Genomic DNA, 57,671 nt, shown 5'->3' with positions numbered 1-57,671 from the left:
GCGGCTGGCGCGGATGGTGCTCGAGGGCGAGAGCAACGGGTGCCTGCACGAGGTCCTCGTCATCACCACCGCTCTGTCCATTCAGGATCCGCGGGAGCGCCCGGCGGAACAGCAGGAGGCCGCCGACTCCCAGCACGGGCGGTTCAACGACGCGGAGTCCGACTTCCTGTCCTACGTGCACCTGTGGCGGTACCTGCGCCAGCGGCAGCGGGAGCTGTCCGGCAACCAGTTCCGCAAGCGGTGCCAGGCGGAGTTCCTCAACCACCTGCGCGTGCGCGAGTGGCAGGACCTGTACGGGCAGCTGCGCCAGCTGGTCAAGGGCATGGACATGTCGCTGAACGACCAGGCCGCCGATGCCGACCGGGTGCACCAGTCGCTGCTGGCCGGTCTGCTCTCGCACGTCGGCGTGCAGGACGTGGAGAAGAAGGGCGCGCAGCGCAAGCGCGGTCCCCGCGAGTTCCAGGGTGCGCGCAACACGCGGTTCGCGATCTTCCCCGGATCGGTGCTGGCGAAGAAACCGCCGCAGTGGGTGATGGCGGCGGAACTGGTCGAGACCACGCGGCTGTGGGCGCGCACGTGCGCGCGCATCGAACCGGAGTGGGTCGAGCGGATCGCCGGGCACCTGGTCAAGCGCAACTACAGCGAGCCGCACTGGGAGAAGAGCCAGGCCGCGGTCCTCGCCTACGAGAAGGTCACGCTGTTCGGGCTGCCGCTCGTCGTCGACCGCAAGGTGAACTACGGCAGGATCGACCCGCCCGTGGCGCGGGAGCTGTTCATCCGGCACGCCCTGGTGGAGGGCGACTGGGACACCCGGCACGAGTTCTTCCACCGCAACCGGGAGACCCTGCGGTCCGTGGCGGAGCTGGAGGATCGCGCGCGGCGCCGCGACATCGTCGTCGACGACGAGACGCTGTTCGAGTTCTACGACCGCCGCGTCGGTGCGGAGGTCGTCTCGGGGCGGCACTTCGACACCTGGTGGAAGAAGACCCGGCGCAGCCAGCCGGACCTGCTCACCTTCGACAGGTCGATGCTCATCAACGCCGGCTCGCCGGAGATCACCGAGTACGAGTACCCCAGCGCGTGGCGGCGGGACGGGCACGAGTTCCGGCTGACCTACCAGTTCGAACCGGGCGCCGACGCCGACGGCGTCACCGCGCACATCCCGCTGGCCGCGTTGAACCAGGTCGACGGCAGCGGGTTCGACTGGCAGATCCCGGGTCTGCGCGAGGATCTCGTGGTCGCGCTGCTCAAGGCGCTGCCGAAGGAGCTGCGCCGCAACTTCGTCCCGGCGTCGGACTACGCGCGGGCGCTGCTGGACCGGATGCGCCCGTTCGACGGTGCGCTGGTGGATGCGCTGAGCTCGTGGCTGCGGCAGATGACCGGGGTGCTCGTGCCGCGCGAGGCGTGGGACTTCGACCGCGTGCCGGACCACCTGAAGATGACCTTCCGCATCGTCGACGAGAACGGCGCGGCCGTCGCCGAGGGCGGGGACCTCGGCGCACTGCGGCGGGAACTGGCCCCCGCGGTCTCCGCCGAGTTGTCCGCGGCCGCCGACGAGGTCCAGCGCAGCGGACTGTCCAGTTGGGACTTCGGAGAACTTCCGGGAACTTTCGAGCAGCAGCGGGACGGGCACCGGGTGCGGGCCTATCCGGCACTGGTCGACGAGGGCGAGACCGTCGGGGTGCGCACGTTCGGCACGGAGGCCGAGCAGCGGCGGGCGCACGCCCTGGGGCTGCGCAGGCTCGTGCTGCTGAACGTGCCCTCACCGGTGAAGTCCCTGCAGAAGGGGATGTCGCCCGCGCAGCGGTTGGCGCTCTCCGGCGGTCCGCACGACGGCCTCGGCGAACTGCTCGCCGACTGCGTGCGCTGCGCGGCCGACCGGATCATCGCCGAGCACCGCGAGCCCGTTGCCGACGAGGAGTCGTTCAACCGCCTCGTCGGCGTGGCGCGCTCCCAGCTCGGCCCCGTCACCGCGGGCATCATGTCCACAGTGGAGAAGGTGCTGACCGTTTTCGGCCGGGTTTCCTCGCAGTTGGACAGCGCTCCGGCGGGGGCGCGGCGGGAATCGCTGGACGACGTCCGGGAGCAGCTGGGCTCGTTGGTCCACCCGGGATTCATCGCCGAAACCGGTGCGGCGCGGTTGAACGACCTGGTGCGGTACCTGCTCGCGGTGGAGCAGCGGTTGGAGAAGCTGCGCCACCACCCGCTGCGCGATCTGGAGCGGATGGACGAGATCGATCCGGTCCGCGAGCGGTACGAGGACCTGCTGGACGCGGCGCAGCGCGGGGAGCAGGTGTGGGAGTCCGTGGTGCCGATCGGCTGGATGCTGCAGGAACTGCGGGTGGGCGTGTTCGCGCAGAACCTCGGCACGGCGCACTCGGTGTCGGTCAAGCGGTTGCACCGGGCCATGGACGGGCTCGCAGGATGAGCTGAGCGGTGGGGTGGTGCGCTGCGCCGGTCGCGCAGGGCTTCCGGAGCGGGACCTCCCGCCAGCTGCTGCGCGGCGGAGATGGTGGCTGGACGTCGACCGGTCAGCGTTCGGCGGGGGAGACGGTCACGCCGATGGCACCCGGCCCGGTGTGGGCTCCGAGCACAGCGCTGGTCTCGGCGATGCTGACGCGGCGCGCGAGCGGGGTCTCCCGCTGGATCCGGTGCAGCAGCTCCTGGGCGTCCTCCGGGCTGGTGAAGTGCTCGACGCCGATGTCGACCGGGCGCCCGCCCGCGTGCTCCACGGCCGTGCGCACCATCTTGCGCAGCGCGCGGTCGCGGCCCATGGCCTGGAGGTGCTTGTCGATCATGCCCTCGTTGACGGCGAGCACCGGTTTCACCGACAGGGCCCCGCCCAGCCAGGCCTGGGCGCGCCCGATGCGGCCGCCGCGCCGGAGGTGCTCGAGCGTGTCGACGTACAGCAGTTGCATCGAGTTGCGCATCCGGTGGTCGAGCACGTCCATGACCTGCGCTGCGCCGCAACCGCTGTGGGCGGCCTCGGCGGCGGCGATGACGCTGCAGCCGAGGCTCATGCCGACCAGCTGCGAGTCGACCACGTACACCGGCACGCCCACCTCCTCGGCCGCGACGCGGGCGGACGCGCAGGTGCGTGAGAGCTGTTCGGAGATGTGCACCGACAGCACCGCTTCGGCGCCGGCGGCCTGGGCGTCCGAGTAGTTCCAGAAGAACGCGGGCGGCGGGGGTTCCGACGTGTCCACGGGAACGCCGTCGGTCATGGCGCGCGCGAGGTCGGCGTGCGGCACGCGGCGCTCGTCGTTGGTTTCCCCGCCCACCGTGAGTTCCAGCTGCACCGGGAAGATGCCGAGCTGCTCGGACACTTTCGGCGGGATGGAGGCGGTCGAGTCGGTGACGACGGCGACGCGGTGGTTCATACCAACAGGTTAGACGTGCGCGGGCGCTCCCGTGCTGGGCCGGGTGGAGGCACTTCCGCGAGCGCGGCGCGGTGAGGTAGGAAACGGGGTGAACGATCGTTAGCCGGGGTGCGGTGCCGGCCTTTTCCCTGGGAGGGTGAGTACCGTCACTCCCGCCACCTGCTGGCGGATGTGCTACTGATAAGTAACATCCGGGGTGGTTGACAGCACCGGCGCTTCGCCCCGGCGGAGCGGCGGTTCATCGTCCCGGCCGCGCCGCCGGGACCACGCAGAGCAGCGTCGGTAGTCCGCGGGAGGTCGAAGAGGGCCCATGAACATTGTTGTCCTGGTCAAGCAGGTGCCCGACACGTATTCCGAGCGGAGGCTGTCCGCGGATCACACGTTGGATCGGGAGTCCGCGGACGCCGTTCTGGACGAGATCAACGAGCGCGCCGTCGAGGAGGCCCTGCAGGTGAAGGAGGCGCACGGCGGGGAGGTCACCGCGGTGTGCATGGGGCCGGATCGGGCCACCGACGCGATCCGCAAGGCGTTGTCGATGGGTGCGGACAAGGCGGTGCACGTCTCGGACGAGGCGCTGCACGGCAGCGACGCGCCGGCCACGGCGCGGGTGCTGGCCGCGGCGGTCGGCACGGTCGAGGGCGTGGACATGGTCATCGCGGGCAACGAGGCCACCGACGGTCGCGTGGGCGCGGTGCCGGCGATGCTGGCCGAGCTGCTGGGCTGGCCGCAGCTGACGTTCGCGCGGTCGGTGGCCATCGACGGTGCGCAGGCCACCATCGAGCGCGAGACCGACGCCGGGGTGAGCACGGTGCGGGCGAACCTGCCGGCCGTGGTGTCGGTGACGGAGAAGATCAACGAGCCGCGGTACCCGTCGTTCAAGGGGATCATGGCGGCGAAGAAGAAGCCGGTGCAGACCCTGTCACTGGCCGAGGTGGGCATCGACGCCGGTGCGGTCGGACTGGCCGGGGCGGCCTCGACGGTGGTCTCCTCCGCGCCGAAGCCGCCGAAGCAGGCGGGGGAGAAGGTCACCGACGAGGGCGACGGCGGTGTGCGGCTGGTCGAGTTCCTGGCCGGTCAGAAGCTGGTGTGAGTCGTCCGCGGGTTGTGTGAGGAGGCAGTGATTCATGGCTGAGGTGTTGGTCCTCGTCGACCACGTGGACGGTGAGGTCAAGAAGTCCACGGCGGAGTTGCTGAGCGCTGCGCGGCGCATCGGCACGCCGGCGGCGGTGGTCGTCGGCGAGTCGGGCGCGGCCGGCAAGGTGCAGGGCGCGCTGGCGGAGTTCGGTGCGGAGAAGGTTTACGTCGGCGAGTCCGCGGAGGCGAACCAGTACCTGGTCACCCCGCAGGTGGACGTGCTGGCCGCGCTGGTCGAGCGCACCAGCCCGGCGGCGGTGCTGCTGCCGGCGTCGATCGACGGCAAGGAGATCGCCGGCCGGCTGGCGATCCGCACCGGCTCGGGGCTGGTCTCCGAGGCGGTCGATCTGGACGGCCAGGGCGTGGCCGCGCACTCGCTCTTCGGCGGCACCTACGACGCGACCTCGCAGGTCGCGGTGGGCACGCCGATCGTGACGCTGCAGCCGGGCGCCGTCGACCCCGACGGTGTGGCCGGTGCGGCGACCGAGGAGCCGGTGGAGGTGCCGACGCAGGAGGCGGGCGCCGCCGCGGAGATCACCGGGCGGCAGCCGGTCGAGGCCGGTGACCGGCCGGAGCTGACCGAGGCGAACGTCGTCGTCTCCGGCGGGCGCGGTGTCGGCTCGTCCGAGAGCTTCGCCGTGGTGGAGCAGCTGGCCGACGCGCTCGGTGCCGCGGTGGGCGCCTCGCGCGCGGCGGTGGACTCGGGCTACTACCCGCACCAGTTCCAGGTGGGCCAGACCGGCAAGACGGTATCGCCGCAGCTGTACGTCGCGCTGGGCATCTCGGGTGCGATCCAGCACCGCGCGGGCATGCAGACGTCGAAGACGATCGTGGCGGTCAACAAGGACGCGGAGGCGCCGATCTTCGAGGTCGCCGATTACGGCGTCGTCGGCGACCTGTTCAAGGTCGCACCGCAGCTGACCGAGGAGGTCACCAAGCGCAAGGGCTGACGCTCCCCGCGCGGGGCCGGCGGTCGTACCGCCGTGACCCCCGCGCGAACGGGCGGGTGCCGCGCGCACCCGCCCGTTTTCGCGTGTCGTGCCGGGGCGCGGCTCGGGCGTCCGCGGCCGGTGCTCGTTGCGCCTCCGCGGTTCCGTCGGTGACTGCTGGCAGACTCCGCCTCGTGGAAGGTGCGGATCAGCACGCGGTTCCCCGCGACGACGACAGCGACGAAGTCTTGGTCGACTGCGACTTCTCCGGACGCGACCTGCGGGAGATGTTCGACCGCGGGGCGGAAGTGCCGCGGCGTGCGGAGGCCGCGTCCCGCCCTGCTCGGGTGTTCCGCCGGTGCGATCTCTCGGTGGCGGACCTGCGCGGCGCGGAACTCGCGGACGTGGTGTTCGAGCAGTGCACCCTCGCGGAAGCACGCCTGCGCGGAGCGAGGCTCGACGGTGCGCGCCTCGCAGGCGCCCGGTGCGCCGGCGTCGATCTCACCGATGCGGACCTGACCGATGCCGTCTTCGACAGCACCGACCTCGCCCACGCCCGGCTGCGCGGAACCCTGCTGGCGGACGTGCGTTTCCGTGGTTGCCGCATGATCGGGGTCGACCTGACGGCGGCGCGGGGGATCGCGGTCTCGTTCGACATCGCCGACTGCAATCTGCAGTTGGCGAACCTGTCCGAACTCCCGCTGCGGGGGGTCCACGTGACCGGCAGCGACCTCAGCGAGGCCGACCTGCGGGGGACCGATCTGCGCGACGCCGTGTTCGCCGGTTGCCGTCTCCGCGACCTCGACCTGTCCACGACCCGGTTGGACGGTGCCGACCTGCGCGGCAGCGACCTCGGCGAACTCACCGCCGACGCGCCGCGGCAGTTGCGCGGCGCGGTCGTCTCGTCGGCGCAGGCAGCGGAGATCTGCGCCGCCCTGGGCATCACCGTGCTCGAATGAGCGGTTTCCGCGGCGCGACGCCGCGCGCCCGTCCGCAGGCGGGGCGGTACGCCGGGAGCGGGGCGGTCCGGAGGCTGGACTTCCACCTGGGGTGAAGTTGCAGTGTGGAGCGCGTGAGTTCTTCGGAGCCCGAGCCGCACCCCGCGCAGGAGAGCCCCGACGCAGGCTTCCCGAGCGGGCCGGAACCCCCGCGCCGCCCGGCCGGCGCCGAGGACGCTGCCGCCGAAGCGGTTCCCGCCGATCCGCGGCGCGACAGCGCCCTGTTCAGCCCCGAGCGGCGCACCTTCACCTTCGGCCTGGTGCTGGTGATCACCCTCATCGCCTTCGAAGCGATGGGGCTGGCCACGGCGCTGCCCACGATCGTGGCCGACCTGGACGCGCAGCGCTGGTACTCCTGGCCCTACACCGTGTTCATGGCCACCAGCGCGCTCGGCACCGTCCTCGGCGGGCGCCAGGCCGACCGCACCGGCCCGGGCGCGCCGCTGCTGGCGGCGCTGCCCCTGTTCGCCGCGGGTCTGCTGCTCGCGGGCGCCGCCCCGAACATGGGGGTGCTGCTCGTGGCGCGGGCGCTGCAGGGCATCGGCGGCGGGGCGGTCATCGTCGCGTTGTACGTGCTGATCGCCCGCGTCTACCCCGAGCGGCACCGGCCGGCCGCGTTCGGCGCGCTGTCCTCGGCGTGGATCGTGCCGTCGCTGCTCGGCCCGGTCATCGCCGGCTTCCTCACCGAGCACGTCAGCTGGCGCTGGGTGTTCCTCGGGCTCGCCCCGTTCGTGGTGCTGGGCGCGCTGCTGCTGGTGCCCTCGCTGCGGCGGTTCGGGTCCGGCGCGGGAACGGGTGCGACACCCCCGCGGCGCGGCATGCCGTGGGCCGCGGCCGGTGCCGCGGGCGGGGTGATCGCGGTGAACTGGGCCGCGCAGAACCCCTCGCCGGCGGCGCTCGTGCTCGGCGCGGCCGGGCTCGCCGCGCTCGTGCCCTCGCTGCTGGTGCTGCTGCCGCGCGGCACCTTCCGCGTGGGCGCGGGCATCCCGGCCATGGTGGCCTCCCGCGGCATGCTCGCCGGGGTGTTCTTCACCGCCCAGGCGTTCGTGCCGCTGGTGCTGTCGGTGGCGCACGGCTACTCGCCGACCGCGGCCGGGATTCCGCTGACCGTCGGTTCGCTGGGGTGGGCCGCCGGGGCGCTGCTGCAGGGGCGCGCTCGGTCGGTGCGGCGCGAGCCCGTGGTCGCCGCCGGGTTCGGCATGGTCGCCCTGGGGGTCGCGGGGCTCGCGCTGGCCGCGCCGTCCTGGGGGCCGGCCTGGCTGGTGTTCGCCGCCTGGGCCGTGGCGGGCGCCGGCATGGGCGTCGGGATCGCGAGCACCTCGGTGCGGGTGCTGGCCCTGTCGCCGGAGTCCGAGCGGGGGTTCCACTCCTCGGCGCTGCAGCTGTCGGACATGCTGGGGCAGGCCGTGCTGGTGGGCCTCGGCGGTGTCGTCGTCAGCGCGCTCGCGACGCCGGGCGGTCCGGCGCGCGGGGTGGTTCCGGTGGACCTGGTCCTGGTGGGCACGGCCGCGCTGCTGGCCGTGCTCGTGCTGCGCTCCGCCCGCTCCTCCCCCGATGCCCCCACACGCGAGTGAGCTTCGGTACGCGTGCAGTACCCTGGGAAAACGATGACCTACCTGGACCACGCCGCCACGACCCCGATGCGGCCGAACGCGATCGCGGTGACCAGCGAGGCGCTGAGCCGGCTGGGCAACGCGTCCTCGCTGCACAGCTCGGGGCGGCGGGCCCGGCGTGCGGTGGAGGAATCCCGGGAGGACATCGCCGCCGCGCTCGGTGCGCGCCCCTCGGAGGTCCTGTTCACGGGCGGCGGCACGGAGAGCGACAACCTGGCGATCAAGGGCATCTACTGGTCGCGGCGCGCCGCGGACCCGCGGCGCTGCCGGATCGTCGCCTCCGGCGTGGAGCACCACGCCGTGCTCGACGCGGTCGAGTGGCTGGTCAAGCACGAGCAGGCCGAGGTGAGCTGGCTGGAGGTGGACGCCGCCGGCCGGGTGCTCCCGGACGAGCTGGAGCGGGTGCTGTCCGAGCACGCCGACGAGGTGGCGCTGGCCACGGTCATGTGGGCGAACAACGAGGTCGGCACGGTCAACCCGGTACGCGAGCTGGCCGCCGTCGCCGAGCGCCACGGGGTGCCGCTGCACACCGACGCGGTGCAGGCGGTCGAAACGGTGCCGGTGGACTTCGCCGCGTCCGGCGCGGCGGCGATGACGCTCACCGGGCACAAGATCGGCGGCCCCTACGGCGTGGGGGTGCTGCTGCTGTCGCGGGACGTGGACTGCACTCCGGTGCTGCACGGCGGCGGGCAGGAGCGCGAGGTGCGTTCCGGCACGCTGGACACCCCCGGGATCATGGGGCTGGCCAGCGCGCTGCGCGAGGCGGTGGACGAACGGGGCCGGCGCGCCCCGGAGCTGGCCGCGCTGCGGGACGAGCTGATCGCCGGGGTGCGCGCGGTGGTGCCGGACGTGGTGCTCAACGGCGACCCCGGCGGCGAGTTGGACGGCGGCCCCGCCCGGCTGGCGGGGAACGCGCACTTCACGTTCCCCGACTGCGAGGGGGACAGTTTGTTGATGTTGTTGGATGCCCAGGGCATCGAGTGCTCCACCGGGTCGGCCTGCACCGCGGGGGTGGCCGAGCCGAGCCACGTGCTGCTGGCGATGGGGGCACCGGCGCGGACCGCGCGGGGATCGCTGCGGTTCTCCCTGGGGCACACCTCGACCGCGGACGACGTGCGGGCGCTGACCGGGGCCATCGGCCCGGTCGTGGAACGCGCCCGCAACGCCGGGCTTCCCGGCCTGCGTCGGGCCGCGGAGGGGACGACCGCCGCTACGGAGGTGTGAGGCGTGCGAGTTCTGGCCGCGATGAGCGGCGGTGTTGATTCGGCTGTCGCTGCCGCGCGGGCCGTGGAGGCCGGACACGAGGTGGTCGGGGTGCACCTGGCGCTGTCGGCCGAACCCGGCACGCTGCGCAGCGGGGCGCGCGGGTGCTGCACGGTGGAGGACTCCCGCGACGCGCGGCGGGCCGCGGACCTGCTCGGCATCCCGTTCTACGTGTGGGACTTCGCCGAGCGGTTCACCGAGGACGTCATCGAGAACTTCGTCGGCGAGTACGCCGCGGGGCGCACTCCGAACCCGTGCCTGACCTGCAACGAGAAGATCAAGTTCCAGGCCGTGCTGGAGAAGGGCATGGCGCTGGGCTTCGACGCGGTGTGCACCGGGCACTACGCGCAGCTGTCCGTTGTGGACGGTCAGCCGGTGCTGCGGCGCAGCCGGGACGGGGGCAAGGACCAGTCGTACGTGCTCGCCTCGCTGACGGCCGAGCAGCTGCGCCACTCGATGTTCCCGCTCGGCCACTCGCTCAAGTCCGAGGTGCGCGACGAGGCCGCCCGCCGCGACCTGGCCGTGGCGTCCAAACCGGACAGCCACGACATCTGCTTCATCCCGGACGGCGACACCAAGAAGTTCCTCGACGAGCAGATCGGCCACAACCCCGGCGAGCTCGTCGACTCCGAGAGCGGTGCCGTGCTCGGGCACCACACCGGTGTGCACGGGTTCACCGTGGGGCAGCGCAAGGGCCTGGGCATCGACGCGCCCGCGCCGGACGGGCGCCCGCGGTACGTGCTCTCGCTGGAGCCGGTCTCCGGCACGGTCGAGGTCGGTTCGGCGGAGCAGCTCGACGTCACCGAGATCGACGCCGACCGGCCGATCTGGCCGTCGGAGCAGCCGCTGGAGGGGCCCACCGAGTGCGCCGTGCAGGTGCGCGCGCACGGGGAGGCCGTCGACGCCGTGGCCGAGGCGGACGAGGACGGCATCCGGGTCCAGCTGCGCCGGCCGATGCGCGGCGTCGCACCGGGCCAGGCGATGGTGCTGTACCGGCCGGACTCCGAGGCGGACGATCTCGTCCTCGGCAGCGGGATCATCGCCGGGACGCGCTGACGTCCCGCGTCCGGGGCGACCGCCGGGCCGGGCGCCGGCCTCCCCGCGCGGTTCCGCCGCGAGCTGGAATCCTCCGCTCACCGCCGGTAGTGTTCCGGGTCACAACCGGCGAACGGAGGCGGTCATGGAGGCTCTTCGGTCCAGCGCGGTGGCGGACGTGCTGCGGCGCAGCGCCGCGCGCCACCCCGAGCGGACCGCGCTGCGGTTCACCGACGACACCGGGGCGACGCGCAGCTGGACCTACGCGGCCCTCGACGACGCGGTCAGCCGGGTGGCCGCGTGGCTGACCGGGACCGGTGCGCGCGCCGGGGAACGGGTGGCGGCCTACGGCAAGAACTCGGACGCCTACCTGATCGGCTACCTGGCGTGCGCCCGGGCGGGGCTGATCCACGTGCCGGTGAACAACAGCCTCGCCGGGGCAGAGCTGTCCTACCTGCTGAGCCACTCCGGCAGCACGCTGGCACTGGTCGACCCCGACCTGACCGAGGCGGTCGCCGAGGTGCGCGCGGACACCGCGCTGCAGCGCACCCTGCCGCTGCGGGACCGCGAGGGGTCCCTGCTGGAGCAGGCCTGCTCCGGACCGGTTCCCGAACCGGGCGAGCCGCCGGACGAGAACGACGTCGTGCAACTGCTGTACACCTCGGGCACCACGTCGCGGCCGAAGGGCGCGATGATGACCCACCGCGCGCTGCTGCACGAGTACGTCTCGTGCATCCAGGCGCTGGACCTCGATCCCGACGACCGCCCGCTGCACGTGATGCCGCTGTACCACTCGGCGCAGATGCACGTGTTCCTGCTGCCGTACCTGATGATCGGGGCGACCAACCACCTGCGCGAGTCCCCGGAGCCGGCGGACCTGCTGCGGCGCATCGAGGAGGAGCGCATCGGGGCGTTCTTCGCCGTGCCCACGCTGTGGGTGGCGCTGGCCAACCACGCCGAGTTCGGCACGCGCGACCTGCGCTCCCTGCGCAAGGCCTTCTACGGTGCTTCGGTCATGCCGGTGCCCGTGCTGCGGCGCCTGCAGGGGGCGCTGCCGCAGCTGGCGTTCTACAACTGCTTCGGCCAGTCCGAGATCGGTCCACTCGCGACGGTGCTGCGGCCCGAGGAGCACGAGGAGCGGCCGGATTCCGCGGGGAGGCCGGTGATGTTCGTGGAAACGCGCATCGTCGACGAGGCCGGCGAGGAGGTCGCGCCCGGCGACCCGGGGGAGATCGTGTACCGCTCGCCGCAGCTGTGCACCGGCTACTGGGACGACCCGGAGGAGACCCGGAAGGCCTTCCGGGACGGGTGGTTCCACTCCGGCGACCTGGTGCGCGCCGACGCGGAGGGCTACGTCCACGTCGTCGACCGGATCAAGGACGTGATCAACACCGGCGGGGTGCTGGTGGCCTCGCGGGAGGTCGAGGACGTGCTCTACACCCACCCCGCGGTGCGCGAGGTGGCGGTCGTGGCCGTGCCCGACGAGCAGTGGGGCGAGGCGATCAACGCCGTCGTCGTGCTGAACTCCGCAGTGGACGGACGGGAAGTGGACGAGCAGGAGATCCTCGCGCACGTCCGCGGGAACCTCGCCGCCTTCAAAGTGCCCAAGCGGGTGCACGTGGTGGACGACCTGCCGCGCAACGGTGCCGGCAAGCTGCTCAAGCGCACCCTGCGGGAGGCCATCCGGGAGCACGGAACCCCCGCCCTCGACGGCTAGGGCGCCTGCGGATCGGCTGGTGAGGGGGCAGCTGGGGAAGCCGGGGCCGTCCCGCGGCAGCGGTCCTCACTCCTGCGACTCCGCGTCGGTGCCGCCCTTCCGCGCGGCCGCGTGCAGGCGCGCCTTGGCCGGGTCGCGGGGCCGCACGCCCGCGCGCGGCTGCCTCCCGGGCGGCACGTCCGGCGCGTGCCGGATGAACATGGTGACGGTGACGCTGTCGGTGAACCCGTTGCGGTGCATCACCTTGGCCGAGGCCGTGTTGCTGCGCTCCACGTCCGTGACGATGCGGGTGGCGCCCGCGGCGAACAGGGCGGCGCACGAGCGCTCCAGCAGCGCGTCGGCCAGTCCCCGCCCGCGGTTCGCGGGATCGACCGCGATCCACTCCACGTAGCCCCAGTCCGCCCGCTCGTCGTAGGACATCGAGGCGAGCACGAACCCGACGACCGCCCCCTCCTCCTCGACGACCCAGCAGGCCTCCGGCTGGGTGTCGAGGTGCGTGGCCGCGCTCGACAACGACCAGGAGGTGTACGGCATCGTGTGCACGTCGAACAACCGGAACCCCAGGTCCAGCACGCCGGAGAGGTGGTCCAACCGCATCGGGACGGGTACGGGGGTCTCGGCGTCGGTCATGCCTGTCAGCGTGCCGGACGAGCGGCGGCCGCGCACACCCCCCGGGGCCACCGGCATGTCGATCGTCCGGGGGGACAATGGGGTCGTGAGTGAAGCACCTTGGGGGGCAGGTACGGCCACCGCGCTCGGCTCGATGCCGGGAACCGACGCGGTGGAGAGCGCGCGCACCGTCATCGCGCAGCTGCCCGATCTGACGCCGTTCCCGGAGTTGCCCGAACGCGGCGTGGGCGCCGATGCCGTGGGGCGCACCGCGGGCATGCTCGTCGACCTCGCGGTGGAGGTGGTGCCCTCCGGCTACCGCGTGGCGCAGCGCCCGGGCCGCGACCACCGGCGCGCGGTGGACCTGCTGCGCTGGGACCTGGACGCGATGGAGCAGGCCGCCACCGAGCTCGGCGCGCCGCGCGCGGTGAAGGTGCAGGCCGTCGGACCGTGGACCCTCGGCGCGGGGGTGGAACTGGCCAGCGGCCACCGCGTGCTCACCGACCACGGTGCGCTGCGGGACTTCACGAGCTCCGCGCTGGAGGGGCTGGCCCGCCACATCGACGAGGTCGTCGCCCGCACCGGCGCGCCCGCGCTCGTCCAGCTGGACGAGCCGGTGCTGCCGCAGGTGCTGGCCGGTGACCTGCCCACCCCCTCGGGCTACGGCACGGTTCCGGCCGTGCCGGAGCCGGAAGCGCGGGCGCTGCTGTCCGATGTGCTCGACCGCGTGCGCGGGATGACGCAGCGGCCGGTGATCGTGCACTGCTCCGCTCCGCGCCCGCCGGTGACGATGCTGCGGCGGGCCGGAGCGGACGCCCTCGCGCTGGACCTCCTGCGGCTCGGGGAGGTCAGCGGGGAACTCGCCGACGCGTTCGGCGAGGCGTGGCAGGAGGGCACCACGTTCCTGCTCGGGCTGGTCCCCAGCGGGGGCGACCCGGCCTCGGACCAGGTGCGCGAACTCGCCATGCCCGCGTTCGACCTGATCGCGCGGCTCGGCTTCCCGAACGCGGTGCTGCGCGACCACGCCGTGCCGACCCCGTGCGGCGGGCTGGTGCGGGCGACCCCGTCGCGGGCGCAGCGCGCGTTGAAGCTCTCCGCCGCGCTGGCGCGCATGTTCGCCGAGGAAGCCGCCGCCTGACGGGCTCCCCGCTGCGCTGACCGGACCCCTCCGCTGCGCCGCAGCAGGGCGCGCTGCGCCACCGGGCGCGCGCCGCTCCTCGGAGCACTTGTCGCGGGACGCCAGCACTGCCAGAGTCGGAACCGAGGCACGACAAGCCTTGGGAGGTGGCTCCGATGCGCGTGGTGCGAACCCACGTGGTGAGCCAGCGTTCCTGCCCGTGCGGCGGTGAGCGCCCCGGGCCCCGGAACGCCCGGCAGGCGGCCGAGACCGGATCGGCCGCAGCGGGACTCGTTCCGACACCGCACCTGCCGCCCGCGGAACGCGGGGGCGCGGCGGTGCACGACGCCGCCGGCGGTTGACTCACCCTCCTGCTCGCTCCGACACCCGCACGCGTCCGGCGTCGCGGGCCTCCCGGTGCGCGCCCGGAGCCGCGCGCACCCGCATCCGCTCGAGCAACGACGAAGCACGGTGTCCGTCATGCGTTCTTCCCTGTGGCGACGACGTAGCTCCCGCCCGCACCGGCACGCGGCCGCGCTGGCCGACGCGCACCCCGGATCCCTGTGGCTGGACGCTTCGGAGCGTCCCGCACCCGCCTCGGCCCTGACCCGACCGACCTCGACCGACCTGCTCGTCATCGGCGGCGGCTACACCGGGCTGTGGGCCGCGTTGCGCGCGAAGGAACGCGACCCCGCCCGGGACGTGGTGCTCGTCGACGCCCGCGAGTGCGGCTGGGCCGCGTCCGGGCGCAACGGCGGGTTCTGCGCAGCCAGCCTCACCCACGGGCTGCACAACGGGCTGCGCCGGTTCCCGCGGGAGCTGGCGCGGCTGGAACGGCTGGGCCTGCGCAACCTCGACGAGATCGAGAAGGCCGTGCACGCCCACGGCATCGACTGCGACTTCGAACGCACCGGGGAGCTCGAGGTCGCCGTGGCCGACTGGCAGCTGCCCCAGCTGCGCTCGGCGGCGCGGCTGGCCGCCGAGCACGGCCACGACGCCCGGCTGCTCGACGCCGAGCAGGCGCGCGGCGAGGTGGACTCGCCGACCTACCGCGGGGCGCTGTGGATGCGGGATTCGGTCGCCCTGGTGGACCCGGCGCGGCTGGCCCGGGGGCTGCGCGCGGCCTGCCTGCGGGCGGGGGTGCGGCTGCACGAGCGCACCCCGGTGCGCGCGCTCGAGGACGAGCGCACCGGGGTGACCGCACGGACCCCGTACGCCGCGGTGCGCGCGCGGAGAGCGCTGCTGGCCACGAACGCGTTCCGCCCGCTGCTGTCCGGGCTGCGCCGGTACGTGCTGCCGATGTACGACCACGTGCTGGCCACCGAACCGCTCACCGACCGGCAGCTGGCCGAGGTCGGCTGGAACCGCCGGCAGGGCGTCAGCGACTCGGGCAACCAGTTCCACTACTACCGGCTCACCGCTGACAACCGGGTCCTGTGGGGCGGGTACGACGCCGTGTACCACTTCGGCGGGGCGGTGCGCGACGAGCTGGACCAGCGGCCGGAGACCTTCGCCGCGCTCGCCGACCACTTCTTCGCCACGTTCCCGCAGCTGGAAGGGGTGCGGTTCACGCACGCCTGGGGCGGTGCGATCGACATGTGCCCCCGGCTGTGCCCGTTCGTCGGCACGGCGCGCCGCGGGCGCGTCGGCTACGCCCTCGGCTACAGCGGCCTGGGGGTGGGGGCCAGCCGGTTCACCGCCGGCGCGGTGCTCGACCTGCTGGACGGGCGGCGCGGCGAGAACGCCGATCTGGAGCTGGTGCGCACGCACCCGCGCCCGCTGCCGCCGGAACCGCTGCGTTGGGCGGGCACGCAGCTGACGCGGTGGTCGCTGGCCGCGGCCGACCGGGACCGGGGGCGGCCGAACTGGTGGCTGCGCGCGTTGCGCAGCGCCGGCATCGGGTGAGCGGACCGCAACGGGTGAGCCGCCGTCGTCACCCGAACCGGCCCCGCCGCGGCGGCCGGAGCGGCACAATGGGGTCCATGCTGAACTTCTTCCGCCGCCGCGGTGCCGCGGCCGAGGCCGAGCGAGCGGACCCGGACGCGCGTGCGGCGGCGTTCTGGCAGCGCTGGGACGAGCTGCTGCCCGAGATCACCTCGGCGCTGGCCGACGGCCACCCGCAGCACGTCGAGCCGCTGGTGTCCGACCTGGTGCAGCGGGTGCACCCGGAGCTGGGCTTCTCGCTCGAGCACGGCTCCCGCGCCACCTACGCGCTGGTCGTCAGCGGCGAGGCCGATCCGGAGCTGCGCCCCTACACCGACGCGTGGATGCGGGCCGCTCCCGAACCGGACCAGGCGTGGGAGTACCACGACGCGATCCCACCGGTGCCCGATCCGATGCAGGTGACGGTGCACGTGCGCGAGACCCCGTACGCGCTGGCGGACGTGCGGGTCGTCACCCAGGTCGACAGCGCTGCCGGCGTGATCGACGTCGCCGTGCACCACCCGGGGTTCGCCGAGGCCGAGGAGCGCTCGCGCACGGCGCTGGCGCTGATGGCGCTCGACGCCGCGCTCGGGGAGCGCCTCGCCGCCGACCGGCTCGGACGCATCGAGACGGCCGAGTTCCCACCGGAGTCCACGGTCGACCTCGCACGATTGCGTGAACTCGCCGAGGGGATGGAGCGCACCGGTGCCGATCCCGACCACGGCGGGGCGGCCACCTCCTGACGGTGTCGGACGCGCTCGCTACTCTCGGGGTGACCAGGGCGGAACCGTGCGATCCGGGGAGTGCGCGTGAGCGAGCAGACGGCCAACGGCGCGGAGCGGGGCGAGGGGGAGGACGTCCCGCGCGACGCGGCGGCGGGCCAGAGCGCCGAAGGCGTGGAGGACGTTCCCGCCGCCGTGCGCGAGCAGCACGCCGAGCTGGCCGACGAGGTCCGCGCGCACCAGTTCCGGTACTACGTGCTGGACTCGCCGGTCATCACCGACGGCGAGTTCGACGAGCTGTTCACCCGGCTGCAGCGCGTGGAGCGGGAACACCCGGGGCTGGCGGTGGCGGACTCGCCGACGCGCGTGGTCGGCGGCACCTTCTCCACCGAGTTCACCGCGGTGGAGCACCTCGAGCGGATGCTCAGCCTGGACAACGCGTTCAACGTGGACGAACTGCGCGCCTGGGTGGACCGCGTGCAGCGCGAGATCGGCGGGGGTGCGCACTACCTGTGCGAGCTCAAGATCGACGGCCTCGCGGTCAACCTGCTCTACCGCGGCGGCAAGCTGGAGCGCGCGCTCACCCGCGGCGACGGCCGCACCGGCGAGGACGTGACGCTGAACGTCCGCACCATGGGCGATGTCCCGGAGCAGCTCACCGGCAGCGAGGACTACCCGGTCCCGAACCTGGTCGAGGTGCGGGGGGAGGTGTTCTTCCGCACCGACGAGTTCGACGTGCTGAACGACTCCCTGGTGCAGGCGGGCAAGGCGCCGTTCGCGAACCCGCGCAACGCCGCCGCGGGCTCGCTGCGGCAGAAGGACCCGCGGGTGACGCGCAACCGCCCGCTGCACCTGATCTGCCACGGCCTCGGCCGCCGGGAGGGGTTCGAACCGCAGCGGCAGTCCCACTCCTACGAGGCGCTGCGCGCCTGGGGGCTGCCGGTCTCCGAGCACACCGTCGTTCTGTCCAGTGTGGATGACGTCGTCGAGCACGTGCGGTACTGGGGCGAGCACCGGCACGACGCGGAGCACGAGATCGACGGCGTCGTGGTCAAGGTGGACGAGGTGCCGCTGCAGCGGCGGTTGGGCACCACCTCGCGGACCCCGCGCTGGTCGGTCGCGTACAAGTACCCGCCGGAGCAGGCGACGACGACGCTGCGCGACATCCAGGTGAACGTGGGGCGCACCGGGCGGGTCACGCCGTTCGCCGTGATGGAGCCGGTCAAGGTCGCCGGTTCCACGGTCGCGATGGCGACGCTGCACAACGCCGACGAGGTGCGGCGCAAGTCCGTGCTCATCGGGGACCGCGTGGTGATCCGCAAGGCCGGCGACGTCATCCCGGAAGTGCTCGGGCCCGTGGTGGACGTGCGCTCGGGCGGCGAACGCGAGTTCACCATGCCCGCGCACTGCCCGGAGTGCGGCGCGGAGCTGCACCGCGAGAAGGAGAGCGACGTGGACATCCGGTGTCCCAACGCGCGCTCCTGCCCCGCGCAGCTGCGCGAACGGCTGTTCCACCTCGCCGGGCGCGGTGCCTTCGACATCGAGGTGATGGGCTACGAGGCCGCCGGGGCGCTGCTGGAAGCGGGAGTGCTCACCGACGAGGGCGACGTGTTCGACCTCGACGAGGACGAGCTGCTGGGGGTGCCGCTGTTCCGCACCAAGGACGGCGGGTTGTCGGCCAACGGCACCAAACTGCTGCAGAACCTCCAGGTGGCGAAGGAGAAGCCGCTGTGGCGGGTGCTCGTGGCCCTGTCCATCCGGCACGTGGGTCCCACGGCCGCGCAGGCGCTGGCGCGGGAGTTCGGTTCGCTGGACGCGATCGAGGAGGCCTCCGAGGAGCAGCTGGCCGCGACCGACGGCGTCGGGCCGGCGATCGCCGAATCGGTGCGCGAGTGGTTCACCGAGCCGTGGCACCGCGAAGTGGTGCAGAAGTGGCGCGACGCGGGCGTGCGGATGGCCGACGAGCGGGACGAGTCGGTTCCCCGCAACCTCGAAGGCCTGTCCATCGTGGTGACCGGAACGCTGCCGACGTACTCGCGCGACGAGGCGAAGGAGGCCGTCATGGCGCGCGGCGGCCGCGCCGCCGGCTCGGTGTCGAAGAAGACCGCGTTCGTCGTCGTGGGGGACTCCCCCGGCTCGAAGCACGACAAGGCGGTGCAGCTGGGGGTGCCGGTGCTCGACGAGGACGGTTTCCGCGTGCTGCTCTCCGAGGGGCCCGACGCGGCGCGCGAGCGCGGCCTGTAGCCCCCTCCTGGTGCCCGGGCCTCTCCTGATTCCCGGCCGTCCGGGGATCGCCAGGAGGGCTCCGCGCTTTCTGGAACCATTCCAGGGAGCGCAATTTTCATGAAAATTGGAAGCCATCCCCACACGTCCGGGCGATCAATTGTCCCCACCCGATCGGTGGTGCATCAGGCCGCGGGCCTGCGGGCGACCCGCAGGCGTCGGGCGCAGCAGGCGTTGGTCGTGCTCGCGGGCTCAGCTGTCGAGGACGACGGCGACGATCCCGGCCAAGTGGGCCAGCCGGGCGACCTCGGAGGCGCGGAACATCGGCCCGCCCGGGCGTCCCGCCAGCAGCACCCGGTCGGGCTTGCCGATCGGCGTGGCGGCGAGTTCCGTGCCGAGCTCCTGCCACGTCTCCGGCACCCAGTCCTCGTCGCCGTCGAGCACCGTGGCGCGCGGCAGCGGCAACCACGGCAGCTCGAGATACCCCTCCTGGGGGGCGGAGGTGCTCGCGGACAGCTGTTCGGCCCCTCCGGAGTGGTGCCCGAACACGAGAGCCCACCCCGATCGGATGATCTTCGGCACGCCCTCGGCGAAGATCTCCAGACCCCGCGCCGGTTCGGCCGCGATCTCCTCGACGAGCTCGAGCTCGCGGTGCGTGTCCAGCACCCCCGCGTAGGGGCGGACCGCGTCGACCTCGACGCCCTCGACGGACTCCGCCGCGGTGATGAGCACGTCGGGCAGGCGTCCCGCCTCCATCTCCACGACCATGTCGTCGATCGCGACACCGCTGCCGCGCTCCACGACGTTGACGCCGAGGATGTCGGCGCCGATCTCGCCGAGCGCCGTCGCCACCGATCCGAGCGTGCCCGGTCGGTCCGGTATCTGAACCCGGATCAGGAAGGACACCGGACTCAACGCCTCCAGTTTCGTGCGCGGAACCTCGCCGTCCGCGCGTCTTCGCAGGCACGGGGCGGGCCCCGTGCGAACAACCGGCGCCGGAATTGTGGCAGATCCCGGCGTGTCGTGGTCAGCCCGCCGTCCGCGCAGTGGAACGATCGTTGCCTCCGGCGCCGCGGCGCCCGCCGGGGCGAACCCGGCGAACCGCTCGCGCTCCCGCCGGCGGACCGTACCCGCTCGACCCCGCCGCGGCCGGGTCCGCGGCGGCGCCCCCCACGGGTCGCAGGCCGGTAGCGCCATAGACTGGGAACGTCGAACGGTTTCGCCGCGTGCCGTCGGCCTGCGCCGGGAGTGGAGCGGCGTCGACGACCGGGACGACCGGATCGGGTGGCGCTCGGCAGCGCGAGCGGCCGCGGAGCGTTCCGGAAGGATCGGTTTCGCGCCCTCCTCGAGGTGCCGGGGCCGCCCGGGCGTGTACAACCGGACTGCGATCGGAGCGAGGAGCCCGCACAGTGTCCAAGATCTCCCGCGACGAGGTCGAGCACCTCGCCGGCCTGGCCAGGCTGGCCGTGAGTGCCGAAGAGCTCGACACGTTCGCCGGTCAGCTCGACGTGATCCTGGAGTCGGTGGCCAGGATCGGCGAGGTGGCCGCGGACGACATCCCGCCCACGTCGCACGCGGTGCCCACGACCAACGTGTTCCGCCCGGACGAGGTGCGGCCCGGCCTGACCCAGCAGCAAGCGCTGTCCGGTGCGCCGGCCGCAGAGCAAGACCGGTTCCGCGTTCCGCGGATTCTCAGCGAGGAGGCTTGATGACGTCGACCGCATCCGGTGGCGGTGAGCTGACCGGGCTCACCGCATCCGAACTCGCGGGCAAGCTCGGCAGCGGCGAGGTCTCGGCGGTCGAGGTCACCCGGGCGCACCTGGACCGCGTCGCCGCCGTCGACACCGGCGTGCACGCGTTCCTGCACGTCGACGCCGAGGGCGCGCTGGACGCGGCGCGGCGGGTGGACGAGCGCCGCGCCGCCGGTGAGCAGCTGCCGCCGCTGGCCGGGGTGCCGCTGGCGCTGAAGGACGTGCTCACCACCAGCGACATGCCCACCACCTGCGGCTCGAAGATGCTCGAGGGGTGGACCCCGCCGTACGACGCGACGGTGACCGGCAAGCTGCGCGAGGCGGGCGTGGTCGTGCTGGGCAAGACGAACATGGACGAGTTCGCGATGGGCTCGTCCACGGAGAACTCGGCCTTCGGCCCGACCCGCAACCCGTGGGACCTGCACCGCATCCCCGGCGGATCCGGGGGCGGCTCCGCGGCGGCGCTGGCCGCGTTCGAGGCGCCGCTGGCGATCGGCACCGACACGGGCGGCTCGATCCGCCAGCCCGGCGCGGTGACCGGCACGGTCGGCGTCAAGCCCACCTACGGCGGCGTGTCCCGCCACGGCCTCGTCGCCTTCTCCTCGTCGCTGGACCAGGTGGGCCCGTGCGCGCGCACGGTGACCGACGCGGCGCTGCTGCACGAGACCATCGCCGGGCACGACCCGGCCGACGCCACCTCGATCGACCAGCCGGTGCCGCCGGTGGTGCGGGCCGCGCGCGAGGGCTCCGCGGCCGACCTCAGCGGCGTGCGGGTCGGCGTGGTGCGCGAGCTCTCCGGCGAGGGCTACCAGGGCGGCGTGCTGCGCTCGTTCCAGGCGGCGGTGGACCAGCTGACCGCGCTGGGCGCCGAGGTCGTCGAGGTCTCCTGCCCGCACTTCGACTACGCCCTCGCGGCCTACTACCTCATCGCGCCGAGCGAGTGCTCGTCCAACCTCGCCCGGTTCGACGCGATGCGCTACGGGCTGCGCGTCGGCGACGACGGCCAGCGCAGCGCCGAGCAGGTCATGTCCGCCACCCGCGAGGCCGGCTTCGGCGACGAGGTCAAGCGCCGCGTCATGCTCGGCACCTACGCGCTGTCGGCCGGCTACTACGAGGCCTACTACGGCCAGGCCCAGAAGGTGCGCACGCTGATCAGCCGCGACTTCGAGGCGGCCTTCGGCTCGGTGGACGTGCTGGTCTCGCCGACCGCGCCGACCACCGCCTTCCCGCTCGGCGAGCGCGTGGACGACCCGATGGCGATGTACCTCGGCGACGTGTGCACGCTGCCCGTCAACCTGGCCGGCAACCCCGCGATGAGCGTTCCCTCCGGCGTCTCCGACGAGGACGGCCTCCCGGTGGGGCTGCAGATCATGGCGCCGGCGATGGCCGACGACCGGCTCTACCGCGTCGGCGCGGCGTACGAGGCCGCCCGGGACGCCGCGCTGGGCGGCGCCTTCACCGATCGAATCCCCCGCCTGGAGGTCGCCTGATGAACCCCAAACTCAAAGCCGTGTTCCAGCTCGCTTCGACCGTCGGCGGCGTGGTGACCCTGCAGCGGCGGCTGCGGGAGGCCAAGGCCGACAGGGACAAGCTCGTGTTCGTCGACGTGGTCGTCACCGGACTCAGCTTGATCACGGGCACCGCGCTGGCCCTGCGGGAACTGCGCAAGGGGGAGGACAAGTGACCACGGCTACCGAGATCATGGACTTCGACGAGGTCCTCGCCCGGTTCGACCCGGTGCTGGGCCTCGAGGTGCACGTGGAGCTGTCCACGGCCACGAAGATGTTCTGCTCCTGCGCCAACGCGTTCGGCGCCGAGCCGAACACGCAGGTCTGCCCGGTGTGCCTCGGCCTGCCGGGGGCGCTGCCGGTGGTGAACGGCAAGGCGGTGGAATCCGCCGTCCGCATCGGCCTGGCCCTGAACTGCGAGGTCGCCGACTGGTGCCGGTTCGCCCGGAAGAACTACTTCTACCCGGACATGCCGAAGAACTTCCAGACCTCGCAGTACGACGAGCCGATCGTGCACGACGGCCACCTGGACGTGGTGCTCGACGACGGCGAGACGTTCCGCGTGGGCATCGAACGCGCCCACATGGAGGAGGACACCGGCAAGTCGGTGCACATGGGCGGGGCCGACGGCCGCATCCACGGGGCGGACTACTCGCTGCTGGACTACAACCGCGCCGGCGTGCCGCTCATCGAGATCGTCACCAAGCCGATCACCGGTGCGGGCGAGCGGGCCCCGGAGGTCGCCCGCCAGTACGTGACCGCGCTGCGCGACCTGCTGCGCTCGCTCGACGTGTCCGACGTGCGCATGGACCAGGGGTCGCTGCGCTGCGACGCCAACGTGTCGCTGGGCCCGCGGGGCACCGGCGAGTTCGGCACGCGCACCGAGACGAAGAACGTCAACTCGCTGCGCAGCATCGAACGCGCCGTCCGCTACGAGATGCAGCGCCAGGCCGCCGCGATCACCGAAGGCGTGGAGATCGTGCAGGAGACGCGGCACTTCGACGAGTCCACCGGCAGCACGGCCGCGGGGCGGCGCAAGGAGACCTCCGAGGACTACCGGTACTTCCCGGAGCCCGACCTGGTGCCGATCGCCCCGTCGCGCGAGTGGGTCGAACAGCTGCAGCAGACCCTGCCCGAGCTGCCGTGGGAGCGGCGCAAGCGCGTGCAGGAGGAGTGGCAGCTCTCCGACGAGCAGCTGCGCGACCTGGTCAACGCCGGGGCGCTCGACGTCATCGCCGAAACGGTCGACGCGGGCGCCTCCTCCGACCAGGCCCGCTCCTGGTGGGTCGCCTATCTGACCCAGCAGGCCAACGAGCGCGGTGTGGAGCTGCGGGACCTGCCGATCACCCCGGCGCAGGTGGCGCGGGTGATCGCGATGGAGAACGAGGGCACGCTGACGAACAAGCTCGCCCGGCAGGTCGTCGACGGCGTGATCGCCGGGGAGGGCGAACCGGACGAGGTGGTCAAGGCGCGCGGCCTCGAGGTCGTCTCCGACGAGTCGGAGCTGAAGCAGGCCGTGGACGAGGCCCTGGCCGCCCAGCCGGACGTGGCCGAGAAGATCCGCGGCGGCAAGGTCCAGGCCGCCGGTGCGGTCGTCGGCGCGGTCATGAAGGCCACCGGCGGGAAGGCCGACGCCAAGCGGGTCCGCGAGCTGATCCTGGAGGCCTGCCAGTAACGAGCGACCGTGCAGGTTTGCCGGCAGCGAACGCCCTGCGGCAAACGCGCTGCGGCAAACGCGCTGCGCTTATCGACAAGAAGGCCGGAGGCCCGCGCGGTCTCCGGCCTTCTTCGTGCGTTTCGGGACACGGCGCGGGATTCGCGTCATAGCATGCCGGTGATCAACAGATTGGGGGAGACACCATGGCGAACACGGGCAAGGAGTTCGGTGTTGCCGAGGTGACTTCGTTGTTGGTCGAGCATTGTCGCGCGCATGTCGCCGAGCTGAAGGTGCGGTATTACGGATGAGTGGTCGTGGGGTGTGGTTGGTCGCCGCGGTGTTGGTGCTGGCGGGGTTGGCGACGGCGTGTGGTTCCTCGGATCGCCCGCGGGAATTGTCCTTGGATGACGTGGGTGCATGCGATCTCGTTTCTCGGTCCGACTTCGCGGAACTGGGCGTGAACGCGGAACCGCTATCGATCGATGTCGTGGAAGGTGCGAATCAGGAAGGGGCGACCTGTGAGTACTCACCGCAATCTGCAACCGTTTCGGTTGCGGCCGTGACGAACCAGGGAATCGAGCGACGGACGAATGGTTCCATGGAGTCGTTCACGGCAACCGATGTTCCTCGGATTCAAGGATACCGAACGGTTCAGGTTCAAGTTGCCGATGTCCCAAGCGGGCCGCACGACATGTGCACGCTCTACGTGGACGCCGCGGAGAATCAGTCAGTGAAGGTGGTGGCTGGGTCCAATTCGGAAGGTGAGCCGCCGACTTGTGAGACCGCGCGTCAGTTCGCGGGGGCGGCGATTCGCACGCTGTCCGCGAGTCAAGCGTGATTCGTCGCGCGGGTCGCCGAGGTGGCCCCGTTGTTGATCGAGCGCTATCAAGCGCACGTCGCCGAGCTGAAGGTGCGGTACTACGGATGAGTGGTCGTGGGGCGCGGTTAGTGTCCACAGTGTTGGTGCTGGCGGGGTTGGCGACGGCATGTGGTTCCTCGGACCGGCCGCGGGAATTGTCCTTGGACGAGGTAAAGCCGTGCGACCTGATTTCGCAGTCGAAGCTGACTGAGTTGCAGGTGAAGGTCGCGCCGATTCCGGTTTCTATCGTGGAAGGTGCGGACGAAGAAGGCACCAGTTGTGACTACAAGCCCACCTACGGGGGTACGGTCTCACTGGGAGTGGTGACAAACCATGGAATCGATCGGTGGACGGGCGGGTCCATGGAGTCCTCGCGTCCGGTTGATTTGCCTCGGGTTGAGGGGCACCGCACGATCAGGCTTGAGTACGGTGATTCCCCGAGTGGGCCGTACGAACGCTGTACAGCATATGTGGATGTGGCGAGTGGGCAGTCGCTGAAGGTAGAGGTGGGTGAGCACGCGGAGGATGAGCCGCCCACTTGTGAGACCGCGCGTCAGTTCGCGGGGGCGGCGATCCGCACGCTGTCCGCGAACCAAGCGTGATGCGCACCCCGGTGCTCCCGGTCCGGGCGATGGCCGCACCGCGGTGCGGTCGTAGCGCGTGACGCGCCGCGCGGTGCCGTCGCCACGCACGACGACGGCACCGCGCGGGCGGGAACGTTGGTTCGGTTCCGATCCCGCGACCCGCTGCGCCCGGTCAGTCCTTGCCGGCGGCGCCGCCCTTCGGCGGTTGGATGCGCAGCACCCGGTCGTCGCTGGAGACCGGATCGCCCGCGTGGCGGTTGGCCGTGCCCGCCCACACGAGGCCGTCGCTGCCCAGCGTGGCCGCGGAGAACCGGCCGTAGGTGTCGTGCATGACCTGCGTGGGTTCGCCGGTGAACGTGCCGTCGCCCGCCGGGGTGAGCGTGTACAGCGCGCGGGCGTCCTGCAGCGCCACGACGACCGTGGAGGCGTCGGCGGCGCAGCCGCTCACCCCCGGGGCGTTGCGCCAGGTCCACTCGGGCGCGTCCAGGGGGCGGCCGAAGCGCACCTGCTGCAGCGCGTCCTGCGGGCCCCCGCGGTCGGTGACCCACAGGCCGCCCGAGTTGGCCGACCCGCACATCCCGCCGGGCTCCGCCAGGCCGGAGGTCACCACGGCCGAGCGCGGGTCCGGGTTGTCCTCCGGCGGTGCGCCGAGCCCGTCGATGCGCAGCACCTTGCCCGCCAGCGAGGAGCGGTCGGCGGCCCGACCCGGATCGCCGGCGTCGCCGGTGGCCACGAGCAGGGCTCCGAGCCCGTCGGTGCCGATCGCGCCCGCGTTGTGCTCGGGGCCCTTCGGGATGCCGGTGAGCACCGGTTCGGGCGGTTCACCCGGGGCGATGCGCAGCACCCGGTTGTCGGTGGGGGTGCTCGCGTAGGCGTAGACGAGCTCGTCCTCGGCGTAGCTCGGGGACAGCGTCAGGCCGGTCAGGCCACCGCCACCGGAGGTGTCCACGGGGACGCGGGCGATCTCGACGGGTTCGGTGCCGCGCTGCACGCGCAGCACGCGGCCGGTGGCGCGTTCGGCGACGAGGGCGCTGTTCCCGTCCGGCAGCGTCGTCACGGCGCCGACCGGTTCGAGGCACGTGGCCTGCACCGCCGGGTCCGGGTCGTGGCAACCCACGGGCTCGGCCGGTCGCCCGCCGTCCCCCGCGGACGGCGGGGGCGGTTGCGCGGTGAGCGGTGGGGCCTCGCCCTCGTAGGACGGTTCCGGACCGGCCTGCGGGTCGAGCCGGGGCTGCTCGCTCCACTGGCGCGGGTGCTCGTCCGGGAACTGGGCGCACCCCGCCAGGGTCAGGCCCAGCGCTGCCCCCGCGGCGAGCAGGGCGCGTCGCGTTCGGAACGGAACCGCCATACCGGTCGAGGATACTGGTGCCGGCCGCCCGTGCGGACCCGATGCGCGCTGGTGGTTCCGTGCCGGGAGGGGCCGCTCCTTCTACTGCTGCTGGTTGACCGGGGCGTTCGCCGGTTCCCCCTGCGCTTCTTCCCGTCCGGCTTCGGCGGTGTGAGGAAGACCAAGCCGCTGACGATGAAGAGGCCGATGATCAGGAAGAGCGGAGCCGAGAGCACCCAACCGAGCCAGGCCCACGGGCGGTCGACGTCGCGGGCCACAACATCCCGCGTCGTGCCGCCCTGCCCGTTGGAAACCTCGTGCAGGCTCGCACGCACGCGTTGTCCGATGTCCTCGCTGGCGAAGTCGCCCACTTCACTGGTCGCGGTGGTGCTTGTGCCGTCGTCCCGGGTGACCTCGAGGCGACGCTGTTCCTTCAGGTCGAGGTAGAGCAGGCCGGTCGACGAGCAGCGCGTGGCGGTGGCGTGGCCGGAGCGCAAGGTGTCGCCTTGAACGGTGGCACCAGTCCCGAGAGAGGTCGTGATGACCGCGATCAGCGCCCAACAGCACGCCGCGAGGAAGAAGCAGACCGCGGCGCCCAGGATGCGCGGCACGAGGGAGTTGTTGCCCGGGGCGGGACTTACTCGTGGCGGGCTTGCTCCTCCGTGCCCGCGACGCCGAAGGGGTTCTCGCTCACCCCGTGAAACCTCCCTCGGAGCGGAACTGCGCAACCGCACGACGACCGCGGGGGCGGCCTGTCGCGCTGAGCGTATTCGATCGCGGATCTCGCCGGTGCAGGTATGCGAATTGCCGGATGTGCCCGGATGTGGGCGGAGGTGCGCGCGTTCGCGGTTGTGCCGGCTGCGGAACGCCTGTCGCGGCCAGGTGCGGGTGCGGATCGGCGCAAGACCTCCGCGGGGTGCGGGGGTGGCCGTCAGCGCACGCTGGCGACTGCGCATCACCGGGGAGGTGCTCCATCCACGCGGGGAAGCTTCGCGCGAGCTCCGGCGTTGCCGGTGCCGGCAGTGGTGGAGGAGTGCTGATTTCCCCGCAGGGGTCGCACGAACGGGCGACATCACCTAACCTCTGCGCGCGTGAGGACGCGAGATGATCGCCCCGAGGATGCGGACTTCAGCGACCACGGTCCCGGTGCGTCCGGGGCGCAGACCCGGGTCGTGCCGGGCGGCGGAGCCCGCGGAACGCAGCCCGCGCCCACCGCGGAACCCGGTGGCCCTTCCGGTTACGACTACTACGACGACGACGGGTACACCGACGGCGAACCGCCCCTGCTGCGCGGGCGGGACGAGGACTTCTACGCGGAGGTGCCGCACCGGCCGGCGCCGTGGACCGCCGGCGCCGACCTCGGCCTGCTCGTGCTGCGGCTCGGTCTCGGCGCGGTGTTCGCGGTGCACGGCGCGCAGAAGCTCTTCGGCGCGTTCGGAGGTCCCGGCCGCGCGGGGTTCGCCGACGCGCTGCGCAGCATGGGATTCGCCGAGCCGGAGACGCTCTCGCTGGTCACGGGGATCACCGAAGTGGCGGCGGGAGCGCTGCTCGTCCTGGGCTTGTTCACGCCGCTGGCGGCAGCCGGTGTGCTCGGCGTCATGGCTTCGGCCGTCATCGCGAACCGCGGTTCCGGCTTCTTCGCGCCGGAGGGCGTGGAGTTCCCGGCCGTGCTCGGCGTCGCGGCGCTGGCCCTGATGTTCACCGGGCCCGGTCGGGTGGCGGTCGACAAGGGCCGGGTGTGGTTCCGCCGCCCGGTGCTCTTCGGCGCGCTGGGCCTGCTCGTCGCCGCCGGCGCCACGGCTGCCGTGTTCGTCCTGCTGTATCAGGGTTTGTGACCGAAAATCCCCGCCGACCTGCGGTTTCTTTTCTGGAACTCTTCCAGTGTGCGCAATTTTCGTGAAAATTGCGCACACTGGAACGAGTCCAATGTGGCGGCCGCGGCCGCTGAGCGTCACAGCGTGACGTCGCGCACGGCGCCGTAGGAGGCGGAGGTGGCGAACCGGGCGTAGGCCTGCAACGCGCGGGTGACCGGCCGCTCCCGGTCGACCGGTTGCCACGGGGCCTCGCTGGCCTGCATCTTCGCGCGCCGCTCGGCGAGCACCTCGTCGGGGACGAGCAGCTCCAGCTCGCGGTCGTGGGCGTCGATGCGCACGCGGTCGCCGTCCTCGATCAGCCCGATCGCGCCGCCGCTGGCCGCCTCCGGGGAGACGTGCCCGATCGACAGCCCGGACGTGCCGCCGGAGAAGCGCCCGTCGGTGATCAGCGCGCACTTCTCACCGAGGCCGGCGCCCTTGAGGAACGCCGTGGGGTGCAGCATCTCCTGCATCCCGGGCCCGCCCGAGGGGCCTTCGTAGCGGATCACCAGCACGTCGCCCGGCTGCACCTCGCGGTTGAGGATGACCGAGACGGCCTGCTCCTGGCTCTCCACCACGCGCGCCGGGCCCTCGAACCGCCACAGCGCCTCGTCCACGCCCGCGGTCTTGACCACCGCGCCCTCCTCGGCGATGTTCCCGCGCAGCACGGCCAGGCCGCCGTCGACGGTGTAGGCGTGCTCGTAGTCGCGGATGCACCCGGACTCGCCGTCGGTGTCGAGCGAGGACCACCGGTTGCTCTGGGAGAACGCCTCGGTGGTGCGCTGCCCGCCGGGGGCGGCGTGGAACAGCTCCCGGGCCTGCTCGGACGGCTCGGCCGCGCGGATGTCCCAGGCCGCCAGCCAGGAGTCGAGATCGGGGCTGTGCACCGAGCGCACGTCGCGGTGCAGCAGGCCGGCGCGGTCCAGCTCGCCGAGGATGGCGGAGATGCCGCCGGCGCGGTGCACGTCCTCCATGTGGTAGTTCGAGTTCGGGCTCACCTTGCACAGGCAGGGCACGCGCCGGCTGGTGTCCTCGATGTCCTCGAGCGCGAAGTCGATCTCGCCCTCCTGCGCGCCGGCGAGCGTGTGCAGCACCGTGTTCGTCGAGCCGCCCATGGCCATGTCCAGCGCCATCGCGTTCTGGAAGGCGTGGCCGTTCGCGATCGACCGCGGCAGGACGGAGTCGTCGTCCTCGCCGTAGTACTGCTTGGCCAGCTCCACCACCGTGCTGCCGGCCTGCTGGAACAGCGCGCGGCGCGCGGAGTGCGTGGCCAGGGTCGAACCGTTGCCGGGCAGCGCGAGCCCGAGCGCCTCGGTCAGGCAGTTCATCGAGTTGGCGGTGAACATGCCCGAGCAGGAACCGCAGGTGGGGCAGGCCGAGCGTTCGACCTCGGTCAGCCCCTCGTCGTCCACCTGGTCGCTGGCGGAGGCGGCGATCGTGGTGATCAGGTCGGTGGGCGCCTGCGCCACCCCGTCGACCACCACGGCCTTGCCGGCCTCCATCGGCCCGCCGGAGACGAACACCGTCGGTATGTTCAGCCGCATCGCCGCGTTGAACATGCCCGGGGTGATCTTGTCGCAGTTGGAGATGCACACCAGCGCGTCGGCCTTGTGCCCGTTGACCATGTACTCCACGGAGTCGGAGATGATCTCCCGCGAGGGCAGGGAGTACAGCATGCCGCTGTGCCCCATCGCGATGCCGTCGTCGACGGCGATGGTGTGGAACTCGCGCGGCACGCCTCCGGCTTCGCGGACGGACTCGGCCACGACGTCCCCCAGGTCGCGAAGGTGCACGTGGCCGGGCACGAATTGGGTGTACGAGTTGGCGATCGCGACGATCGGCTTGCCGAAGTCGTCATCGCCCATCCCGGTGGCGCGCCAGAGCGCGCGGGCCCCGGCGGCGTTCCGGCCGTGTGTCGTGGTGCGTGAGCGCAACTGGGGCATTGCCACACCAGCCTTTCCGAATGCGCTAGTCGTCGGCCGCCCGGTGCCCGGCCACCGCCACGCCGCCGTGTTCGACATCCGGCGGACGGGGAAACGCGCGGCCCGAGGTGCAGGTCCGCGTCCGACCGGTAGGGGCCACCGACCGGCGTGTGCGAGGTTCGCGCCTTGTGGGCGCACAACGTCGGCGGTGCCAGGAACACTACTCCTGCTGTTCAGGGTTGGGCAGCCGCCCACCGCTCATCAGCGCGAGCTTCGGCACGTCCCGCGTCCGCACGCCCGACAACCGCACCTGCCGCTCCGAGTCGAGCACGGCGCTGATCCAGCCGTTCTCGCGCAGCCGCAGCGAGCGCAGCTGCTCCCACGCGATCCGCCGGGTGCGCAGCGGGGTGCGCACGGTCAGACCGCCGGCGTCGACGGGGGTTTCGCTGCGCACGATCCACACCGCCAGCGCGATGGGGACGAGGTAGAGCAGCGGTGCGGGGCCTCCCGCGAGGGTGGCCACGGGCGTCGCGCACACGGCGATGGCCAGCGGTGCCAGCAGCGAGTCCCGGCTGACCCGGATCGCGAGGGATGCGGGGAGGTCCTCCGCCGGTGCGGCGCTCGTCTGCTGGTCCCGCTCGTTCCCGCCTGCGGATCCGGTCTCGGCGGCCTCGCCGCTCGCGCCTGCGGACCCGTCCTCCGCGGCCGAACCGCTCGCGCTCCGGTCGCGCGTCCCCTCGGCGCCGGGGTGCGCTGCGGGGGCGTCCGCGCCGCCGCCGGCGCCGGCCGTCCCGGTGGCACCGGACTCGTCAGCCCCGGCGGCTGCGCTCCCGGATGCGCTGGCCGCGTCGGCACCGCTTGCGGGAGCGCCGGCCTCGCCGGTGTCCGCGGCGGCCGCGGCGGAGGTGTCGTGCTCGTCGCTCACGCCTCCCATGGTCTCACCCCGGGCGGGTGGGTCGCGGAGAGCGTGCGGGCGGGCTGCCGCAGGTGCGCTCGTACCCGCTGCGCTGAGACCTCTCGTCCCGCGATGCGGGAGCTTTCTCCCGCAGGTTTGACCGCGTGCAGTGGAGCCGACTAATGTTCGCGGCATGCTGCGACCGAACGACATTCTCGTACTTCCGGGGCGCGTCGACGCCTAGGGAGTTCGCAGCGTCGACGCGCCCAACCCTCGCAAGGCCATGTCTCGGCCGGCGGGGGTTTTTTCGTGTTCCGGCCCACTCCTGATCGCGAGGCAGAGTCCATGACCAGCGCCAACACCCGACAGAAAGAGGACTCGGCGGCGTCGCCGAGCCCCCGTCCGAAACCCGCTCCTCCCGAAGGTGCTCCCGTGCGCACGACCGGGGCGCGTGCCCTCGTGCGCTCGCTGGAGGCCGTGGGCTGCGAGGTGGTCTTCGGGTTGCCGGGCGGAACGATCCTGCCTGCCTACGACCCGCTGTTGGACTCCGGGAGCCTGCGCCACGTCCTCGTGCGGCACGAGCAGGGCGCCGGGCACGCGGCGACCGGATACGCCCAGGCCACGGGCAAGGTGGGGGTCTGCATGGCCACCTCCGGCCCCGGTGCGACGAACCTCGTCACGGCCCTCGCGGACGCGAACATGGACTCGGTCCCGCTCGTGGCCATCACCGGTCAGCAGAGCACCGGGATGATCGGTACCGACGCCTTCCAGGAAGCCGACATCTGCGGTATCACCCTGCCGGTGACCAAGCACAACTTCCTGGTCACCGACCCCGACGACATCCCGCGCGTGATCGCCGAGGCGTTCTACCTGGCCTCGACCGGCCGTCCCGGCCCGGTGCTGGTGGACATCCCGAAGGACGTGCAGCAGGCGAGCGCGTCCTACTCCTGGCCGCCGGAGATGCGCCTGCCCGGTTACCGCCCGACGAGCAAGCCGCACAACAAGCAGGTGCGGGAGGCCGCGCGTCTCATGGGCCAGGCGCGCAGGCCGGTGTTCTACGTGGGCGGCGGCGTCATCAAGGCCGGGGCGCACGAGGAACTGCGGGCCGTCGCGGAACGCACCGGGATCCCGGTCGTGACCACGCTGATGGCGCGCGGCGCGTTCCCGGACTCGCACCCGCAGCACCTGGGCATGCCCGGCATGCACGGCACGGTCGCCGCGGTCGCGGCGATGCAGCGGGCGGACCTGCTCGTCGCGCTCGGCACCCGGTTCGACGACCGGGTCACCGGGCAGCTCTCCTCGTTCGCCCCGGACGCCACGGTCGTGCACGCCGACATCGATCCGGCCGAGATCTCCAAGAACCGGCACGCCGACGTGCCCATCGTCGGGGACTGCGCCGAGGTGCTCACCGAGCTCGACGAAGCCGTGGCCGAGCACCGGGCGGAGAACGGCAGCAGCGACCTGTCCGCCTGGTGGGAGCAGCTCGACGACTGGCGCTCCCGCTTCCCGCTGGGCTACCAGCAGCCGGCCGACGGCAGCCTCTCCCCGGAGCACGTGATCGAGCGGCTCGGCGCGCTCGGGGGTGACGACGCGGTCTACGTCGCGGGCGTCGGCCAGCACCAGATGTGGGCCGCGCAGTTCATCGGCTACGACGCCCCGCGCACCTGGTTGAACTCCGGCGGGCTGGGAACGATGGGCTACGCCGTTCCCGCCGCGATGGGGGCCCGGGCGGGGCGCCCGGACGCGCCGGTCTGGGCGGTCGACGGCGACGGGTGCTTCCAGATGACCAACCAGGAGCTGGCCACCTGCGCCATCGAGGGCATCCCCATCAAGGTGGCGATCATCAACAACGGCAACCTCGGTATGGTCCGGCAGTGGCAGAACCTCTTCTACGCCGAGCGTTACTCGAACAGTGACCTCGGCAGCCACCAGCACCGGATCCCGGACTTCAAGCTGCTGGCCGAGGCGCACGGGTGCGTCGGCCTGCGGTGCGAGTCCGAAGAGGACGTCGACAGCGTCATCAAGCGTGCGATGGAGATCGACGACCAACCGGTCGTGATCGACTTCGTGGTGGGCAAGGACGCCCAGGTGTGGCCGATGGTGGCGGCTGGCACGAGCAACGACGAGATCATGGCGGCGCGTGGTATTCGCCCGCTGTTCGACGAGGACAAGGGGTGAGCGCGCCGATGAGCCGACACACGTTGAGCGTGCTGGTGGAGAACGTGCCCGGGGTGCTGGCCCGCGTGTCCGGGCTGTTCTCCCGGCGCAACTTCAACATCGAGTCGCTGGCGGTGGGGCCGACGGAGCACCCGGAGATCTCCCGGATGACCATCGTCGTCTCGGTTGACGAGCAACCGCTGGAACAGGTCACCAAACAACTCAACAAACTGGTCAACGTGATCAAGATCGTCGAGCTCGAGGACGATTCGGCGGTGCGTCGCGAGCTGCTGCTGGTCAAGGTCCGGGGTGACGCCTCGGTGCGCAGCCAGGTCCTGGAGACCGTGCAGCTGTTCCGCGCCAAGGTGGTGGACGCCTCGCCGGAGGCGCTGACCGTGGAGGCCACGGGCACCGCCGACAAGCTCGACGCGTTGCTGCGCATGTTGGAGCCGTACGGGATCCGCGAGATGGTGCAGTCCGGCACCATCGCGATCGGTCGCGGCCCCAAATCGATCACGGCCACCGCCCCCGTGCGGTGACGAGCACAGCCGGAAAGGAAGAGGACCATTGGCAGCTGAGACTTTCTACGAAGCCGACGCCGACCTCGGCATCATCCAGAGCCGCAAGGTGGCCGTGATCGGCTACGGCAGTCAGGGCCACGCGCACGCGCTGAGCCTGCGGGACTCGGGCGTGGACGTGCGGATCGGCCTGCACGAGGGCTCGAAGTCGCGCCAGAAGGCCGAGGAGGACGGTCTGCGCGTGGCCACCGTCGCCGAGGCCGCGGCCGAGGCCGACGTCATCATGCTCCTGACGCCGGACACCAAGCAGCGCGAGATCTACGCCAACGACATCGCGCCGAACCTGAAGAGCGGTGACGCGCTGTTCTTCGGCCACGGCTTCAACATCCGCTACGACCTGATCCAGCCGCCGTCCGATGTGGACGTGGCGATGGTCGCGCCGAAGGGGCCGGGCCACCTGGTGCGGCGGCAGTTCGTCGACGGCAAGGGCGTGCCGTGCCTGATCGCCGTGGAGCAGGACCCCTCCGGGCGGGCCCAGGCGCTGGCGCTGGCCTACGCGGCCGGCATCGGCGGTGCCCGCGCCGGCGTCATCAAGACGACCTTCACCGAGGAGACCGAGACCGACCTGTTCGGCGAGCAGGCGGTGCTCTGCGGCGGCACGAGCGCGCTGGTGCAGAACGGCTTCGAGGTGCTCGTCGAGGCGGGCTACCAGCCGGAGATCGCCTACTTCGAGGTGCTGCACGAGCTCAAGCTGATCGTCGACCTCATGTACGAGGGCGGCATCGCCGGGCAGCGCTACTCCTGCAGCGACACCGCCGAGTACGGCGACCTCACCCGCGGTCCGCGGGTCGTCGACGACCACGTCAAGGAGTCGATGCGCAAGGTCCTCGGCGAGATCCAGGACGGCAGCTTCGCCAAGGAGTGGGTGTCCGAGGACGACAACGGCCGCCCGAACTTCAACCGGCTGCAGCAGCAGGGCAACGAGCACCAGATCGAGGAGGTCGGTCGCGAGCTGCGTTCGCTGATGTCCTGGACGATGAAGTGAGGGAGTCCGCGCGCTGAGCTCGTCCGCGACCCCGCCGCACTTCCCAGTGCGGCGGGGTCGCGGGCCGCGTTGCCCGGTTCCGCTGCGTGGGCGCTAGAGTTCGCAGCGTGCCAGAGGACGACGAGACCTACGACGACAAGGCGCACATCCGCGACGATCTCGATTTCAGCGCTGCGGAGTGGATTCCGAGCACCGACGACCCGGCGGAACCGGGAGTGGAGATCGCGTTCGTCGACGGTTACATCGGGATGCGCAACGGTGCCGATCCGGAAGGTCCGGTGCTGGTGTTCACCCCGGAGGAGTGGGACGCGTTCGTCGCGGGGGCCAAGGACGGCGAATTCGACGAGCCCTGACGGCCCCGCGGCTGATCCATTCGGGCGACACTCGAGTACCCGCGCGATGGCCTTGCTGACCTGCGAAGATTCACGAAAGAGCAATATTCTTCGCGGTGATCCGGGCTACACCCTTGTGAACGAGTTCTCAAATTGTCGCTAGACTGCGCCGCGTTCGGGACACAACGAGGTGCCCGTGCATCGACCGTGATCCCTCGCAATGGAGCTTTCTCGTGACCAATGCAAGCCGTCCTGTCGTGCTGATCGCAGAAAAGCTGGCGCCGTCGGTGATCGAGGCGCTGGGCAACGAGGTCGAGGTGCGCCAGGTCGACGGTACCGACCGCCCCGCGCTGCTGGAGGCAGTGGCCGACGCCGACGCGCTGCTGGTCCGCTCCGCCACGAAGGTCGATGCCGAGGTCCTGGCCGCGACCACCCAGCTGAAGGCGGTCGCTCGCGCCGGTGTCGGCCTGGACAACGTGGAGGTACCGGCCGCGACCGAGCGCGGCGTCATGGTGGTCAACGCGCCCACCTCGAACATCGTGTCGGCCGCTGAGCACGCCATCGCCCTGCTGCTGTCCGTGGCGCGGAACGTGCCGGCCGCGGACCAGAGCCTGCGCGGCGGCGAGTGGAAGCGCAGCGCCTACACCGGCGTCGAGCTCAACCAGAAGACCATCGGCGTGGTGGGCCTCGGCAAGATCGGCCAGCTGGTGGCGCACCGGTTGGCCTCCTTCGAGGCCAAGATCATCGCCTACGACCCCTACGCGTCCAAGGCGCGCGCCGCCCAGCTGGGCATCGAGCTGGTGAGCTTGGACGAGCTGCTCTCCCGCGCGGACGCCATCTCCATCCACCTGCCCAAGACCCCGGAGACGCTGGGGCTCATCGGCGCGGAGGAGCTCAAGAAGACCAAGCAGGGCGTCATCATCGTCAACGCCGCCCGCGGCGGGCTCGTCGACGAGGAGGCGCTGGCCGACGCGGTGCGCAACGGGCACGTCGGCGGTGCGGGCATCGACGTGTTCAAGGAGGAACCCACCACCTCCAGCCCGCTGTTCGAGCAGCCCAACGTCGTGGTGACCCCGCACCTGGGCGCCTCCACCGTGGAGGCACAGGACCGCGCGGGCATCGACGTGGCGAAGTCGGTGCGCCTGGCGCTGGCCGGCGAGTTCGTGCCGGACGCGGTCAACGTCCAGGGCGGTGCCGTCGGCGAGGAGGTGCGCCCGTACCTGCCGCTGACGCAGAAGCTGGGGCAGCTGCTGGCCTCCCTGGCGGGCACCACCCCCACCTCGGTCACGGTCGAGGCGTGCGGCGAGCTCGCGGACGAGGACGTCTCCGTGCTGCAGCTGGCCGCTCTGCGGGGCGTCTTCTCCGGAGCGGTGGAGAGCCAGGTCACCTTCGTCAACGCGCCGCAGATGGCCGAGGAGCTCGGCGTGTCGGTGGAGGTGCAGAAGAGCCCCGAGAGCCCGAACCACCGCAGCCTCGTGACCGTCCGCGCCGGCATGCCGGACGGCTCGATCGCCCGCGTGTCGGGCGCGCTGACCGGTTCGAACCTCGTCGAGAAGGTCGTCGAGGTCAACGGGCGGCACTTCGACCTGCGCGCCGAGGGCAACATCCTGCTGCTGGAGTACCCGGACCGCCCCGGTGTCATGGGCAAGGTCGGAACCCTGCTCGGCGAGGTCGGCGTGAACATCGACGCCGCCACGGTCAGCCAGACCACCGAGCGGGACAACGCCGTCATGCTGCTGCGCGTGGACCGTCCGGTGGACGCCGGCGTGTTGGAGCCGATCGGTAACGCGGTCGGCGCGCGCATCGTGCGTACGGTGAGCTTCGAGTGACGAGCGGGGCGGGCAGGTCGTCCCGCCGAGTGGGATATGTGAACCACTAGGTGGGTCGGCCTGCGGCCGCCGCCACGGGAACGAGTAGCCTTCGGCGCAACGGTTTCGAGGCCCCGCGACACGGGGTGTTCGCTCGGGAGGTGTGTAGATGCGGCTCGCTGTGATCCCCGGTGACGGGATCGGGCCGGAGGTGGTGACCGAGGCGCTGAAGGTCCTCGGTGAGGTCGTCCCGGACGCCGAGATCACTCGCTACGACCTGGGAGCCGCTCGGTGGCACGCGACGGGGGAGCTGTTGCCCGAGTCCGTCCTCGGGGAACTGCGCGAGCAGGACGCGATCCTGCTCGGCGCCGTCGGTGACCCCTCGGTGCCCAGCGGGATCCTCGAGCGCGGTCTGCTGCTGCGGCTGCGGTTCGAACTCGACCACCACGTGAACCTGCGCCCGGCGCGGTTGTACCCGGGCGTGTCCAGCCCGGTCAGCGATCCGGGCGAGATCGACATGGTGGTGGTCCGGGAGGGGACCGAGGGTCCCTACGCGGGCAACGGTGGGCTCCTGCGCAAGGACACGCCGCAGGAGGTGGCCACCGAAGTCAGCCTGAACACGGCGTTCGGGGTGGAGCGCGTGGTGCGCGACGCGTTCGCGCGCGCCAACGTGCGCCCGCGCAAGCACCTGACCCTGGTGCACAAGACGAACGTGCTCAGCCACGCGGGATCGCTGTGGTCGCGCGTGGTGGAGGAGGTGTCCCTGCAGTACCCGGACGTGACCGTGTCCTACGAGCACGTGGACGCGGCCACGATCCACCTGGTCACCGACCCGGGCCGGTTCGACGTCATCGTCACCGACAACTTGTTCGGCGACATCCTCACCGACATCGCCGGCGCGGTGACCGGCGGTATCGGTCTGGCGGCCAGCGGCAACATCGACGCCACCGGCCGGAACCCGAGCATGTTCGAGCCGGTGCACGGCAGTGCCCCGGACATCGCCGGGCACGGCGCGGCCGATCCGACCGCGACCGTGCTGTCGCTGGCGATGCTGCTCGACCAGCTCGGCGCGGCCGAGGCCGCGCGGCGGGTGGAGGCCTCGATCTCCTTCGACCTGGCCACGCGCGATCACGCCGCCCCGGGGACGACCCAGGCGATCGGTGACCGGCTCGCGGCGCTGGTCTCCTCGCGGGAGGTCGCCGTGTCGAGCAACAGCGCCTGACGCGCCCGCCCGCGGCCGTCCGGTCGTGCGCACCGCTGCCGTGTCGGGTGCCTTCCGCGGAAGGCACCCGACACGCGTGTGCGCGTCCCCGTTGGCGTCCCCGCGCTGGCGTCCCCGCGCTGGTGTTCTCGCGTCGGCGTTCCCGCTCGCGTGCCCGGTGGTCCCCGCCGGCGCTGCCGCGACCACCGCGGTGGTGTGACCGGACGCACAGCTCGAGCTCCGCGGTGGCGGCCGCTCGCGCCGCCGCGCGTCCTGAACTGCGCGAACGTCCGCGGGCAGCAGCGGACCCCGCGGGTCGGCGACGGTGCGCGAAGCGCTCAACATGCGGGAAGCGGCGCCCAACGAGTGATCCCGCTTGCCGGATGTGGCAGCATAGCGGCGTGGCTTACCGCATCACCATTATTGGCGGGCGCGCCGGGTAGGAGACTCCGCACTCCCCGGCGCGCAGACCTCTCGCATCCCGCGGGGGGTCTTTTTTGTTGCCACGGCCAGGCACGCAGTCAGCACGCAGTCAGCAACACTGAACCAGTCGAGGAGCAGGCAGTGACGCGCACGACCCCGGCAGCGACCCCTCTGGGCGACTCGTTCCACGTTTACGACACCACGTTGCGGGACGGGGCCCAGCGGGAAGGCATCTCCTACTCGGTCACCGACAAGCTCGCGGTGGCGCGGCAGTTGGACTCGCTCGGCGTCGGGTTCATCGAAGGCGGCTGGCCGGGCGCGCTGCCCAAGGACACCGAGTTCTTCCACCGCGCCGCGGAGGAGCTCGAACCGCAGCACGCCGCGCTCGTCGCGTTCGGGGCGACGCGGCGGCCCGGTGCCCGGGCCGAGGACGACCAGCAGGTGCGCGCCCTGCTCGACGCCCGGACCCCCGTGGTCACGCTGGTGGCCAAGGCCGACCGCAGGCACATCGAACGGGCGCTGCGCACCGACGTCGCCGAGGCCTGCGCCATGGTCTCCGACACCGTGCGGCACCTGGTCGCCGAGGGCCGGCGGGTGTTCCTCGACGCCGAGCACTTCTTCGACGGCTACGACCACGACCCGGACACCGCGCTGCGCGTGCTCGAAGCCGCGGGCGAGGCAGGCGCCGACGTCGCCGTGCTCTGCGACACCAACGGCGGGCAGCTGCCCATGCGGCTGGCCGAGACCGTCGGCGAGGTCATCGCGCGCACCGGTCTGCGGGTGGGGATCCACTGCCAGGACGACACCGGCTGCGCCGTGGCCAACAGCGTGGCAGCGGTGCAGGCGGGCGCCACCCACGTGCAGTGCACCGCGAACGGGTACGGCGAGCGCGCGGGCAACGCGGACCTGTTCGCCGTCGTCGGGAACCTGGCCACCAAGCTCGACATGCCGGTGCTGCCGGAGGGCAAGCTCGCCGAGATGACGCGCGTGGCCCAGGGGGTCACCGAACTGGCCAACCTCTCCCGGGACACGCACCAGCCGTACGTGGGGGACGCCGCGTTCGCGCACAAGGCCGGTCTGCACGCCAGCGCGATCAAAGTGGACCCGGAGCTGTACAACCACATCGACCCGGCCCTCGTCGGCAACGACATGCGCGTGCTCGTCACCGAGATGGCCGGACGAGCCAGCCTCGAGCTCAAGGGCGCCGAGCTCGGTGTGGATCTCGCGTCCAATCCGGACGCCGTGACCGGTGCGGTCCGCCGCGTGAAGGAGCTCGAAGCCCACGGCTGGTCGTTCGAAGCGGCCGACGCCTCGCTGGAGCTGCTGCTGCGCCGCGAGATCGCGGCCACCGAGACCGAATCCACCGGGAGCGAGCCGGAATCGGGGAGCCCGCAGGGCGAATCCCGCTTCGCCGCGCCGTTCTCGCTGGAGTCCTACCGGGTCGTGCTGGACCACCGCCCCGACGGCAACGTGGTCTCCGAGGCGACGGTGAAGGTCGTCGTCGACGGCGAACGAGTCATCGCGACCGCCGAGGGCAACGGCCCGGTCAACGCGCTCGACGCGGCGCTGCGCGAAGCGCTCGTGCCGCACCTGCCGTGGGTCGGCGACGTGGACCTGGTCGACTACAAGGTGCGCATCCTCACCGATGCGGCCGGCACCGACGCGGTCACCCGCGTGCTCGTGGAGTCCCGCGACGGCGAACGCGAGTGGAACACCGTCGGCGTGCACGGCAACATCGTCGAGGCCAGCTGGATGGCGCTGTGCGACGCGCTGGCGTACAAGGCGGCCCACCGCAACGCCCTCACGACCGGCTGAGGAGTGTGAGGTCGGGGCGCCCGCGCGGTTCTGCAGCCGAACCTCCGGGGGCACACCGCGTGGTGTACCGGCCACGGTGGGGGCGCGGATCCCGGTCCCCGCTGCCCGTGCGCGTGGAGCGGCTGCGCACGCGGGTTAGGCTGGGTGCTTCCGACTGTCGATTGTTCCCATCCCTGTCAGGGAGGTCGCTGTGCGCCTGGCTCGCGTAGCCCACTCCGACGGCGTGTCGTTCGTCGCGCTCGAACCGGATCCGCAGAACCCGCAGGAGAAGGTCCTCGCGGTGGAGATCGACCAGCACCCGTTCGGCGATCCCCAGTTCACCGGCCGCAAGTGGCCGATGTCCGAGGTCCGGTTGCTCGCGCCGATCCTGCCGACCAAGGTGATCTGCGTCGGCAAGAACTACGCCGAGCACGCGCGCGAGATGGGCGGGGAACCGCCGGCGAACCCGGTGATCTTCATGAAGCCCTCGACGAGCGTGACCGGGCCGCACGCGGCGATCAAGCGGCCGCCGAGCTCGAACCGCGTGGACTACGAGGGCGAGCTCGCCGCGGTGATCGGCCAGCCGTGCCGCAACGTCCCCGAGGCCCGCGGGACCGACGTGCTGCTGGGCTACACCATCGGCAACGACGTGACCGCGCGCGACCAGCAGCAGGAGGACGGGCAGTGGACCCGGGCCAAGGGCCACGACACCTTCTGCCCGATCGGTCCGTGGATCGACACCGCCGTGGACCCCGGTGATCTGGGCATCCGGACCGAACTGGACGGTGAGATCAAGCAGGAGTCCCGCACCTCGCTGCTGCAGCACGACGTGGGCGGCCTGGTCGCCTGGGTCTCCGCGGTGATGACCCTGCTGCCGGGGGACGTGATCCTCACCGGCACGCCCTCGGGCGTGGGCCCGATGGAAGCGGGGCAGAAGGTCTCGGTGTCCATCGACGGCCTGGGCACGCTGACGAACACCGTGCAGGACGCCTGACTCCGCGCCACGCTCGACCCAGCGCGCCCGGGACGCGGGCGGGCCGACCGCGCGGCGGGTCCGCGTCCGGGGTTCGTCCCGCTGGCCCTCGTGCACCGCGCACGAGGGGTGGACATTTCTCGCGAAATGTCCACCCCGGCCGGGTGTCACGTCTGCAGCGCGGCCGCGGGCGGGCGTTCCGGCACGGCCCCGTAGGCGATGATGTACGGCGGGATGCGGCGCAGCCGGGGCACGCGCCCGGCCAGTCGCAGCGGCAGCGGAGGACGTGCCGCGGACAGGTCGAGCTCGCCGCGCAGCGCCGGCCCGACCACGTTGTCGTGCGCGAGCCGCTGCAGCCGCTGCACCAGGGCGGTCGCGGGGTACCGGCGGCGCTGCACCGCCGCGACGTGCCTGCGCTGCAGCGTTCCGGTGCGCAGCGGTTCGGCGAGGTGGCGGGCGGCAGCTACGGCGTCCTGCACCGCCAGGTTGATGCCCACGCCGCCCACCGGCGACATCGCGTGCGCCGCGTCGCCGAGGCACAGCAGACCGGGGCGGTGCCACCGGCGCAGCCGGTCCAGGCTCACCCGCAGCAGCTTCACCTCGGACCAGTCGGCGACGAGCGCGCGGCCGTCGCCGAGCCACGGCAGCGCCGCCGCGAGGTCGGCGTTGAGCTCCTCGACGGGCACGTTCCCGCGGCGGTGGGCGTCGCTGTCCTTGGAGATGATCGAAGCGACCTGGTAGTAGTCGCCGCGGTCGATCAGCACGGTGAACCGGCGGTCGGCGATCGAACCCAGCCCCCCGGCCGGATCGGTGTCCCGCCGCGGCAGGCGGAACCACTGCACGTCCATCGGAGCGGGGAAGTCCCGCAGCGGCAGGTCCGGCAGGTCGCGGGCGAAGGAGTCGCGGCCGTCGCAGGCGACGGTGATGGTCGCGCGCAGTTCCCCGGTAGCGCCGTCGCCGGTGCGGTAGCGCACCCCGTTGACGCGCCCTCCCTCCCGGATCGGCTCGGTGACCTCGGTGCCCATCCGCAGCGTGAACGCGGGTTCCCGCCCGGCGGCGTCGGCGAGCAGGTCGAGCAGGTCCCACTGCGGGACCATGGCGATGTAGTTGTACGGCTCCGGCAGCGCGCGCAGGTCGCCGAGCACGCGGGGCTGCCCGTCGAGGAGGAGGCCGACCGTCTCGAGGCGCCGGTGCGGCAGCCGGGCGAAGTCCTCGAACAGGCCGAGCTCGTCCAGCAGGCGCAGCGTGGTCGGGTGCACCGTGTCCCCGCGGAAGTCGCGGAGGAAGTCGGCGTGCTTCTCCAGCACCGTGACGTGCACCCCGCAGCGGGAGAGCAGGAGCCCGAGGACGATGCCGGCGGGCCCGCCGCCGACGATGCAGCAGGTGGTTCGCTCCATTGCGATCCCCTCCAGCGTTCAACGCCTGTTGAATTCATGGCACCACCGGCGGTGCGCCCCCGTCAACCCGGACGGGCTCGCCCGACGCGGTGCTTCCGACGCCGCCGCGGCGCCCGCGGCGGTGAACAGCTCCCCGCACCCGCTCGGCGCCGCCGACTGGATACGCTGAAACCGTGATGAGCACGCCAGAAGCCGCAACGACACCTGTCCGCGCCCGGTTCTGCCCCTCACCGACCGGGACGCCGCACGTCGGACTGATCCGCACCGCGCTGTACAACTGGGCCTTCACCCGGCACCACGGGGGAACGCTCGTGTTCCGCATCGAGGACACCGATGCCAGCCGGGACAGCGAGGAGTCCTACGCCGCGCTGCTCGACGCGCTGCGGTGGCTCGGCCTCGACTGGGACGAGGGCCCCGAAGCCGGCGGGGAGCACGGGCCCTACCGGCAGAGCCAGCGCGGCGAGATCTACCGCGACGTCGCGCGGCGGCTGCTCGAGGCCGGCGAGCTCTACGAGGCGTTCTCCACTCCCGAGGAGGTCGAGCAGCGGCACCGCGCGGCGGGGCGCGACCCGAAGCTCGGCTACGACAACCACGACCGCGACCTGACCGAGGAGCAGAAGGCGGCCTTCCGCGCCGAGGGGCGCACCCCGGTGCTGCGGCTGCGCATGCCCGACCGGGAGATCGGGTTCACCGACCTCATCCGCGGTTGGATCTCCTTCCCCGCGGGCAGCGTGCCGGACCCGGTGCTGGTGCGGGGCAACGGCGATCCGCTCTACACCCTCACCAACCCCGCCGACGACGCGCTGATGCGCATCACGCACGTGCTGCGCGGGGAGGACCTGCTGTCCTCGACGCCGCGGCAGATCGCGCTGTACGAGGCGCTGCAGCGGATCGGTGTCACCGATTTCACACCGGAGTTCGGCCACCTGCCGTTCGTCATGGGGCCCGGCAACAAGAAACTCTCCAAACGCGACCCCGAGTCCGACCTGTTCCACCACCGCGATCGCGGGTTCGTCCCGGAGGGGCTGCTCAACTACCTGGCGCTGCTGGGGTGGTCGATCTCGGACGACCGCGACGTCTTCACGCTCGACGAGATGGTCGCGGCCTTCGACATCGGCCGCGTCAGCGCCAATCCCGCCCGGTTCGACGTGAAGAAGGCCGAGGCCATCAACGCGGCGCACCTGCGCCGGCTGGACGCGGCGGACTTCGCCGAGCGGGTGGTTCCGCACCTCGTCGGGGCCGGTGTCCTCCCCGAGCAGCCGACCGAGCAGGAGCGCGCTCTGGTGCACGCCGCCGCACCGCTGGTGCAGGAGCGGATCGCCGTGCTCTCCGAAGCAGCGGGCATGATGCGGTTCCTGTTCGCGGGCGGTGATTTCGAGATCGAGCAGTCCTCCGCGGACAAAGCGCTCACCGGTGACGCGGCGTCGATCCTGGACGCCTCGCTGTCCGCGCTCGACGAGCTGCCGGAGTGGACGGCCGCTGCGATCGAGTCCGCCCTGAAGAGCGCCGTCGTGGACGGACTCGGCCTCAAACCGCGCAAGGCCTTCGCACCGGTGCGCGTGGCCGTGACGGGACGCACGGTTTCGCCGCCGCTGTACGAGTCCATGGAACTGCTCGGCCGCGAGGTCTCGATGGACCGGCTGCGCGCCGCGCGGGAGCGCGTGCCGGCGGCGGAGTAGTCCGCGCACTGCTCAACCGAATCAGCGGCGGAGGATCACCGCGTTGGCAGAGTCGCTCCCGGCGGGTGAGCGCGTAGCCTCTCGGGGTGATCTCCGCCCCTGACGAACCCACGCGTGTGCCCAGGTCCCGCAGCGAGCGCGCGATCGCGGCGGTGAGCCTGGACATCGACGACACCCTGCTCGACAGCGAGAGCGCTGCACGCGCCGGATTGCGCGCCCTCGTCGGAACCGAGCGGGCGTGGCCGGTGTGGCGCTCGGTCACCGAGCGCCACGAGCAGCGCTACTTCGCCGGGGAGTTCGACTTCGACGCCATGCGGGTGCGCAGGACGCGCGCGTTCTTCGCGGAGTTCGGCGAGCACATCGACGACGCCGAGGCGGACCGCCGCGAACGCGTGCGGGCGGCGGCCATGCGGCGGGCCTGGCGGCTGTTCGGGGACGCCCGTCCGTGCCTGGACTGGCTGCGCGCCAACGGTATGCGCCTGGCCGTGGTCACCAACGCGCCCGGGCAGTACCAGCGCGCGAAGATCGAGGCGCTCGGCCTCGCGGGGTGTTTCGACGCGCTCGTCATCTCCGGCGAAATCGGTGTGCGCAAACCGGACCCGCGCATCTTCCGCGGGGCGAGCGAGGCGCTGGGACTGGCCCCGGAGCGGATCGTGCACATCGGTGACCGCCTCAGCACCGACGCCCTCGGTTCGGGCCGCGCGGGCATGCGCGGGGTCTGGCTGAACCGGGCGCGCGCGGGGCACCCGCCGCCCGCGGTGCCGATGATCTCCAGCCTGCGCGAGCTGCCGCTGCTGATCACCGGGTTCGCCGGCGGCGGCGGGTTGCCCGCGCAGCGGACGGTGCTCGCCGGCGCGCACGGCTGATCCGGCGGCGGCGGTGCCGCCCCCTCCGACCTCCCCGCCGGGGAAGCGTCCTCACCTGCGGGAACAGCGAAGGAGGGGGGTGGTTTCAGGGCGGCCTGCGGCGTGGTCTAAGATATTCACCAGACGGCGACGGGGAGCGCCGGGGACGAAAAACCCGCGGGTTGGAGGTCCTGGCAGCGCCCTGGAGCCGATGAACAATGGGGTATGGTGTAATCGGCAGCACGACTGATTCTGGTTCAGTTAGTCTAGGTTCGAATCCTGGTACCCCAGCTGGTCGGTCCGACTCCTTCGAAGTTCGGGCAGGACCGGGGTCCCGTCGTCTAGCGGCCTAGGACGCCGCCCTCTCAAGGCGGTGGCGCGGGTTCGAATCCCGTCGGGACTACGCTGAGCGCCGGCACCTCCTGGGTGTCGGCGCTTTCGCTTTCGCCGGCTTCGCGTTCGCTCGTTCCGCTTGCGGGCGTGCGCCGGTTCCACCCCGGCGGTACCGCGCTGCGGCCGTCCGGTAGGATTCCGCGCGGACACAGCGAGGTCCACTTGGTGCGGTCCCGTCGTCTAGCGGCCTAGGACGCCGCCCTCTCAAGGCGGTGGCGCGGGTTCGAATCCCGTCGGGACTACGGAGAACCCCGGTGCCTGCGGCGCCGGGGTCTTCTCGTCTCAGAGGCGGTTCTGCAGCGCGTCGGCCGCCGCGAGGAGGTCCGCGGCCCACCGCGAGCCCGGCCTGCGCCCCATGCGGTCGACGGGGCCGGACACGGAGATGGCCGCGATGACGTTGCCGCTGGCGTCGCGGACCGGCGCGGACACGCTCGCGACGCCGGCTTCGCGCTCGGCGACGCTCTGCGCCCAGCCGCGCCTGCGCACCTCCATCAGCGTGCGTTCGCCGAACACCGCTTCGGACAGCACCGCCCGCTGGGTTGCGGCGTCGGCCCAGGCGGCGAGCACTTTCGCCCCGGATCCCGCGTACATGGACACCGCGGTCCCCACGGGGACCGTGTCGCGCAGCCCCGAGGGCGGTTCGGCGGTCGCGATGCACAGCCGCTGCATCCCGTCGCGCCGGTAGAGCTGCACGCTCTCCGAGGTCGCGTCGCGCAGCTTCGGCAGCACCGTCGACGCCGCCTCCAGCACCGGGTCGACGGCGCCGCCGGCGAACTCGGCCAGGGCGGGTCCCGGCCGCCAGTTCCCGTCCGAGCCGCGCCGCAGCATCCGGTGGACCTCGAGGCCCACCGCCAGCCGGTGCGCCGTCGCCCGGGGCAACCCCGTGCGTGCGCACAGCTCGGCGAGGCCGCAGGGCTCCTCGGCGATGGCCGAAAGTACGGCCACGGCCTTGTCCAACACTCCGATACCGCTATGCTGTCCCACGTAACGATATTAACGTCTCGTCATATGGGATGTCCACTCTGTGGGAGGTTCCGCGACGAGCGTCACTCCAGTGGGAGCAGCAATGGGAAAGACACTCGCCGAGAAGGTCTGGGACGCGCACGTCGTCCGCGAGGGAGAGGGCAGCGAACCCGATCTGCTCTACATCGACCTGCACCTGGTGCACGAGGTGACCAGCCCGCAGGCGTTCGAGGGGCTGCGGTTGGCCGGGCGGCAGGTCCGCCGCCCCGACCTCACCCTGGCGACGGAGGACCACAACGTCCCGACCACCGGTACCGAACTGCCGATCGCCGACCCCGTTTCGCGCACGCAGGTCGACACGCTGCGCCGCAACTGCGACGAGTTCGGCGTCCGGCTGCACCCGATGGGCGATGACGAGCAGGGCATCGTGCACGTCGTCGGCCCGCAGCTGGGCCTGACGCAGCCGGGCGCCACCGTGGTGTGCGGTGACAGCCACACCTCCACGCACGGGGCGTTCGGCGCGCTCGCCTTCGGCATCGGAACGTCCGAGGTGGAGCACGTGCTCGCCACCCAGACGCTCCCGCTCAAGCCGTTCCGGACGATGGCCGTCAACATCGAGGGCACGCTGCGGCCCGGTGTGACGAGCAAGGACGTCATCCTCGCGGTGATCGCGAAGATCGGCACGGGCGGCGGCCAGGGCTACGTCCTGGAGTACCGCGGCGAGGCCGTGCGCGCCATGTCCGTGGAAGCCCGCATGACGATGTGCAACATGTCCATCGAAGCGGGGGCGCGCGCCGGCATGATCGCACCGGACGAGACGACTTTCGCCTACCTCGCGGACCGCCCGCACGCGCCCAAGGGCGAGCAGTGGGACGAAGCCGTCGCGTACTGGACCTCGCTGGCCACGGACGAGGACGCGCGCTACGACGCGGAAGTCACGATCGACGCCGACGCGCTCACGCCGTTCGTCACGTGGGGGACGAACCCGGGGCAGGGCCTGCCGCTGGGCGAGAGCGTGCCGAACCCGGCCGAGATGGCCGACGAGGCGGAACGAGCAGCGGCCGAAAAGGCGTTGGAGTACATGGATCTGCAGCCCGGCGCGCCGCTGCGGGAGGTCGCCGTGGACACCGTGTTCCTCGGTTCCTGCACCAACGGCCGCATCGAGGACCTGCGCAGCGCGGCGGAGATCATCGAAGGGCGCAGGGTTTCGGACGACGTCCGGATGCTCGTCGTCCCCGGGTCGATGAAAGTCCGCAACCAGGCGGAGTCCGAGGGGTTGGACGAGGTCTTCCGCGGTGCCGGGGCGGAGTGGCGTTCGGCCGGTTGTTCGATGTGCCTGGGGATGAACCCGGACCAGCTCTCCGCCGGCGAGCGCAGCGCCTCGACGTCCAACCGGAACTTCGAGGGCCGCCAGGGCAAGGGCGGCCGGACGCACCTGGTCTCCCCGCTGGTCGCGGCCGCGACCGCCGTGCGCGGCACGCTGTCCTCCCCGGAGGACCTGGACTGACCCGGCGCTCCGCGCGCCGTGCCCACCACGAACGACAAGGAGCAACCGCCGATGGAACCCTTCACCACGCACACCGGTGTCGGCGTGCCGCTGCGCACGTCCAACGTGGACACCGACCAGATCATCCCGGCCGTGTACCTCAAGCGGGTCGCCCGCACGGGCTTCGAGGACGCGCTGTTCTCCGCGTGGCGCGCCGACCCCGACTTCGTGCTGAACCAGGAGCCCTACCGCCGCGGCAGCGTGCTCGTCGCCGGACCGGACTTCGGCACGGGTTCGTCGCGCGAGCACGCGGTCTGGGCGTTGCACGACTACGGATTCCGGGTGATCATTTCGTCCCGATTCGCCGACATCTTCCGGGGCAACGCGGGCAAGCAGGGACTGCTGACGGCCCAGTGCGCCCAGTCCGATGTGGAGCTGCTCCAGGAGGAGCTGGAGGCGAACCCCGGTGCTGAGCTCACGGTCGACCTGCGCGAGCGCACCGTGCACGCGGGCGGCCGCACCGTGTCCTTCGACATCGACGACTACACGCGTTGGCGCCTGCTGGAAGGGCTCGACGACATCGGGCTGACCCTGCGCCACGTAGAGACGATCGACACGTTCGAGTCGCGGCGTCCGGACTTCAAGCCGACCACCGAGGAGTTGGACGCGAACTGACGCGCTGTTCGCACCAGCGGTACTTTTCGGCGCACAGCAGGAAGAACGAGGTTTTCCGGAACAACTTCAACACCTCCGCCGGAGCGAACGGCGGCCCCCTCGGGGCGACTTGATTGCCAGCCGCGCCAACGAAAAAATAGGCGTGGCGAATGGCATTTGTTTGTCATGGGCTTTACCGTTGACATTGAGTCGGCCCGAGGGGGCCGTTAGTCGTTGTCCTGGGAGGGACCTGAAGTGAACAAGGCCCAACTCATCGAGGCCCTGGCCGAACGGCTCGGTGACAAGAAGACCGCGAGCCAGGCCGTGGAAAACGTCGTGGACATCATCGTCCGCAACGTGAACAAGGGCGAGAAGGTCAACATCACCGGATTCGGCGTCTTCGAGAAGCGCGCTCGGGCCGCTCGCACCGCGCGGAACCCCCGCACGGGCGAGACCGTGAAGGTGAAGAAGACCAACGTGCCGGCCTTCCGCGCCGGTACGCAGTTCAAGGAAGTCGTCGGCGGACAGCGGAAGCTGCCGCGGGTGTCCGGGTCCAAGGCGGGCACGGCGCGGGGGCAGACCACGCGGACCACCTCGTCGCGGTCTGCGGCCTCCTCGTCGGCCACCTCGGCGAAGACCAGCCGTGCCACCACGAAGGCGAGCACCGCCAAGACCGGCACGAGCAAGGCCAGCACCGCCAAGGCGAGCACGGCCAAGACGGGCACCGCCAAGACGGGGACGTCGAAGGCGAGCACCGCCAAGACCGGCACGGCCAAGACGAGCACGGCCAAGGCGAGCACCGCCAAGACCGGCACGAGCAAGGCCAGCACGGCCAAGGCGAGCACCGCCAAGACGGGGACGTCGAAGGCGAGCACCGCCAAGACCGGCACGGCCAAGACGAGCACGGCCAAGGCGAGCACCGCCAAGACCGGCACGAGCAAGGCCAGCACCGCCAAGACGGGCACCGCCAAGACGGGCACCGCCAAGACGAGCACGACCAAGGCCGCGCCGAAGAAGTCGACGGCGAGCAAGTCGACGTCCGCGGCGAGCAAGTCGACGTCCGCGGCGAAGACGTCGGGGACGCGTTCCACCAGCACCAAGAAGTCGCAGTCCGCCGGCAAGACCACGCGGAAGTGAACGTGCTCGCCGTTGCGGTGAGCACGTTTTCCACCATCCGGCAACGGGCGGTGTCCTGACCCCTCGCGGGGAACGCGGACACCGCCCGTTCGTCGTGCGCGGGCCGCCTGCAGCGGCTTCTCAGCGCTTCGCAGGGCGCGCCGGGGTGTTTCCCCGCATCACCCGGGATCGAGCGGCACAGCGGCCGCTGCGGGCTCGTGACGGGGTTTCCGCGGCCTCATCCGGAGAAGCTCGGCATGCGGACGCGGGGCGACCCCGCACCGCGGGCCCGAACCCCGTGCCTCCGGGGCGCCGCCGCGCGCAGCGGTTCGCCCGCGCGGCGGCTGGCCCGCCGCACCGCCGGGCTCGCGGCGCGCGCCGCGCGGTGGAACTGGAGCCCTCCGGGGGATTCACCCGCGGGCCCGCGCGGACTCACGCGCGGGCCTCGGGGAAGTAGTCCGCGGCAACGAGCCGCGCAGCCGGACCGTGCCCGTTGTTCGGATGCCCACCCCGGCGGAACATCAAGCTCCACACGCTTCCCTTGGCGCTGCTGACGCCGTCGTCCAGCTGCACGCCCCCGGCCCGCGCCAACCGCGCCACGAGGTCCGGGACGACCCCGCCCTGGCTGCACACCACGACAGCGCCGGTCTCGGCCGCCAGCCGCGCCAGACGGCCGGCGGCCGCCTCCGGATCGGAGGCGTAGCCCTCCTCCGACAGCAGCGGTTCGTCGACGACGTCGGCGCCCAACCGTTCGGCCAGCGGTTCCACCGTCTGCGTGCACCGCACGCGCGGGGCCGAGTGCACGCGCGTCGGGCCGTACAGCGACAGCAGCTCGGTGAGCGCGTCGCGCTGCTCCCGGCCCGCCCCGGAGAGCGGCCGCAGGGCGTCGTCGCCGGTCCACTGCGCCCGGTCGCCCGCGTCGGCGTGGCGCACCAGCAGCACCATCACCGCATCCGTCGGGAGGCGTTCGAAGGCCGCCACCACCGGAACGTCGACGGGGTAGCTCAGCTGTTCCCGCGCCCGCTCCGGTGACATCCACCGGAGTTCGTCCACCTCCTCGTTGGCGGTGAACGCGCCGGGCAGTGCTTCCGCGGCGAAGTAATCGACCGTTTTGCCGCCGCGTTTGACCGTGTAGGCGATCTGCGTCAGAAAGCGGGAGAGGACGCAGCGAAAACCGGTCTCCTCGAGCACTTCGCGCACAGCGGCCACCGGTGCGATCTCACCGGGGTCGATCTTGCCCTTCGGCAGGGTCCAGTCGCCGTAGCGGGGCCGGTGCACCACGGCGATCTCCCGGCCCTGCGCACCCCACCGCCACAGCACGGCCCCCGCGGCGCGCGTCACCACCGCGGGCGGACGCTGGTCGCTCTCCTCGGCGGGCCGGTCCTCCGTCCTGTCCATGCTCCACGACACCTCGTGCTTCACGACACCTTCGCACCGTGCGTTCGCAGCATCTCCAACTGGTGGTCGCGCACGCGCTCCACGCCGCGCGGAGACGCCTCCCAATCGCCCTTCGCGTTGAGCACCCAGCAGCGCGTGGCCGGGTGCAGGGCGGAATCCAGGATCGAGTCCAGCTGAGCGGTCAGCCGCGGATCGGTCACCCGCACCTGCGTCTCGATGCGCCGGTCCAGGTTGCGGTGCATCATGTCCGCGCTGCCGATCCAGTGCTCCTCGCAACCCTCGAAGTGGAAGATCCGCGAGTGCTCCAGGAACCGCCCCAGGATGGAGCGTACTTCGATGTTCTCGCTCAGTCCGGCGACCCCCGGCCGCAGCGCGCAGATCCCGCGCACGACGACGCGGATCGGCACGCCCGCCCGCGAGGCGTGGTACAGCGCATCGATGATCTGCTCGTCCACGAGCGAGTTGACCTTCATGCGGATGCCGCTGCCCAGTCCCTGCCGGGCGCGTTTGGCTTCCGCCTCCACGCGCTCCACGATGCCGCCGCGGATCCCCTGCGGTGACACGAGGATCTTGCGGTAGGTGTCGTGCTTGGCGTAGCCGGTGAGCACGTTGAACAGGTCGGTGAGGTCCGCGCCGACCTCGGGCGAGGCGGTCAGCAGCCCCAGGTCCTCGTACAGCCGCGCGGTCTTCGGGTTGTAGTTGCCGGTGCCGAGGTGGCAGTAGCGGCGGATCGTCGAGCCCTCCTGCCGGACCACCAGGGCGGTCTTGCAGTGCGTCTTCAACCCGACGAGGCCGTAGACCACGTGCACGCCCGCGCGTTCCAGCGTGCGGGCCCACTGGATGTTGGCCTGCTCGTCGAACCGCGCCTTCAGCTCCACCAGGGCGACGACCTGCTTGCCCGCCTCGGCCGCGTCGATGAGCGCGTCGACGATGGGCGAGTCCCCGGACGTGCGGTACAGCGTCTGCTTGATCGCCAGCACGTTCGGGTCCGCGGCGGCCTGCTCGATGAAGCGCTGCACCGTGGTGGAGAACGCGTCGTACGGGTGGTGCAGCAGCACGTCGTCCTCGCGCAGCGTGGCGAAGATGCTCTTGGACGTCCCCTCGGCGAACGCGGGGTGCGTCGCGGGCACGAACGTCTGGTACTTCAGTTCGGGGCGCTGCAGCCGGTGCAGCTGGAACAGGCACGACAGGTCCAGCAGCCCGCGCCCCTCGACCACGTCGTGCCGGTCCACCTCGAGCTCGCGCAGCAGCAGCTCGAGCATGTTCTCGCTCATGGTGTCGGTGACTTCCAGCCGCACCGGTGGGCCGAACCGGCGTCGTGCGAGTTCCCGCTCCATGGCCTGCAGCAGGTCCTCGTCGCGGTCCTCCTCCACCTCGAGGTCGGCGTTGCGGGTCACGCGGAAGATGTGGTGCTCGGCGACCTCCATGCCGGGGAAGAGCTTGCCCAGGTGCGCGGCGATGAGCTCCTCCAGCGGCAGGAACGTGGCGCGCTCGCCGTTGCGCTCGGACTCCACCCGGACGAGGCGGGCGACGTTGTCCGGCACCTTCACGCGGGCGAACCGGCGCACGCCGGCCTCCGGGTCGGCCACGTTCACCGCGAAGTTCAGCGACAACCCGGAGATGTACGGGAACGGGTGCGCCGGGTCCACCGCGAGCGGCGTGAGCACGGGGAAGATGTGCTCCTCGAAGTAGGCCGACATGTGCTCCCGGTCCTCGGCGTCGAGCTCTTCCCAGCTGATGACGGTGATGCCGTGGCTGCGCAGCTCCGGCAGCAGCTCCTCGGTGAACACCCGGGACACCCGCCGCATCAGGTCCTGGTTGCGCGCCGCGATCCGCTCCAGCTGCTCGTGCGGTGTGAGCCCGTCGGCACTGCGCACGGCCAAGCCGGCTTCCTCGCGGCGCTTCAGGCCGGCCACCCGCACCATGTAGAACTCGTCCAGGTTGGAGGCGAAGATCGCGAGGAACTTCACGCGCTCCAGCAGCGGCTGCGAGGGGTCCTCGGCGTGCGAGAGCACCCGCGCGTTGAAGTCGAGCGAGGACAGCTCGCGGTTGAGGTACCGGTCGTCGGGCAGGTCGGTGCTGGCGGCGGCCCGCGTCGCGGCGGGCGGTGCCGACGGCACGCGCGCGTCCCCGTCGGATTCCGGCGGCGCGCCGTCGGCGAGGGACGGTCCCGCGGGCACGCCGGGCTCGAGCGCCCGCGGCGCGGCGTCCGCGCCCCGGGGCCCTTCCGGCGAGTCGACCGCCGAGGTGCGCGCCGGTTCGTTCGTCCGGTCCGTGCTGTCCGAGCTCACCTGGTCATTGTCGCTCATGCGGCGGGGGTTCCTCGACGGTTGAACGGGTTCGAAACGCAGCGGTCACTCCGCGGCCCCGGGTCGGCCGCGGAGTGTTCGGCCGCGCTTGGCGATTGTCCGCGACCAGCGGGTTCCCGGCGAACCCGGTGCGCTGCGGCGCGCTCAGCAGAGCGGGTCCGGCGCGGTGCTGCCCGGGGCCGCTGCACCGTCCGGTGCCGCGCCGCCCTGATTCGCGCCGCCCTGATTCGCGCCGCCCTGCGGCGCGTCCTCCTGCGCCGTTCCCCCGGGGGACGTTCCCCGCGGGCTCGCGTGCGCGGCCAGCGCCCGCCGCGTGCGCGTTCCGAGGCCGAGGCGCGCGGCGTGCTCGAGGTCCGCGGCCGTGTCCACGTCGCACCGCAGCGAGGGCCACGGGCCGGTGAGGGCCGGCGCGCCGGACCGCGCGTGCGCCGCGGCCGAGGACGCGCCGAAGCGCGGTTCCAGCGGTTCGTCGCGGCCCGCCACCAGCAGGGTCGTGCCGGTTCCGTGCCGGTCCGGGCAGAACGCCCGTCCGCCGCCGGAGGCGCGCAGCGCCGCGTCGAGCTCCTCCGGCCGCAGCGCGGGAAGGTCGGCCTGCAGCGCGCCCACGCGGCGCGCGCCCCGCCGCACCGCGAGCCGCGCGCCGTGCCGCAGGGCCGCGTTCAGGCCCGCGTCCGGGGCGTCCGCGCACGTTTCCACCCCGTGCTCGCGAAACAGCGCCCGCAGGGCCGGATCCGAGGTAACGACCGTCACATCCGCCACACCGCTCGCGGCGCGCGCGGCGAGCACCGTGTCCAACACCACCGCCGCGACCAGGGCGGTGTGCGCCGTCCGCCGCCCGGCACCCGCGTCCGCGGCGCCGTGCAGCCGTGTTTTCGCCAGGTCGAGCGGTTTGACCGGGACCACCAGATGAGCGCGGTGCTCGTCGACCGCGGAGCGCGTGCTCGCCGGGGGAACGGTCACCGAGCCCTCCCGGTTCCTCTGGCCGTGCGGGGAGTGGTCGCCTGCTGGGTGGTCGCCGCGGGCGCACCGGGCGCGCGGCACCCCCATTGTGCCGCCTCGACCGGAACCGGGAGGGTGCACCTCGGACGGCGGCGGGTAGGTTGACGTGGACCCGAAGCGGCCCGAGGCGGGCGAGGTGTGCGAAGGAGCTGTCGTGGCGGAACCGAGGAGGAGTCTCCGGCGTGAACGTCGCCGCACCCGCGAGGCGGCGCGGGGCGTCGGCAAGCTGTGGATCGGCCTGGCTCGCGCGGTGTTCTACTCGCTGACCGCCGCGCTGTCGCGCACCCGCGCGTGGGGGATGCGCAACGTCCCCGAGCGGGGTCCAGCGCTGCTGGTGCTCAACCACGTCTCGCACCTCGACCCGATCTACGACGCGGTGACCGTGCACCGCACCGGGCGCATCCCCCGCTTCCTCGCCAAGGCCGACCTGTGGCGGGTGAAGGTGGTGGGTTCGCTGCTCACCGGTGCGGAGCAGATCCCGGTCCCGCGCGGCACGGCCGACGTGGAGAAGAGCCTGCAGGCCGCGCACGAGGCGCTGCGCGAGGGCAAGATCGTGCTCATCTACCCCGACGGCACCATCACCAAGGACCCGGACGGGTGGCCGATGCGGCCGAAGAGCGGGCTGGCGCGGCTGGCGCTGCACCACGACGTGCCGGTGATCCCGGTCGCCCGGTGGGGCACGCGGGACATCTACGACCACTACGCCAAGCGCTTCCGCCCGTTCCCGCGCAAGCGGGTCACCTACCACTTCGGCGAACCGGTGGACCTGTCCGCCCTCCGGGAGGGCACGCCGGACGCGCACGCGATCCAGGAGGTGACCCTGCTCGTGATGGGGCGGGTCCGCGCGCTGCTGGGCGGACTGCGCGGCGAGCAGCCGCCCGAGGAGTACTACTCGCCGCGGCGCGGGGGATCGCGCGGCCGCTCGGGTGGTGCGGAGCGGAAGCGGGGCGATGACGGTGCGGCCTGAGCGGACTCCGCACATCGCCGTGCTCGGCGCGGGCTCCTGGGGCACCGCCTTCGCGAAGGTCCTCGCCGACGCGGGCAACGACGTGCTGCTGTGGGCGCGCCGCACCGAGATCGCCCGGGACGTCAACGACGAGCACCGGAACGCGGCGTACCTGCCGGAGATCGCGCTGCCGGAGCGGCTGCGCGCCACCACCGACGCCGCCGCGGCCCTGCACGGCGCCGAGGCCGTGGTGCTGGCCGTGCCGAGCCAGAGCCTGCGGGAGAACCTCGCCGGGTGGCAGCCGCTGCTGCCCGCCGGGGCCACCCTCGTCAGCCTCGCCAAGGGCGTGGAGCTGAGCACGCACAAGAGGATGAGCGAGGTCATCGCCGAGGTGGCCGATGTGCCCAGCTCGCGCGTGGCCGTGGTCTCCGGGCCCAATCTGGCGCGGGAGATCGCCGAGGAGCAGCCCACCGCCACGGTCGTGGCCTGCGCCGAGCACGAGCGCGCGGTGCGGCTGCAGCGCGCGTGCTCGACCGGGTACTTCCGCCCGTACACCGACACCGACCTGGTGGGCATCGAAATCGCCGGCGCGTGCAAGAACGTCATCGCGCTGGCGTGCGGCATCGCGGCCGGCCTCGGCTGCGGGCAGAACACCACGGCCTCGCTCATCACCCGCGGGCTCGCCGAAACCGCGCGGCTCGGCGAGGCGCTGGGGGCGGACCCGCTGACGTTCTCCGGGCTGGCCGGGCTGGGCGACCTCGTGGCCACGTGCGCGTCCCCGCTGTCGCGGAACCGCACGTTCGGCGAGCGCCTGGGGCGCGGGGAGAGCCTCGCCGCCGCGCAGGAGGCCGCCCACGGGCAGGTCGCCGAGGGCGTGAAGTCCTGCACCTCGATCCGCGCGCTCGCCGAGCGGCACGGCGTCGACATGCCCATCGCCGACGTGGTGCACCGCGTCTGCCACGAAGGCCTCGCCCCGGGGCCGGCGGCGGCGGAGCTGCTCGGCCGCGAGCGCAAACCGGAGAAACCGCGCACGACGTCCGAGCACGGCGGAACAGGAGCGCCGCGATGAGCCCGACCCGACCGGAGGAATTCGGCGACGGCACGCGCTGCGTGCACGGTGGACACCCCGTCCCGGAGCCCGGGGCGCCGCTGCACCCCGGGCCCGTGTTCGCCGCCCCGTACCACCTCGGCGAGCCCGGTGGGGGAGAGGACTTCTACGGCCGCGCGGGCAATCCCGCGTGGCGCGCGCTGGAGGCCGCGCTCGGCGACCTCGACGGCGGGCGCTGCGTCCTGCTGCCCTCGGGGATGGCGGCGGTGAGCACGCTGTTGCGCAGCGTCCTGGAACCGGGCGACGCCCTGGTGCTGCCCGATGACGGCTACTACGCCACGCGTGACTTCGTGCGCAGCGAGCTCGCCTCGCTGCGGCTCGAGGTGCGGGAGGTGCCGACACCGGGACCGTGGACCCCGGACGTCCTCGCCGGGGCGAAGCTGGTCCTGCTGGAGACCCCGTCCAACCCCGGCGGGGACGTCTGCGACATCGCCGCGGTGGCCGCGGCCGCGCACGCGGCCGGCGCGCTGGTCGCGGTGGACAACACGACCGCGACCCCGCTGGGGCAGCGCCCGCTGGAGCTGGGCGCGGACGTGACCCTGGCCAGCGACACGAAGGCCCTCGCCGGGCACAGCGACGTGCTGCTCGGGCACGTGTCCACGCGGGACGAGGAGCTGGCCCAGCGCCTGGAGCGCGCCCGCGCGTTGTCCGGGGCGATCCCCGGGCCGTTCGAGACGTGGCTGGTGCACCGCAGCGCGAGCACCCTCGATCTGCGGCTGGCGCGCCAGGCGGAGAACGCGGCGGCTCTGGTGGACGCGCTCGCGGAGCACCCCGCGGTGTCGGACGTGCGCTGGCCGGGGTCGCCGGCGGACCCGGCGCACGAGGTGGCCGCGCGCCAGATGCGGCGCTGGGGCGGGGTGTTCCGCTTCCGGCTGGCCGACGCCGCTGCCGTCGACCGGCTCGTGGAGCGCAGCGACCTGCTCGTCGCGGCGACCAGTTTCGGCGGTGTGCACAGCACGGTGGATCGGCGGGCCCGCTGGGGCGATCCGGTGCCGGAGGGCTTCGTCCGCTTCTCCGCCGGCTGCGAGGACCCGGCCGACCTCGTCGCGGACGTGCTCGCGGCGCTCGGGTGACGCGCGGCACGCCCGGGGTGCCGGGCGCACGCCGG

48 protein-coding genes and 3 tRNA genes (1 of these 51 only partly in view) are annotated in these 57,671 nt (G+C 72.3%); 39 read left to right on the top strand and 12 right to left on the bottom strand.

Annotated elements, in window-relative coordinates:
• On the top strand, positions 1-2,428 hold the 3' portion of the coding sequence (gene hrpA / locus ACVGV0_RS18710) for an ATP-dependent RNA helicase HrpA (protein WP_459156993.1). The gene continues 1,511 nt to the left of window position 1, outside the view; 2,428 of the gene's 3,939 nt are visible here — the last part of the coding sequence; its start codon lies off the left edge, out of view; the stop codon is at positions 2,426-2,428.
• 103 nt (positions 2,429-2,531) lie between these two features.
• On the opposite strand, the gene ACVGV0_RS18705 is transcribed toward hrpA, so the two are convergent.
• Positions 2,532-3,380, bottom strand: coding sequence for a DegV family protein (locus ACVGV0_RS18705; RefSeq protein ID WP_459156992.1), 849 nt, complete (start codon positions 3,378-3,380; stop codon positions 2,532-2,534).
• Positions 3,381-3,690: 310 nt separating this feature from the next.
• Here ACVGV0_RS18705 and ACVGV0_RS18700 point away from each other — a divergent pair, with 310 nt between their 5' ends.
• From ACVGV0_RS18700 to ACVGV0_RS18670, 7 genes are all read left to right on the top strand, one after another.
• Complete coding sequence (locus ACVGV0_RS18700) at positions 3,691-4,470, top strand: electron transfer flavoprotein subunit beta/FixA family protein (protein WP_459156991.1); 780 nt, start codon at positions 3,691-3,693, stop codon at positions 4,468-4,470.
• Positions 4,471-4,504: 34 nt separating this feature from the next.
• Positions 4,505-5,464, top strand: coding sequence for an electron transfer flavoprotein subunit alpha/FixB family protein (locus ACVGV0_RS18695; RefSeq protein WP_459156990.1), 960 nt, complete (start codon positions 4,505-4,507; stop codon positions 5,462-5,464).
• 173 nt (positions 5,465-5,637) lie between these two features.
• Positions 5,638-6,402: a pentapeptide repeat-containing protein gene (locus ACVGV0_RS18690; RefSeq protein ID WP_459156989.1), complete on the top strand. Its 765-nt coding sequence runs from the start codon at positions 5,638-5,640 to the stop codon at positions 6,400-6,402.
• 113 nt (positions 6,403-6,515) lie between these two features.
• Positions 6,516-8,015, top strand: a complete 1,500-nt coding sequence (locus ACVGV0_RS18685; RefSeq protein ID WP_459156988.1) for an MFS transporter — start codon at positions 6,516-6,518, stop codon at positions 8,013-8,015.
• 33 nt (positions 8,016-8,048) lie between these two features.
• Positions 8,049-9,278: a cysteine desulfurase family protein gene (locus tag ACVGV0_RS18680; RefSeq protein ID WP_459156987.1), complete on the top strand. Its 1,230-nt coding sequence runs from the start codon at positions 8,049-8,051 to the stop codon at positions 9,276-9,278.
• 3 nt (positions 9,279-9,281) lie between these two features.
• Complete coding sequence (gene mnmA, locus ACVGV0_RS18675; protein WP_459156986.1) at positions 9,282-10,373, top strand: tRNA 2-thiouridine(34) synthase MnmA; 1,092 nt, start codon at positions 9,282-9,284, stop codon at positions 10,371-10,373.
• 124 nt (positions 10,374-10,497) lie between these two features.
• A complete protein-coding gene (locus ACVGV0_RS18670; protein ID WP_459156985.1) occupies positions 10,498-12,069 on the top strand; it encodes a fatty acyl-CoA synthetase in 1,572 nt (523 codons plus the stop codon).
• 66 nt (positions 12,070-12,135) lie between these two features.
• Here the strand turns inward: ACVGV0_RS18670 and ACVGV0_RS18665 are convergent, their stop codons facing one another.
• Positions 12,136-12,699 carry a GNAT family N-acetyltransferase gene (locus tag ACVGV0_RS18665; protein ID WP_459156984.1) on the bottom strand — a complete coding sequence of 188 codons (564 nt, stop codon included), beginning with the start codon at positions 12,697-12,699 and terminating at the stop codon, positions 12,136-12,138.
• Between the two features lie 85 nt (positions 12,700-12,784).
• On the opposite strand from ACVGV0_RS18665, the gene ACVGV0_RS18660 reads away from it, so the two are divergent.
• From ACVGV0_RS18660 to ligA, 5 genes are all read left to right on the top strand, one after another.
• Entirely contained in the window at positions 12,785-13,816 is a 1,032-nt protein-coding gene (locus ACVGV0_RS18660) for a uroporphyrinogen decarboxylase/cobalamine-independent methonine synthase family protein (RefSeq protein ID WP_459156983.1), read from the top strand.
• A gap of 155 nt (positions 13,817-13,971) precedes the next feature.
• Complete coding sequence (locus ACVGV0_RS18655) at positions 13,972-14,157, top strand: hypothetical protein (RefSeq protein ID WP_459156982.1); 186 nt, start codon at positions 13,972-13,974, stop codon at positions 14,155-14,157.
• A gap of 118 nt (positions 14,158-14,275) precedes the next feature.
• Positions 14,276-15,700 (top strand): NAD(P)/FAD-dependent oxidoreductase, encoded by a 1,425-nt coding sequence (locus tag ACVGV0_RS18650; protein ID WP_459156981.1) that lies wholly within the window; start codon positions 14,276-14,278, stop codon positions 15,698-15,700.
• A 77-nt stretch (positions 15,701-15,777) separates the two neighbouring features.
• A complete protein-coding gene (locus ACVGV0_RS18645; protein WP_459156980.1) occupies positions 15,778-16,461 on the top strand; it encodes a hypothetical protein in 684 nt (227 codons plus the stop codon).
• 66 nt (positions 16,462-16,527) lie between these two features.
• On the top strand, positions 16,528-18,684 hold the full coding sequence (ligA, locus tag ACVGV0_RS18640; RefSeq protein WP_459156979.1) for an NAD-dependent DNA ligase LigA: 2,157 nt from the start codon (positions 16,528-16,530) through the stop codon (positions 18,682-18,684).
• Between the two features lie 231 nt (positions 18,685-18,915).
• Here ligA and ACVGV0_RS18635 read toward each other — a convergent pair whose 3' ends face one another.
• Complete coding sequence (locus tag ACVGV0_RS18635; RefSeq protein WP_459160057.1) at positions 18,916-19,569, bottom strand: ACT domain-containing protein; 654 nt, start codon at positions 19,567-19,569, stop codon at positions 18,916-18,918.
• 503 nt (positions 19,570-20,072) lie between these two features.
• On the opposite strand from ACVGV0_RS18635, the gene gatC reads away from it, so the two are divergent.
• The 6 genes from gatC to ACVGV0_RS18605 all read left to right on the top strand — a co-directional run bounded on the left by gatC (position 20,073) and on the right by ACVGV0_RS18605 (position 25,040).
• Entirely contained in the window at positions 20,073-20,372 is a 300-nt protein-coding gene (gene gatC / locus ACVGV0_RS18630) for an Asp-tRNA(Asn)/Glu-tRNA(Gln) amidotransferase subunit GatC (protein WP_459156978.1), read from the top strand.
• Positions 20,372-21,904: an Asp-tRNA(Asn)/Glu-tRNA(Gln) amidotransferase subunit GatA gene (gene gatA, locus ACVGV0_RS18625; RefSeq protein WP_459156977.1), complete on the top strand. Its 1,533-nt coding sequence runs from the start codon at positions 20,372-20,374 to the stop codon at positions 21,902-21,904. The genes gatC and gatA overlap by 1 nt, the downstream gene beginning before the upstream one ends.
• On the top strand, positions 21,904-22,098 hold the full coding sequence (locus ACVGV0_RS18620) for a hypothetical protein (RefSeq protein WP_459156976.1): 195 nt from the start codon (positions 21,904-21,906) through the stop codon (positions 22,096-22,098). The genes gatA and ACVGV0_RS18620 overlap by 1 nt, the downstream gene beginning before the upstream one ends.
• The gene (gene gatB, locus ACVGV0_RS18615; RefSeq protein ID WP_459156975.1) at positions 22,095-23,597 is read left to right on the top strand and encodes an Asp-tRNA(Asn)/Glu-tRNA(Gln) amidotransferase subunit GatB; all 1,503 of its coding nucleotides are present in this window, start codon (positions 22,095-22,097) and stop codon (positions 23,595-23,597) included. The genes ACVGV0_RS18620 and gatB overlap by 4 nt, the downstream gene beginning before the upstream one ends.
• Positions 23,598-23,883: 286 nt before the next feature.
• Complete coding sequence (locus tag ACVGV0_RS18610; RefSeq protein WP_459156974.1) at positions 23,884-24,417, top strand: DUF3558 family protein; 534 nt, start codon at positions 23,884-23,886, stop codon at positions 24,415-24,417.
• Positions 24,418-24,503: 86 nt separating this feature from the next.
• A complete protein-coding gene (locus ACVGV0_RS18605) occupies positions 24,504-25,040 on the top strand; it encodes a DUF3558 family protein (protein ID WP_459156973.1) in 537 nt (178 codons plus the stop codon).
• A gap of 154 nt (positions 25,041-25,194) precedes the next feature.
• On the opposite strand, the gene ACVGV0_RS18600 is transcribed toward ACVGV0_RS18605, so the two are convergent.
• On the bottom strand, positions 25,195-26,370 hold the full coding sequence (locus tag ACVGV0_RS18600) for a PQQ-dependent sugar dehydrogenase (RefSeq protein ID WP_459156972.1): 1,176 nt from the start codon (positions 26,368-26,370) through the stop codon (positions 25,195-25,197).
• The gene (locus tag ACVGV0_RS18595) at positions 26,310-26,960 is read right to left on the bottom strand and encodes a DUF6346 domain-containing protein (protein WP_459156971.1); all 651 of its coding nucleotides are present in this window, start codon (positions 26,958-26,960) and stop codon (positions 26,310-26,312) included. The genes ACVGV0_RS18600 and ACVGV0_RS18595 overlap by 61 nt, the downstream gene beginning before the upstream one ends.
• Positions 26,961-27,440: 480 nt before the next feature.
• On the opposite strand from ACVGV0_RS18595, the gene ACVGV0_RS18590 reads away from it, so the two are divergent.
• Positions 27,441-28,184, top strand: a complete 744-nt coding sequence (locus ACVGV0_RS18590; protein WP_459156970.1) for a DoxX family protein — start codon at positions 27,441-27,443, stop codon at positions 28,182-28,184.
• A gap of 116 nt (positions 28,185-28,300) precedes the next feature.
• On the opposite strand, the gene ilvD is transcribed toward ACVGV0_RS18590, so the two are convergent.
• Both ilvD and ACVGV0_RS18580 read right to left on the bottom strand, forming a co-directional pair.
• Positions 28,301-30,145 carry a dihydroxy-acid dehydratase gene (ilvD, locus tag ACVGV0_RS18585; protein WP_459156969.1) on the bottom strand — a complete coding sequence of 615 codons (1,845 nt, stop codon included), beginning with the start codon at positions 30,143-30,145 and terminating at the stop codon, positions 28,301-28,303.
• A gap of 199 nt (positions 30,146-30,344) precedes the next feature.
• Positions 30,345-31,049, bottom strand: a complete 705-nt coding sequence (locus ACVGV0_RS18580; RefSeq protein WP_459156968.1) for a PH domain-containing protein — start codon at positions 31,047-31,049, stop codon at positions 30,345-30,347.
• Positions 31,050-31,364: 315 nt separating this feature from the next.
• Here ACVGV0_RS18580 and ACVGV0_RS18575 point away from each other — a divergent pair, with 315 nt between their 5' ends.
• From ACVGV0_RS18575 to ACVGV0_RS18540, 8 genes are all read left to right on the top strand, one after another.
• Entirely contained in the window at positions 31,365-33,197 is a 1,833-nt protein-coding gene (locus ACVGV0_RS18575; RefSeq protein ID WP_459156967.1) for an acetolactate synthase large subunit, read from the top strand.
• 8 nt (positions 33,198-33,205) lie between these two features.
• Complete coding sequence (gene ilvN / locus ACVGV0_RS18570) at positions 33,206-33,715, top strand: acetolactate synthase small subunit (RefSeq protein WP_459156966.1); 510 nt, start codon at positions 33,206-33,208, stop codon at positions 33,713-33,715.
• A gap of 28 nt (positions 33,716-33,743) precedes the next feature.
• Positions 33,744-34,739 (top strand): ketol-acid reductoisomerase, encoded by a 996-nt coding sequence (ilvC, locus tag ACVGV0_RS18565; protein WP_459156965.1) that lies wholly within the window; start codon positions 33,744-33,746, stop codon positions 34,737-34,739.
• Positions 34,740-34,846: 107 nt separating this feature from the next.
• Positions 34,847-35,092 (top strand): DUF397 domain-containing protein, encoded by a 246-nt coding sequence (locus tag ACVGV0_RS18560; RefSeq protein ID WP_459156964.1) that lies wholly within the window; start codon positions 34,847-34,849, stop codon positions 35,090-35,092.
• Positions 35,093-35,304: 212 nt separating this feature from the next.
• Positions 35,305-36,900: a phosphoglycerate dehydrogenase gene (serA, locus tag ACVGV0_RS18555; RefSeq protein WP_459156963.1), complete on the top strand. Its 1,596-nt coding sequence runs from the start codon at positions 35,305-35,307 to the stop codon at positions 36,898-36,900.
• 148 nt (positions 36,901-37,048) lie between these two features.
• Complete coding sequence (locus tag ACVGV0_RS18550) at positions 37,049-38,101, top strand: 3-isopropylmalate dehydrogenase (RefSeq protein ID WP_459156962.1); 1,053 nt, start codon at positions 37,049-37,051, stop codon at positions 38,099-38,101.
• Positions 38,102-38,644: 543 nt separating this feature from the next.
• Positions 38,645-40,318 carry a citramalate synthase gene (gene cimA, locus ACVGV0_RS18545; RefSeq protein ID WP_459156961.1) on the top strand — a complete coding sequence of 558 codons (1,674 nt, stop codon included), beginning with the start codon at positions 38,645-38,647 and terminating at the stop codon, positions 40,316-40,318.
• A gap of 190 nt (positions 40,319-40,508) precedes the next feature.
• Entirely contained in the window at positions 40,509-41,291 is a 783-nt protein-coding gene (locus tag ACVGV0_RS18540) for a fumarylacetoacetate hydrolase family protein (RefSeq protein ID WP_459156960.1), read from the top strand.
• A 146-nt stretch (positions 41,292-41,437) separates the two neighbouring features.
• Here the strand turns inward: ACVGV0_RS18540 and ACVGV0_RS18535 are convergent, their stop codons facing one another.
• Positions 41,438-42,667, bottom strand: a complete 1,230-nt coding sequence (locus ACVGV0_RS18535; RefSeq protein WP_459156959.1) for an FAD-dependent oxidoreductase — start codon at positions 42,665-42,667, stop codon at positions 41,438-41,440.
• A gap of 176 nt (positions 42,668-42,843) precedes the next feature.
• Here ACVGV0_RS18535 and gltX point away from each other — a divergent pair, with 176 nt between their 5' ends.
• The 5 genes from gltX (at position 42,844) to ACVGV0_RS18510 (ending at position 45,826) form a co-directional block, all read left to right on the top strand.
• Positions 42,844-44,346 carry a glutamate--tRNA ligase gene (gene gltX / locus ACVGV0_RS18530; RefSeq protein ID WP_459156958.1) on the top strand — a complete coding sequence of 501 codons (1,503 nt, stop codon included), beginning with the start codon at positions 42,844-42,846 and terminating at the stop codon, positions 44,344-44,346.
• Between the two features lie 86 nt (positions 44,347-44,432).
• Positions 44,433-45,212 (top strand): HAD family hydrolase, encoded by a 780-nt coding sequence (locus ACVGV0_RS18525; RefSeq protein ID WP_459156957.1) that lies wholly within the window; start codon positions 44,433-44,435, stop codon positions 45,210-45,212.
• 198 nt (positions 45,213-45,410) lie between these two features.
• Positions 45,411-45,482, top strand: a tRNA-Gln gene (locus ACVGV0_RS18520).
• Between the two features lie 39 nt (positions 45,483-45,521).
• A tRNA-Glu gene (locus ACVGV0_RS18515) sits at positions 45,522-45,594 on the top strand.
• A gap of 159 nt (positions 45,595-45,753) precedes the next feature.
• Positions 45,754-45,826 (top strand) — tRNA-Glu (locus ACVGV0_RS18510).
• 40 nt (positions 45,827-45,866) lie between these two features.
• Here ACVGV0_RS18510 and ACVGV0_RS18505 read toward each other — a convergent pair.
• Positions 45,867-46,568 (bottom strand): IclR family transcriptional regulator, encoded by a 702-nt coding sequence (locus ACVGV0_RS18505; RefSeq protein ID WP_459156956.1) that lies wholly within the window; start codon positions 46,566-46,568, stop codon positions 45,867-45,869.
• A gap of 82 nt (positions 46,569-46,650) precedes the next feature.
• Between ACVGV0_RS18505 and leuC the strand changes: the two genes are divergently transcribed.
• From leuC to ACVGV0_RS18490, 3 genes are all read left to right on the top strand, one after another.
• Positions 46,651-48,054, top strand: a complete 1,404-nt coding sequence (gene leuC / locus ACVGV0_RS18500; protein ID WP_459156955.1) for a 3-isopropylmalate dehydratase large subunit — start codon at positions 46,651-46,653, stop codon at positions 48,052-48,054.
• 51 nt (positions 48,055-48,105) lie between these two features.
• Positions 48,106-48,708 carry a 3-isopropylmalate dehydratase small subunit gene (gene leuD, locus ACVGV0_RS18495; RefSeq protein WP_459156954.1) on the top strand — a complete coding sequence of 201 codons (603 nt, stop codon included), beginning with the start codon at positions 48,106-48,108 and terminating at the stop codon, positions 48,706-48,708.
• A gap of 234 nt (positions 48,709-48,942) precedes the next feature.
• Positions 48,943-49,824, top strand: coding sequence for an HU family DNA-binding protein (locus ACVGV0_RS18490; protein WP_459156953.1), 882 nt, complete (start codon positions 48,943-48,945; stop codon positions 49,822-49,824).
• Positions 49,825-50,235: 411 nt separating this feature from the next.
• On the opposite strand, the gene ACVGV0_RS18485 is transcribed toward ACVGV0_RS18490, so the two are convergent.
• The 3 genes from ACVGV0_RS18485 to cofC all read right to left on the bottom strand — a co-directional run bounded on the left by ACVGV0_RS18485 (position 50,236) and on the right by cofC (position 54,470).
• Positions 50,236-51,201 carry an NUDIX hydrolase gene (locus ACVGV0_RS18485; protein WP_459156952.1) on the bottom strand — a complete coding sequence of 322 codons (966 nt, stop codon included), beginning with the start codon at positions 51,199-51,201 and terminating at the stop codon, positions 50,236-50,238.
• Between the two features lie 20 nt (positions 51,202-51,221).
• On the bottom strand, positions 51,222-53,510 hold the full coding sequence (locus ACVGV0_RS18480) for an RNA degradosome polyphosphate kinase (protein WP_459156951.1): 2,289 nt from the start codon (positions 53,508-53,510) through the stop codon (positions 51,222-51,224).
• Positions 53,511-53,654: 144 nt separating this feature from the next.
• A complete protein-coding gene (cofC, locus tag ACVGV0_RS18475; RefSeq protein WP_459156950.1) occupies positions 53,655-54,470 on the bottom strand; it encodes a 2-phospho-L-lactate guanylyltransferase in 816 nt (271 codons plus the stop codon).
• A 193-nt stretch (positions 54,471-54,663) separates the two neighbouring features.
• Here cofC and ACVGV0_RS18470 point away from each other — a divergent pair, with 193 nt between their 5' ends.
• Genes ACVGV0_RS18470 through ACVGV0_RS18460 form a run of 3 tightly spaced genes read left to right on the top strand, consistent with a single transcriptional unit; the run spans position 54,664 to position 57,636 of the window.
• A complete protein-coding gene (locus ACVGV0_RS18470; protein WP_459156949.1) occupies positions 54,664-55,476 on the top strand; it encodes a lysophospholipid acyltransferase family protein in 813 nt (270 codons plus the stop codon).
• Entirely contained in the window at positions 55,460-56,524 is a 1,065-nt protein-coding gene (locus tag ACVGV0_RS18465) for an NAD(P)H-dependent glycerol-3-phosphate dehydrogenase (protein ID WP_459156948.1), read from the top strand. Before ACVGV0_RS18470 ends, ACVGV0_RS18465 begins: the two co-directional genes overlap by 17 nt.
• Entirely contained in the window at positions 56,521-57,636 is a 1,116-nt protein-coding gene (locus ACVGV0_RS18460) for a cystathionine gamma-lyase (RefSeq protein WP_459156947.1), read from the top strand. Before ACVGV0_RS18465 ends, ACVGV0_RS18460 begins: the two co-directional genes overlap by 4 nt.
• The last annotated feature ends 35 nt before the right edge of the window (positions 57,637-57,671 follow it).

The sequence above is a fragment of the Salinifilum ghardaiensis genome (genome assembly GCF_054491345.1).
Note: the sequence above shows the minus strand (reverse complement) of the source record. Positions and strands in the feature narration are given on the sequence as shown.

Bases quoted from the DNA above. Each gene is read 5' to 3' on its own strand.
- ilvD (WP_459156969.1), bottom strand. From the start codon at position 30,145: ATGCCCCAGTTGCGCTCACGCACCACGACACACGGCCGGAACGCCGCC.
- ACVGV0_RS18655 (WP_459156982.1), top strand. From the start codon at position 13,972: ATGCGCGTGGTGCGAACCCACGTGGTGAGCCAGCGTTCCTGCCCGTGC.
- ACVGV0_RS18535 (WP_459156959.1), bottom strand. From the start codon at position 42,667: ATGGAGCGAACCACCTGCTGCATCGTCGGCGGCGGGCCCGCCGGCATC.
- ACVGV0_RS18485 (WP_459156952.1), bottom strand. From the start codon at position 51,201: ATGGACAGGACGGAGGACCGGCCCGCCGAGGAGAGCGACCAGCGTCCG.
- ACVGV0_RS18665 (WP_459156984.1), bottom strand. From the start codon at position 12,699: ATGACCGACGCCGAGACCCCCGTACCCGTCCCGATGCGGTTGGACCAC.
- leuC (WP_459156955.1), top strand. From the start codon at position 46,651: ATGGGAAAGACACTCGCCGAGAAGGTCTGGGACGCGCACGTCGTCCGC.
- ACVGV0_RS18645 (WP_459156980.1), top strand. From the start codon at position 15,778: ATGCTGAACTTCTTCCGCCGCCGCGGTGCCGCGGCCGAGGCCGAGCGA.
- ACVGV0_RS18605 (WP_459156973.1), top strand. From the start codon at position 24,504: ATGAGTGGTCGTGGGGCGCGGTTAGTGTCCACAGTGTTGGTGCTGGCG.
- ACVGV0_RS18670 (WP_459156985.1), top strand. From the start codon at position 10,498: ATGGAGGCTCTTCGGTCCAGCGCGGTGGCGGACGTGCTGCGGCGCAGC.
- ACVGV0_RS18610 (WP_459156974.1), top strand. From the start codon at position 23,884: ATGAGTGGTCGTGGGGTGTGGTTGGTCGCCGCGGTGTTGGTGCTGGCG.
- ACVGV0_RS18460 (WP_459156947.1), top strand. From the start codon at position 56,521: ATGAGCCCGACCCGACCGGAGGAATTCGGCGACGGCACGCGCTGCGTG.
- ACVGV0_RS18705 (WP_459156992.1), bottom strand. From the start codon at position 3,380: ATGAACCACCGCGTCGCCGTCGTCACCGACTCGACCGCCTCCATCCCG.
- ACVGV0_RS18480 (WP_459156951.1), bottom strand. From the start codon at position 53,510: ATGAGCGACAATGACCAGGTGAGCTCGGACAGCACGGACCGGACGAAC.
- ACVGV0_RS18620 (WP_459156976.1), top strand. From the start codon at position 21,904: ATGAACCCCAAACTCAAAGCCGTGTTCCAGCTCGCTTCGACCGTCGGC.
- ACVGV0_RS18680 (WP_459156987.1), top strand. From the start codon at position 8,049: ATGACCTACCTGGACCACGCCGCCACGACCCCGATGCGGCCGAACGCG.
- ACVGV0_RS18575 (WP_459156967.1), top strand. From the start codon at position 31,365: ATGACCAGCGCCAACACCCGACAGAAAGAGGACTCGGCGGCGTCGCCG.
- ACVGV0_RS18465 (WP_459156948.1), top strand. From the start codon at position 55,460: ATGACGGTGCGGCCTGAGCGGACTCCGCACATCGCCGTGCTCGGCGCG.
- ACVGV0_RS18700 (WP_459156991.1), top strand. From the start codon at position 3,691: ATGAACATTGTTGTCCTGGTCAAGCAGGTGCCCGACACGTATTCCGAG.
- ACVGV0_RS18600 (WP_459156972.1), bottom strand. From the start codon at position 26,370: ATGGCGGTTCCGTTCCGAACGCGACGCGCCCTGCTCGCCGCGGGGGCA.
- ilvN (WP_459156966.1), top strand. From the start codon at position 33,206: ATGAGCCGACACACGTTGAGCGTGCTGGTGGAGAACGTGCCCGGGGTG.
- leuD (WP_459156954.1), top strand. From the start codon at position 48,106: ATGGAACCCTTCACCACGCACACCGGTGTCGGCGTGCCGCTGCGCACG.
- gatA (WP_459156977.1), top strand. From the start codon at position 20,372: ATGACGTCGACCGCATCCGGTGGCGGTGAGCTGACCGGGCTCACCGCA.
- ACVGV0_RS18650 (WP_459156981.1), top strand. From the start codon at position 14,276: ATGCGTTCTTCCCTGTGGCGACGACGTAGCTCCCGCCCGCACCGGCAC.
- gltX (WP_459156958.1), top strand. From the start codon at position 42,844: ATGAGCACGCCAGAAGCCGCAACGACACCTGTCCGCGCCCGGTTCTGC.
- ACVGV0_RS18695 (WP_459156990.1), top strand. From the start codon at position 4,505: ATGGCTGAGGTGTTGGTCCTCGTCGACCACGTGGACGGTGAGGTCAAG.
- ACVGV0_RS18550 (WP_459156962.1), top strand. From the start codon at position 37,049: ATGCGGCTCGCTGTGATCCCCGGTGACGGGATCGGGCCGGAGGTGGTG.